This is a genomic window from Aliidiomarina sp. (genome assembly GCF_047920995.1).
Lineage (GTDB): Bacteria > Pseudomonadota > Gammaproteobacteria > Enterobacterales > Alteromonadaceae > Aliidiomarina.
This window is the reverse complement of sequence record NZ_JBLRWZ010000006.1, coordinates 1-57,671: the sequence shown is the minus strand read 5'-3', so window position 1 is coordinate 57,671 and position 57,671 is coordinate 1. Positions and strand designations below refer to the sequence as shown.

The window sequence follows — 57,671 nt, the reverse complement described above, 5'->3', positions numbered from 1 at the left end:
CAGCCGTGCAGATTTTCTTGCAGCACTGCCGTAAGTGCTTGAATGTGCTGCGCATCTGAGTTTAAGCATGGAATATACTCAAAACGTTCGCCACCCGCTTCCATGAAATATTCACAGTTTTCTTCGCCAATTTCTTCAATGGTTTCTAAACAATCGGCTGAAAAACCTGGGCACACCACTTGTAGTGATTTCACGCCTTGGCCTGGCAGTGCTTTCATGGTTACATCAGTATATGGCTGTAACCACTCTTCGCGCCCAAAACGCGATTGAAAAGTGGTTTGATATTCATCTTTACCTAGCCCCAAGTTTTCGGCTACCAAACGGGTAGTTTTATAACATTCGCAGTGGTACGGGTCGCCTTTATCAAGATATTTTTTCGGCACCCCATGGTATGAAAACACCAATTTGTCGGCGCGGCCATGCTGTTCCCAGTGCGCGCGGATTTTATCTGCCACGGCCTGAATGTACCCAGCGTTATCATGATAATGGCTAATAAAACGGAAATCTGGCAACCAACGGCGTTGGGTAAAATCTTTGCTGATGGCATCGAATGTAGAGCCGCTGGTAGACGCTGAATATTGCGGATAGAGCGGCAACACCACGAGCTTGCGCACGCCTTGGCTAAATAATTTCTCTAACGCGCTACTAATGGAAGGATTACCGTAACGCATACCAAACTCAACGATTACATCATCGCCATACAGTTTTTGCATTTCCGCCCGCACCCCATCGGTTTGTGCCTGGGTGTGAAACAGTAACGGCGAACCTTGCTCGGTCCATACTGTGCTGTAGGCCGCAGCGGAACGACGCGGCCGAATACGCAAAATCACACCGTGTAAAATAACCTTCCAAAGTAAGCGTGGCACTTCAACAACCCGCGGATCAGAAAGAAATTCTGCCAAGTATTTACGCAGAGCTTTTGGCGTTGCCGCATCTGGTGTGCCAAGATTAGTAAGCAGCACACCAATTTTTCCAACTTGGCCATGGCTAAAGTTGCTAGGGCTTTGAAATTTCATTAAAAAATATTCCTTTTAAAATGCTTGCTTAGAAACTGAATATCAGCGATAAATCGCGCTACAAATATTCGCGATTGCGAATCAACAACCAAGGTAAATTATGCACAACGCACCACTCATTATTATTGATGATTTAACCGATTGGCAGCCATATCACCCTAGCCAATCTATCATTAGTGCCAGTGATTATATCCAGCAAGCGGGCAAACACCGGGCGCCAATTATCAACTTATGTGGTGATTTAAGCTACTTGAGCACCGGTTACTATGTGAGCCTGCTTGCGGAAGCTCGTGGCCAACGCGCTTTACCTTCGGTTTCTGCCATCAATGATTTAGCGAATCTATCACATTATCAGCTGTTCCTGAGTGATAGTAGCAAGCTATTGAATCGATTTGTTGCGCAACATCAACCAAACGAACCCAAACGAGTGCGCTTATTGCTTTGCTTTGGCCGCACACCGTATCCCGAGCTTGAAGATTTAGCTCGGCATATTTTTGAAACCTACCCGTGCCCAGTACTGGAGGTTGAATTTGCGTTTGAAGGTCGCTGGCACCTTAATGCAATACGTAATCGCGCACTTTCAGATCTAAATGATCAGGAACAAACTTTATTTGGTGAATCACTCGAGTATTTTTCCAAGCGCGTGTGGCGCAAAGCGCGTAGCCGTAAGGAGTATCGCTATGATTTGGCGATTTTGCATGATCCTAACGAACGCATTCCCACCAGTGATAAAAAAGCGCTGCAAAAATTTATTCGCGCCGCAAAAGAGTACGATATTGAAGCCGAGCTAATTACCGCAGCTGACTTCGGCCGCCTGTTGGAGTTTGATGCCCTGTTTATTCGCGAAACTACGCGCATTAATCACTACACCTATCACTTTGCGAAGAAAGCCGAAGCGAATGGTTTAGTGGTAATAGACCACCCCGATTCTATTTTGCGCTGCGCCAATAAAGTGTTTTTGAACGAAATGCTGCAAAAGAACAAGATTCCACAACCAGAAACCGAACTATTGGTAATGGGCAACGATATCGATTACGCGGCAATTGGCGAGCGGTTCGGCTACCCCGTAGTACTGAAAATACCCGATGGCTCGTTTTCCATTGGCGTAGAAAAAGCACGGAATGCCGATGAGTTTCGTAAGGTAGCGGAAGATTTGTTCAAAACCTCAACCATTTTGTTGGTGCAAGAGTTCTTGCCCACAGATTTTGATTGGCGCATCGGCGTACTCAATAACCGTGTTATTTATGCCTGCAAATACTTTATGGCTCGCAATCATTGGCAAATCTACAACCATGCCAGCGAATCGAGCAAAGGCAAAACTGGTTCTTTTGCATGTTTAGGTGTGCATCAAGTACCTAAAGATGTAATTCGAGTTGCCCTACAAGCCACGCGGTTAGTAGGCGATGGTTTGTACGGCGTAGATATCAAAGAATCGAGTAAGGGCCCGGTGATTATCGAAATTAATGATAATCCATCGATTGATAGCGGTGTTGAGGACGAATATCTTGGTGATGAGCTGTATCGTATCATCATGTCTGATTTCTTACGCAGAATCGAAGATTAACCGATGTGTTCTCAGCATACGATTACCGTTCGCAAAGCGCAGCCCGATGATTTAGATAAGTTGGTGGCGCTAGAAAACAGCGCCTTTAGCTATGATCAAATTGGTAGGCGCTCGTTCCGCTACTTACTGCAGAGCCCGAGCGTGCAGATTTGGTGCGCTGAGCTTACCAATAGCACCGCACTAGGTGCGGATGATTTAGTAAACATTTTTGCGGGCTACACCATTATATTAACTCGGAAAAATAGCCGCAAATGGCGAGTTTACTCACTTGCTACAGCACCCGAGGTTCGCGGCAAGGGTGCGGCAAAAGCACTAATGAACGTTGTGCAAAGTGCTGCAGAAAACAACCCTAACGTAAGCACTGTATCCTTAGAAGTAAAGTGTGATAATGCCGGTGCCATTGCGCTGTATCGTAATCTTGGTTTTGAAGTTGTTGATGTAATGCCGAATTATTATTCTGATGGTAGCGATGGTTACCGATTACAAATTAGTTTGTAAGTACTTGCTACCCCATCGGTGATCATTTGCACTTCTTAGGGCGTATCCGTTACCCTAACTATACTAATCACCTAAGTATTACCATTCACCTCACTAGCGTGCATGCAGTAACGGAGTGTTCATGAACAACTTTAGTTTTTATAACCCCACCAAAATACTATTTGGGGAAGGGCAGATCACCAAAATTAGTGCCGAAATTCCAGCCAACGCGCGGGTAATGCTCGCTTATGGCGGCGGCAGTATTAAGAAAAATGGCGTGTATCAGCAAATTCACGATGCCATTGGCGAGCAAATTGTTTGTGAGTTCGAGGGTATTGAAGCGAATCCTGAATATGAAACGCTGTGTCGTGCAGCCGATGCAGTAACCGCTAACGATGTTGATTTTATTCTTGCCGCTGGTGGTGGCTCGGTAATTGATGGCGTTAAATTTATTGCAGCCGCAGCACATTATGAAGGCGACCGTTGGGATATTCTTACCAAAGGCGGCAAGGTTGTAAAATCTGCAGTAGCCTTTGGCAGCGTGCTTACACTTCCTGCTACCGGATCGGAAATGAATAGCGGCTCAGTTGTAACCCGTTCCGAATACAAAGCCAAGCTTCCTTTCGGCAGCCCGTTGGTGTATCCGCAGTTTTCCGTGCTAGATCCTACCACCACTTATACCTTACCGATGCGGCAAGTAATTAACGGTGTTATCGATCCCTTTACCCACGTAATGGAACAATACCTTACCTATCCAGCAGGTGGCGCGTTACAAGATCGCTTGGCCGAGGGTATTCTACAAACCCTTATCGATATCGGCCCAGAAGCAATTGCCCAGCCGGAGAATTACGAAGTGCGCGCGAATGTAATGTGGTGTGCCACCATGGCATTGAATGGATTAATTGGCGTGGGAGTGCCACAAGATTGGTCTACGCATATGATTGGCCATGAACTCACGGCATTATATGGTTTAGATCATGCGCAAACTTTAGCGGTAGTGCTGCCAGCAAACCTACGTGTACGCAAAGCCGATAAAATGGCGAAGTTGGTGCAATTTGCCGAGCGGGTTTGGCATATTCAGGAAGGTACCGATGCCGAAAAAGCAGAAGCAGGCATTGCCAAAACCGAAGAGTTTTTCCGCAGCCTTGGCGCTGGCACCCGTATTGAAGATTACGATTTAGATGCCAGCATCATTGATGTAGTGATTAAGCAGCTAGAAGCTCACGGCATGGTAAAACTGGGTGAGCATCAAGATGTAACTCCAGAAGTGAGCCGCAATATCCTTAACGCGGCGCTTCGTTCTGGTAATCCCGCGTAACACGCAAAATCTTATCGCCCGCTTGCCGATATCGATTGGTTAACTTATCCATCGGTTCGGCAACTGGGCTAATCCCGCGGCTTTGCAAATAATCTGTGTTGTAGAGTTTAGATGCACTACGCTCACCCAAATCACATGCAAAAGTAACAATCGTTTTACCCGGTGCACGATGCAGTGCTGCAAAAAACGCAGCGGCCACGTTCAGCGCCGAGCTACTGCCCAGTACAATGCCATCTTGCTCGCGCACAAAATTGGCAATACTCAGCAGATCTTGATCAGGTAAATTGAGTGCGTAATCAATTTTTGCCTGCCGGAAGTTCTCTACTAAGCGCATGATACCAATTCCCTCGGTAAGCGAGCCGCCTTCCGCTTTATATTCGCCACTGCGAAGAAACTCATAAGTGCCTGAACCATCTGGATCTGCGCACCACACTTCAATATTCGGGTTTTGCTCTTTCAAGTACAATGAATTACCGGCGATTGTGCCGCCCGTACCCGATACCGAAACAAGCATATCGATCTTGCCTGCAGTTTGCTGCCAGATTTCTGGGCCTGTGCGCAAATAATGGGCGCGCATATTGCTCGTGTTTTCGAACTGGTTCGCCCACCAGAAATTATCATTCTCCGCACCAAGCCGCCGCGCCGTATGATAGAAGTGCGCCTCATTCTTAAATGGCACGGGTGGCACTGCATGCAAACGCGCTCCATGCAGTTCGATCATTTTCGTTTTTTCCGCAGTTTGATCATTGGGCATTACCACCAACAAATCATAACCTAGTGCCTTTGCTACCACCGCCAAACCAATGCCGGTATTACCCGCAGTACCTTCAACAATGGTCATCCCCGGCTGTAGCTTGCCCTGATCGATTGCATCTTTTACTAATTGCAGTGCTGCACGATCTTTGATCGAACCACCAGGATTTTGGTACTCGCATTTTACGTAAATATCGGAACCACATAGTTTCGATAACGAAGCGATTTTTAATAAATCAGTATTGCCAATTTGCTCTACCTGGTTCATTACAACTCTCGCTAACGCCATGCACTTGCATCCTTTTCTCAATAAATTGATACACCAGTGTAACCGTATTCAACCGTTACTGTGTAAAACAAAATAGAATATAAAATAAACACTAAAATTATTGGCCAGAATAATTCTTCCCATATATACTGAAAAAGCTTAAATAACAGCAGTTATTTACTCAGTTTGAACGAAACCCTTCTCGGAAGTGCTCGTCCCCTGCTCTAAATACCTTGCTGCTCTAAGCACTAGTACCGCTGGTTGCGGCCAGCTGTTTTAATATACACGCAAGTTAGGAAAGATTATGTCTGATATCGTTACTGGTACCGTTAAGTGGTTCAACGAATCTAAAGGTTTTGGTTTTCTTGAGCGCGAAGGCGGGCCTGATGTATTCGTTCACTTCTCAGCAATTACTGGCGATGGCTTCCGTACGTTAGCCGAAGGCCAAAAAGTTCAGTTCACTATCACGCAAGGCCAAAAAGGCCCTCAAGCTGAAAACGTAACTGCTGCTGATTAGGGCTTACGTACCGTAAACCTTTGCTCACGCAAAACGAATTTATAAATGGTTGGCACTTAAATGCCGACCATTTTTTATGCCATCTTTATTTGTTCTGCCCAACTAACCACTCTTGCGCCCGCTCTGCGGCCCCATTCACAATCACATATAGTGCCGGAACAACAAAAAGCGTAAGCACCATGGCACTCAACAAACCACCCACTACGGTTAATGCCAACGGATTCATAATCTCCGCACCCTCACCAATTCCTAATGCTAATGGTAACATCCCCAGCACGGTTGTTAGTGTGGTCATTAATATCGGCCGTAAACGAACTTTCGCCGCGGCTAACACCGCTTCTTGAATGTTCAGCTTACTCTCGCGGCGCGCGATTTCAATATACTCCACCAACAAAATGGCATTATTTACTACAATTCCAATCAGTAGCACCACGCCAATTAAAACCGGTGCAGAAAGCGATGTATTAGTAAGGGTAAGCGCGCTCACTACACCAAATAGCGCTAGGGGCGCAGCCGTAAGAATAACCAGCGGGTTGGTAAAGCGCTCGTATTGTACCGCCATCACTACAAATACTAAAAACATGGCCAATATAACCACTGTGCGTAGTTCTTTATTTGTGGCTTGTATCGTTTCCCATTGCCCTGAATAAATTAAACTATACTGATCGGGTAGCTCAAAGTTACTCATACGCGCTTCTACTTCCCGCATGATTTGCCCTACATCGGCAACCGTTGTATTAATATCGCCATTCACTCTTACCACGCGATTTTGATTCTCCCGCTCAATATGAGCTGGCCCTTCGCCAAGCTGAAATGAAGCCACATCACCCAGCAGAACCGGCACGCCATCAATGCGATCGAGAATCAAATTACTGAGTACTTGTTCATCAGAAACTTGATCTTTGGGTAGCCGCACACGCACCGGATACTCGTATTGGCCATCCCGAAAATATGAAGGTACTTCGCCATCTACCGCTTGCCGCACAGCTCTGCCAATTTCGGATACCCGCAAACCCAAATCAGCTGCGCGCTCGCGATCCACAACAATACGCATCAGCGGGCTTTGATCTTCCCTACCTACTTCAACGCCCTCTAATCCGGGTATGCCTTGCAGTAAAGCACTAATATCACGAGCATACTCACGCAGCTCGGTAAGCTCATCACCTACAATACTAATCGAGAAATCTGCACCTGCGGGAGAGAACTGCAACCCCTGAATACTTGGCGGCTGCACACTAATTCGTGCGCCCGGCAAATCAAGTGCATCAAGCCGTTGTTGGGCTTCGGCAACCCATTCGCCTGCGCTCATTTCGGGGCGTTGGCGAGCCGGTGTAAGCTGTACGCGAATATTACTGGTGCCAGGGCGTTCGTTAATGATACCGCCGCTCAAATGGCCACCTACTAGCGCAAACATGGTTTCTACATGGGGCATATCTAAAATAATGCTTTCAATTTCGCGCGCCGCAGCATCGGTTTCAAAAGGTGGCGTGCCGCTTGGCAACACCATTCGTACACTTACGCCACCATCATCTACCTGTGGTAAAAATTCATTACCAAGTTGATCGCCCATACGCAGCATCACAACAAATAATAATGCGGCTCCTGCGATCACCCCCCAGCGCCAGCGCAGTGCAGGCTCAAGGGCACGCACATAGGCGCTTTGTAACAGCATAATAAATCGATTAAACCCGCGTATTAATCTGCTTTGTTCTAAGCCACTCTGAAAACGAATTCGTGCCAATAATGCCGCTAACATGGGTACCAAGGTGAGGGCAGCAACTAGCGTGGCCAGTATCGCAAAGGAAATCGTGAGAATAAGCTCGCGGAAAATCATGGCCGCATAACCGGTAATCAATAAGAACGGCAACACCGCGGCAAGGTTGGTAAGGGTACCCGCAGTAATCGCTGAGCTTACTTCACGAGCGCCATCATATGCTGCTTCAGTAACACTTTTCTGCAATTGCCGATGATGGCGGAAAATATTCTCTAACATCACAATCGCATTATCGAGCAGTAACCCTACGCCTAATGCCAAACCACCCAAGCTAATCACATTCAGCGTAAGGCCACTGGCGCCCATTAACGCAAAAGTAGCCATAATGGCTACCGGAATAGAAATCCCTACCACTAAGCTTTTGCGCAACGAACCAAGAAATAGGAACACCATTACCATGGCTAAAAAGCCACCCAGTAGCGCAGCGGTTCCTACACTACGCAACGCACCTTGAATAAAGTAAACCGGATCATTGATGGGTTGATATTGAATATCCTCGGGCAAGAAACCACTGCGCGTGAGATCTCGCATCAGCTCTTGTACACCCGAAACCACCTCAACCGTATTCGCTTCTGGCAATTTAGTAATGGATACCTGCACTGCTGGCGTGCCATTTAAGCGGGAAAATAACCGTTGCTCGCGAAAGCCATCTTGCACATCGGCTACTTCCTCTAGGCGAATGCGTTGATCACTGCCGGGAACTTGCAGCAACAGATTGGCAACCTCATTTGCCGAGGTAAGCATGCCATCGGTTTTCGCCATTACATCAAAGGTATCGGAGGTCATCCACCCGGCGGCAACATCAATGTTCTCGGCTTCCAACAGCGCTACTATATCCTGCATACGCAAACCAAAGGTGCGTAGCCGCTGTTGATCCACCACTACTTCCATTTCGCGCTGCAAACCACCCGCCACTTCCACACCAGCCACACCGAATACAGACACTAATTGAGGGGTGAGTTGATTTACCACCCAATCACGCACTGCTACTTCAGAACGCACTGAAGAACTAAAGCCGGCTTGCCAGATAGGGTCTTGCGAAGGATCACGCTTATACAAACGGGGTGGCTGCGCATCACTCGGCAGTTGCGTGCGCGCTAACTCCAGCAGCCGCCCCGCATCTTGCAATGCTAAATCGAGATTGGTGCCCAGTTCAAAATGTAAATTTACATTAGTACGGCCTTCGGAAGCGCGGCTATCTATCAGTACCAAATTTTCTACCGCCGCCAGGTTACGCTCTAATACGCGGGTTACTTGCTCCTCCATAATTTCTGGAGCAACACCAGGATAATTCACGGTTACCGTAATTTGCGGATATTCAATATGAGGTAAGAGATCAACCGGTAGGCGCTGCACGAAAAACAGCCCGAGCACCAAGATTACACTGGCAATGGAAATGGTGCCGATAGGTCGCCGAATTGCCAGCGCACTAATTCCGCTAGGCATCACACTAGCCCCGCCAATTTACGATGCGCACACGGGTACCATCGCGCATATCAATTGGGTTCGTTGCCAATACCACATCACCGATGTTCACACCCTCACGCACTTCGGTCCATTGGCCGCGAGTAATACTTACTTCAATAAAGGTTTTCTCTAAACGATCATCAACTACTCGGTAAACATAACGTTGATCGCCATCTTCGCCTACCGCAGCAGCTGGCACCGCGATAGCTTCCGGGCGGGGATCTACTTGCAGCGGTATACGAGCAAGGAAGCCGGGGCGAACACCTTGAGCAAAACTTTCCGCAGGCAACAGCACCTCAATGTTGATGAGCCTGCTGGCACTATCCGCAGCAGGAAAAATTCGGCGAATTTCACCCGTTATCTTCTGCCCCGGTAGGCCATCGAGCCGCACCGGCACCTGTTGGCCCTGCGTTAAATAACGCACATCGCGCTCAGAAACACCCGGCCGAACTACTAATTCATCCATTTTCGCTAAGGTGAATAAGTGCTGCTGCGCTTCCACCGGTTCGCCAATCTCAATATAACGTGCGGTTACTACTGCATCTGTAGGTGCATAAATAGCACCAAAATCTAACCGTGTTTGCCACAGTTCTTGCTCGGCACTTGCCGCAGCATAAGCGGCCTTGGCGCGCTGTAAATCAGCTTCCGGCATCGTTTGGCTAGCTCTCAGTTGGCGCACCCACTGCAGCTCTAGCTCTGCTTCTAACGCCTGCGCTTTCGCTCTATTGAGCTCAGCCTGATGCTCAACTACATCGAACCGGGCAAGTAATTGCCCCGCAGTTACGTGATCACCCTCTTCCACGAACACTTCAGCCACTAAGCCTTGCGTTCTGCTAGTGAGGTTCACTTGTACACGCGCAGTTACCGTAGCTGAGAGGGCAAGCTGGCGAGATAAATCGCGGCCCACCACCTCATAGGCGGCTATTGGTGTTTGCCGCTCAGCACCGTTACTACCGGTTGCTTGTTCACTGCGCTCGCAGCCCACTAACAAGATTCCCAGCAATGTTACTATTACACCCGTAAAGCGAATTTTATTCATTCGTTTATTGGCCCTTGTAAAATAATAAGCTGCGTTCCCTCATTTACTTGCACCTGCGCATTCAGATTTGGATTCAGCACCGTTTCGCCTCCTTCTTGCTGGTAACCGAGTAACACTGCTTGCTCACTCAGCGCTAGTTCACGCAGTTCGCCAATCGTAAATACCCGATGTGAATTCGCGGGTAAAAAACGCAATGCTAATCGTGCACCATCGGCACTTAATAATTGCTCATACACTGCCCGCAACTGCGGATACACCGCAACTTGTGCCAATACATGGCTAACAATTACCGAGCTCACTAATACTTCGTTATGGCTATGGTTTACGTATGCTGCGTTGCTCGGATCATGCAGTTCAACCATGATATGAGGACGTAAACTCGGGTTGCCTTTGGCCAGCAAATAATCTAAAACCATAAACGCAACAATGCTGCGTGCGTCTGCTTCCTCCCCAGACGCTAAGCGATCACTACTAAATAAAATCACGGAATCAAAATGATGCGCTTGCAACTTCTGCATGGCTGATTCTGTTGTGTAATCCGCTCGCAACCACTCTACCTGCAGTTGCCCCGAGCCTTCAAGTTGACGTTCAGCAAACAGCAACTCTCGCTCGTTTAATGGGGTAGTAGATACATTACATACCGAAAACTGAGTACGATCATCATTCGCCATTTCTGCAAGTAACGTGAGTACTCGATTACTCCAGCCCAATATCAACACTTTGCGTTGCAATGGCCGAATGGGAGCAATTAGTTTTTCATTCATTTTCTGAACTCGATATCCAACCGCTCGCTGATGAGTATGGATGTCACTGTAGTTCAGCGCCAAATAGAGTATTTCATCGCCCTCTTTAATTTTCAAATCTCCAGCCGGCGCTAATAAGGTTTCGCACTCATCTCGTTTTTGTGCATTTCTGGTTGGCCGCAGCACACCACATGGAGTGGCAGTATTTGAACTGGCAAATACTTGCTGCCAATTTTTCCCCACCAACCGCGCCGCACTCTCAGGCATAAATTGGGCCTGATTCGGATCAATTAACAAGGCGTTTACCACCCCTGATAATCCGGGATACAAAATGCTTCGCAATAAGATGCGCGAAATAATCAGATCACTAGCAATTAATTGTAAGTAGCCCTTGTAGGTGTGTAATGCCACGGGTACCTTGCGAGCATCTTGCAGTTCAGCAATTACTCGTGGCCCTTGGCGACCTTTAAACTGCGTATGTAACGAGAGCAAAACCTTAATAATGTCGGCATCTGCGCTCAGTGTTTGCTCCGCAAAATTACTCCGCGATGGAATAATAATGGTGCGCGCATTTTCAATAGCTACACGGGTAAGATGCTCTGGGTTTAATAGTGAACCAGAGCGCAATACAATGCGCCGCCGATCCTTACCAGAAATATGCTCACCGCGTACTTCAGCAGTTGGCCCGGCGGTAATATCATCCGCCAGAACCGCGATTTTATTCACCGTAGCGCGCGGAATTACTGGGCTCAACAGTTCCCGTACGATCGGCAGTGTTCGCGATGTCCAACCCAGTAATACCGTGTGATTACGGAAGCTTACCGGTGTTTGCCCTAGCTCAAAATTACGCATTTGCCGGAACAACCATTGGGTCATAATAGCAACTAGCGTACCCATAAACAGAACATAGCCAGCTACAGTGAGGATGGTAGATATAATTCTCCGCCCAAGGCCTTCGTCGTCGCCAAGATAACCCGGATCAGTAAGACGAAGGAAAGACCACCAAAACTCCTCTGTTAAAGCAAACTCGCCTCGAGCTAGGAAATACGCTAGAAATCCCCCAGTAACCGCTACTAGTAAAACGATTGCCCAGGCCAAAAGCAACTGCAGGAAGGCGCCGCCACCCAGCATGCGCTCTAATGAAAATTTTATTTGTGCAGAAATGCGTGAACCAAATGCCATGTGAAGGTTTCCTAAACTGCGTTGATATTCTCTTACTATCGCGTAAATCAATAAGATATGCGAACCGCAGATCAGCGCCAACTTGTAATTTACTCTCTGAATGCTAGCCTAAATACGTAATTAGCCATGTAAAGGCGTTAAATAGAAGGAGTTTTACATGAGTGCAACCAATGGTTCACGTTGGCGTTCTGCGCTATTAATGCCCGTATTTCTTCCAGCCATAGCGGTTATCTTTCTGCTCGTTGTTGGAACTCTCGCAAACCCTGAACTCGCCGGAGAACTGTTCTCCACCGCATTAGCACGTATTACCGAAGATTTCGGTTGGTTTTACATGTTAGCTGTGGCGCTTTTCTTGATGTTTATTGTGGTAATTGCGCTTTCCAAATGGGGCCGCATCAAGCTTGGTCCTGATCATGCAGATCCTGAATATAGCTTTCTGTCGTGGTTCGCGATGCTGTTTTCAGCGGGTTATGGTATTGCCTTACTGTTCTTCGGTGTATCTGAACCGGTGCTGCACTACGCCAGCCCACCACAAGGCGCTGCTCTTACAGTAGATGCAGCGAAGCAAGCCATGCAAATCTCCTATTTTCACTGGGGTTTTCATATTTGGGCAATCTATGGCTTAGTAGGTTTAGTGCTGGCCTATTTCTCGTTTCGCCACGGTTTACCGCTATCGATGCGCTCAACATTGTATCCACTCATTGGCGATAAAATTTATGGCCCAGCAGGGCATGCTGTAGATACTTTTGCCATCCTCGGCACCATGTTTGGTATTGCTACAACGCTTGGTTTATCAGTAATTCAAATAAATACTGGCCTAAATTATTTGTGGGAAGACATCCCGGTTACCAATTTAGTACAAATTGGTATTATTTTTGTGATTACTTTGATGGCCATTGCCTCGGTTGTTGCTGGCCTTGATAAGGGCATTAAGCGCTTATCGATTGTAAATATGAGCTTGGTAATGTTCTTGCTCTTGTTCGTGTTTTTTGCCGGCCCAACGGTACATATTCTCGAAACATTCTTACAAAATACCGGTAGTTACTTAAATTACATTGTAGAGCGCACCTTCAATTTGCAGGCCTACAGCCGTAGTGATTGGATTGGTAACTGGACCTTATTTATTTTCGGTTGGACCATTGCCTGGGCGCCATTTGTGGGGCTATTTATCGCTAAAATTAGCCGTGGCCGCACCATTCGCCAATTTGTTGTGGGCGTAATGTTAGTGCCTACAATCTTCACCTTTTTCTGGTTCTCTGTATTTGGCGATACCGCGCTGTATATGATTATGATGCAAGGTTACGACACCTTAGTGCGTGATGTGCAGGCCGACCAAGCTATCGCCCTGTTCAAGCTCTACGAGAACTTGCCAATGACCAGCTTATTGTCATTCGCAACCGTGATCTTGATTATGACCTTCTTTGTTACCTCATCAGATTCCGGCTCACTGGTAATTGATTCGCTTGCTTCGGGCGGCGCTGCAAATACCCCCGTTTGGCAGCGGGTATTCTGGGCAAGCTCGGAAGGTGTGGTAGCCGCAGTTCTGTTATTAGCAGGTGGCTTAGGCGCGTTACAAACCGCGGCGATTGCGAGCGCCCTCCCGTTTGCCATTATTATGCTGATTTCAGCCGTGGGATTATGGCGGGCGCTAGTAATAGAAGGGCATCAGTACAGTAGTTTACGCAGCCACACGCAAATGCACCGCCGTGGGGTGCATGCTGGCTCTAACTACTGGAAAACGCGCTTAGCTGGTTTAGTGGATTTTCCACCGCAGGATAAAGTGGAAACTTTCATTAAAGAAATGGGTAAAGAGTGCCTTGATGAAGTGTGCAAAGAGCTTACCAGCCAGAAATGGAAAACGGAGGTTACCATTGCAGAAGACCCTGTGCGCGTATTGCTCGTTGTAGACAAAGATTCCATCGATTTCACCTACGAAATCCGTGCCCGGGCCTACGCCCGCCCAGATTTTGCTATGGGTAAGAAAGGTGAGAAGAAAGGTGAGAAGAAAGAATACTATCGTGCTGAAGTATTCTTACGCCAAGGTGGCCAATCTTATGATGTGTATGGCTTTGAAAAAGCCGACATCATTAATGATGTACTCAATCAGTTTGAGAACTACCTGCACTTTATTCATCACTCGCCGGGCAGCTTACCGTGGGATTTAGCTGAGCACGATGATGATTTGAACGGTGAGGATGATAACGCAACACCAGTGCGGAGTAATGATCTATAACGCAAAGAAAAAGCCCATGCGCAGCGAAGTAATGTTTAACTTGCGCATCGCATGGGCTTTATAGTGATTTTCACTAATTGTTAGCGGATTATCTTATAAGCCTAAAACCGATTTTCCTTGTTCAAATACAATATCTACCGGAATGTTTGCTGCATCAATACGGTGCAAATCTTCTTGCAACATCGGTTCAATACCACCCATCTCTGCAAACAGTTGTGCTACGCCAGCATAATCACCGTCACCTTGTAACCGCAAAATCAATCCGGATAACGAATTCATTGCTGCCCGCATATTATCCATATGAACGGCGTACATCCCCTGCTCATCGCGAACAAATGCCCCATGCTTAGCGAAGTAATTAAACCGAATCATGTTCGCTTGACCGTGCGCACTTGAGGCACCAAAGCGAACCGAGCGGAAAATTCCTGCTAAGAAAGTAACATAGTAATCCTCTAACTCACCTTCCGTGAGAATGCCTTCTTCAAGCAATTGGGTAACCATGTACAAACCAAGAATATCGGCTTTTCCTTCTTCAAGAGGAGATGCATATTCGCGCAGCGCTTGGCGCACCGTTCCCTCGCCGTGCACCAGATTTTTCACTCCAAGGCCGTGCGCTACTTCGTGGAACATCGTGTTAGCAAAAAACGCATCGAAAGTAATATGTTGGCGCTGCTCGGGAACAATCAATAAATCAGCGATAGGCACAAGGATCTTATCGAACTTAGCCTGCATAGCATTCTTCAACTGCGAACGGCGCGTACCTTTCGCTAATTGCACTTCTTCATCATTTGGCAGGTTTACCGCAATCGTTTTACTACCCGCATTCGAGTGCCCTGCATAATAAACGATATCGTACGCATTCAACTGTGCATCCGAACCAGGCTGCTCAGCTTTATATTCATCAGCTACCGGCAGGCCTTGTTGCAGCGCAGGCAACGTATCGGCATATACTGCTAAACGTTCACTCCACTCTAGATCTTTCACTAATATGTAGGCTTCAAACCCTGCCTTATAACCAAACAAGCGGTCTTCATAAGTTTCAATTGGGCCAATGATCACATCAATTACACTATCGATAACATCCATCCATTGATAATCTGACGCTTGGTAATCTCCGCTAATAAATGCATCGGCGCGCATGCGTAAATACTCTGCCATCATTTCATCATCAGCAACGGTAGCCGCGGCACGCAGAATTGCAGCAGCTTGCTGCAATTGGCTAGCATAGGCCTCATGATATGGAATAGTAATTAACTCTCCGGCTGCGTTGCGCCGCACCAAGGTATAAAGGTCGTTTTTACCCGGCAAATCAGCCGCATCAAATTCTTCTCGGCTCATATCTGCTGGGTAATAATTGGCCCCTAGAGGCTTCTCACCATAGCCTTGCAGAATCGGTTGCATATTATTAAGCCGATCCCATGGCCCGTAATTGATTTTCACAAACTCGCGCACATTCGCATCGGCTATATTAGCCAATAGCGTTTGCTTATCTCCAGGATATGCCTGCTGCCAGAATAAATCGTCCATAATTTCTGCAGCGTCGATCAATAACGAAATAAGCTCTCGTTGCGCCTCGGTTAAATTAGCTACATCGTAATCAAGGCGCACGGGTACATAAATATTTAATCGATCTGCCGATTCGGGGGCCAATTCATAAGCTTCGTTGGCAGTAATGGTTTCCGGCTCAGGGGAGCAGGCGCTCAATAAAAAGCTGCTGGCTACAGCTAGTACAGTAAGTTTTAATGTAGTTGTTAAGGCCATCTGTTGCTCGCTTCTATTTGAAATCAGGTTGTGAGCATGATACACAAAAATAACAATATTTACTGCTAAGGGTGATATGTGCGCTGGCTAGTTATTAGTGTTTGTTTATTACTGATCATCGGCTTTTGGTGGATCTGGTTAAACCCCTATAGTTTCAAGTTCTCCGATACCACGCTAGAGATTGATCAAGAAGCAGAGCACCGCGTTTTCGCTTTTGGAACGCTAACAAATCCGTTCGTGCGTTCGTTGGTGATTTTTGGCTATGTGCCTACTGAACCTGGAACGCTTGAAGGTTACCGGCGCTATGGCTTGGATCTTCTCCCCGATGAAGATGCCACAACCGAGGGCCGCGTATTTTATGTAACCGCAACGCAATTACGTAGGCTCGATCGCTATGAGCGCGTGGGTGTGAAATATGAACGATACCTTTATACTCTGAGTGACGGCGAGCCCGCTTGGGTATATCGGCTGATCAGTAACATCAATCCAGTACCAGCGGAGTAAATGAAGGCCAGCGGAGTAAATGAAGGAGTACCCCATGAGCTCAAATAAATTACTGCAGCCATCTCAGCAACAAAATAACGATGGCGACGAGCGTAAAGTAGGTATTGAGATCGAGTTCGGTAATCTACAGCTGCAGCAGGCTACAGATGTATTGATAAACTTTCTCAAGCAGCGTTGTGAAGAATGCGAACAAAGTGCCAAAGGCAGGTACGAACATGTAATTAGCGGTGATAGTGCTGGTGATTGGATTATTGAATTTGATTACGATTACTTGAAAAAAATCGGCCGAGAAGAGCTACAAGATAATTGGCGTGATTCTGCAGAGAAAAGTTTAGCATGGGTAGCTGAGGCTGTGGTGCCAGTAGAAATTGTAAGCCCGCCATTACCATTAAGCCGCATCAGTGAGGTGGAAGAACTGCTGGCAGATCTGCGCAAGGCCGGTGCCAAAGGTTCATCTGATAGCCTTGCCTATGCATTTGGGCTGCAGCTAAATCCAGAATTACCAAAACTGGATGCCGATACTATTACCGCCCATTTAAAAAGCTTTTTATGCCTTTATGATTGGCTCCTTAAGGAAATAGATCCTGATATTTCTCGGCGTGTGAGCAACTATATCGATCCATTTCCAAAAGAATACCTCGAACTTATTCTTGATAGCGGTTATTGGCCTTCTTTGGAAACGCTTATCGATGATTATTTACGTTACAACCCTACACGCAATCGAGCGCTCGATATGCTGCCATTATTTCGTCACCTCGATGAGCAGCGAGTACTAGCAAAAGTAAATGATAATTTAATTAAAGCACGGCCAACGTTTCACTACCGCCTGCCCGGTTGTGAAGTGCATCGCGATGATTGGGGTTTGTTTTCAGTTTGGAATAACTGGGTACGAGTTGAGCAATTAGCCGAAAATCGCGAACTACTAAATGAAGTAAGTGAAAAATATCGCATTGAGATCAAAAAACTGTTCAGTGGCTTCAGCGATAATTGGCAAACATATCTAATCAACCAAGTATTACCGGAGTTAGCCCGTGGCAGTGCAGCCCACCTTTAAATTATTTGCGATTGCTCGAGTGAATTTTTTAACCCTTACCGTTGCCTGTTTGCTACTGGCACTGGCTCTCAGCTATTCCTTACTCGGTGGAGTAAAGGGCGAGATTGTTGGTTGGGTAGTTACAGCTGGCTTGCTGGCCCATGTAAGCGTGAATGCCTTTAATGAATACTTCGATTTTCGCTCGGGCCTTGATTTCAAAACTCGTAAAACCCCCTTCAGCGGCGGCAGTGGCACCTTAGTGCAGCATCCACACATCGCCAACGCTGCGCTGGTATTGGCTTGCGTGAGTTTATTAGCGGTAATCGCGAGCGGCTTATGGATTGTGCAGCAAACAACACCGGCGTTGCTGTGGCTCGGTATTCCTGGGGTATTGCTCATTTATAGCTACACCCAATACATTAATCGCTACCCGTTACTCTGCTTAATTGCTCCCGGCTTAGGCTTTGGGTTATTCCTCACGTTTGGCGCCAGCTGGGCCCTTGCCAACGAGTATCCGGCGCTGCCTGCGAACGGCGCGTGGTACGGTATCGTAAGTGCTGCAGCCATTGTGATGTTGCTAGTAAATAACCTTCTACTATTGAACCAATTTCCTGATGTAGAGGCCGATCTATCAGTTGGCCGCAAGCACTTCCCCATCGCCATTGGCCGCACTAGCAGCGCATCAATTTTTGCTGTGCAGCTGCTGCTCAGCTACTTGGTATTAGTGATTGCGGTTGTTGCAAACTGGCTTCCCTTTAGTGCGCTATTGGCACTGCTATCATTTGTACTGGTACCAAGGTTACTGCAAGGTGTGCGCCAACACGCCAATAACATTCCCCAACTCATTCCGCTACTTGGCCTCAATGTTGCGGTAATTCATCTGTTTATTCTGCTACTTGCGCTCGGTATTTGGTTTAACTGGTAGGAAATTTGTGAGCTTTAGCGCAAGATTAGTACACCAATAAAAAAGCCTCCCAAATAACTACGAGAGGCTTTGATAATGTTAACGAAGTGAGAGATCGCTATCGTTTGCTAGCTACTAACGCAAATCAAATGTGCCCGCCGCGCCAGGAAATACAACCGGGCTTTCAAAGCCATCTTTGCTTATCGCAGCTACACCAAAGAAGTAATTATCAATCACTACATTTTCTAGTGTGAACTCAGTAACATTGCCCACATCACGGCTAAACTGCCAATTCGGCGCATCTGTATAACGCCAATAAATTCGATATCCGGCAATCATATCTTGTTCTTGCTTAGCCGCAGCTGCCCAACTTAAGGTAGTGCTAGGTTGCACCGCACCAGCAATTTCAACCTCACTAGGTGGCGCTGGCGCCCACGCCATGCTTGCGAGTGTTACCGCGTTAAGTGCTGTTAATTTTGCTGCATAATCAAAATCTACAAATTCAATGGTATCGCCGAAATGACGACCATCTTCATTGCGCAGATCTTGATGCTGACGATCATAATGCTCATTGGTTTCCATAATACGCACGCCCGGAAACCCTACATCATTAAAAGGCCGATGATGACCACCGCGACCAAAGCGATCTAGCCGATATACCAACATTACATCTAAGTTGGGGATATAACGATCCGACATCCAAGAAATGTAGCGCCCTAAATTGCGGCTTGGCGAATCCACTTCACCACCGGTAAAACGACGCCGGCGCGCATCTTCGAGGGTTTCATTTTGCCGTGTACCTTCGGCAAAAACACGGGCTGTTGTATTATCAATCACACCATTAATACCCGCGATATTACCTATCATATCGTTGTTCAATACCGCGTGTAGGCGCCAGCCCTCTTCAACGGCTTGGCGCGCGAGTATCTCACCGCCAAATAGCCCTTGCTCCTCACCACTTAGCGCAGCGTAAACAATAGAACCATGGAATTCATGTTGGCTAAGTATCCGTGCCGCTTCCAACGTGCCCGCCAAACCAGTGGCATTATCATTGGCACCCGGTGATTCTGAAGTAGCATCCATAATGTCGGTAACACGCGAATCAATATCGCCGGCCATCAGCACATACCGGCTTGGATCGGTTTTACCACGTTGAATGGCAACAACACTTACCACCTCTGTGGGATCGGGAATACGTGGAGTGTTCGCAATCACATCACTGCTGTAGTAAACCTCTAAGCAACCACCACAGGCTGCGGATATACGTTGAAATTCTGCATAAATCCAGCGGCGCGCAGCACCAATGCCAACCGTATCTGATTCAGTTTCAGATAATGTATGGCGAGTACCAAAATCAACTAACTGCTGCACATCACGGCGCAAATTTTCGGCACTCGGAGCAGCGGCAATTTCATGTAATTTAGGTTGGTCTTTATAACTAATGGCCTGTCCGTGTGCCGCAAATGAGCTTAACATTAGAGCCGTTGTTGCACTGAGTGCAAGAGCGCCAGTTGCTCGCGAAATATTTGATTTTTGCATTCTGAATTCCTTCAGGTAACTCGGCTAGTTTATGTGCATAGGTTATGTGCATTAGCTACGAAAACTTGCGGCAGCTAAGCTATGTATCCGCGTTTACCATACCTTAGGTGAACTGCTTATTTAAGTAGCAAGTTAAACAAGCGGGATAAGTTGTATGATTTAACGGGTAAATGTTGCTTCCATTGGCGATGCAAATGCGTAATTCTTAAGGCAGCACTGCTTACAATAACAAAAACCGAGGAATTTGCCGTGAATACTGGATTCAACTCCATCCGAAAAACTATCATTCTAGCTTCCGCTGCATTGGCATTGAGTGCCTGCAGCCCAGTGCCAGAAACCATAACGCCAGCCGATCCTACTTTTACCAACGCGGCTGCTGTGCAACAACAGTTTGCGGATGGCAGCCTCACCAGTGTTGCTTTAGTGGAACATTATTTAGCCGCGATTGCAGAGCACAATCATCAAGGCCATAACATTCGCGCGATTATTGAAGTAAACCCGGAAGCACTAGCCATTGCCGCTGAGCTTGATCGTGAGCGCGAACAAGGCATAACCCGCGGCCCATTGCATGGTATGCCAGTAGTAATCAAAGCAAATATCGCTACGGCCGATACTATGGCCACCACGGCGGGCGCAAAAGTTATGGCAGGTTTCATTACCGCCAGCGATGCCGAGCACATACAGCAGCTACGTGAAGCTGGCGCCATTATTATGGGTAAAGCCAATTTATCGGAGTGGGCCAACTTCCGTGGTAGCAACTCTATTAGTGGTTGGTCTGGTATTGGCGGACAAACTCGCAACCCGCATGTACTCACGCACAATCCGTGTGGTTCAAGTGCAGGCTCCGGCGCCGCGGTTGCTGCAGATTTCAGCTTACTCGCCATCGGCACTGAAACCGACGGTTCCATTATGTGCCCTACCTCAGTTAATGGTGTTGTGGGCATTAAATCTACCCGCGGTTCTGTAGCTGGCCATGGCATTATTCCGATAGCCGCAGCGCAAGATATTGCTGGGCCTATGGCACGCTATGTGTATGATGCCGCGCTGTTATTGGATGGCATGGCCACCGCCGCAGCACGTGCACGTTTTGGTATGCCTCTTAGTGAAGCGGCACAACAGCCCTTTAGTGGCGAATCAGTAGTACTGGTGCGCGCTTATGATCAGCGTTTTACCAGCGTGCAAGCACTTACTAACCAAGTGGCGGAGGCGTTGCGAAGCAATGGCGTAGAAGTGATTGAAGTAACTGAGTGGAATTTACCTAACCACCTTGGCCAAGCTGAGTTAGAAGTTCTGGTGTATGAGTTTAAGCGGGATCTGGAGCAATGGTTCGTAGATTTCGATGCCCCTGTGCAAACCATGCAAGAAGTAATTGATTACAACCTTGCCAATGCAGATACCGAGCTCGCATTGTTCGGCCAAGAGTACTTCGATATTGCCGCTGCTGTTGATTTGGAGGCCCACAAACCTAGTTATGAAGCCGCACTGGCGCTAAGCCGAGAGCTTGCAGAAGGGCACCTAAACCGTTACTTACAAGATCTAGGTGCTGCCGCAATTATCATTCCGGCCTATGGACCAAGCTGGCCAATTCCACCAGTAGAAGGCCCCGGCTATAGTTTTGGCACCTCTACAGCCGCGGCAGTGTCTGGTTACCCTGCCATTACTATTCCGGGAGGCAAAGAAGGCCCATTACCTGTAGGCCTAAGCATGATTGGCTTACCCTGGAGTGAAGCACAATTGGTTAGCCTAGCGAGTATGCTTGAAAGTGAACTGGGTGGCTTTCAGCAGCCGCTATTTTTGCCAGAGCTACCGGCCACCAACGCCGAAGATTAAGGGCATTAAAAGGGGCTGTTATTCTTCAACCTCTTTTTGTTGCGCGCTTGATGTTACGTATGTATAGCGCAGAAATCCCTGCTCTTGGCGCTATTTGGAAACATTTGGTTGCAATTTTGTTAATCTGATCGCGTTGACTTCACACTACGTAAAAGAAACACTGTACGCGTTTTCATTCAGCTAGAGGCATATATGCAATTTGCAGTTTTAAAAGGTACGTTGCTCGCAAGCAGCATTTCGCTTGCACTATTCGGTATCAGCGCAAATGCGCAAGCCGCATCCACCACTGTGCTTATTACCGCAGCTGCGCAAACCAGCGAACGCGTATGTGATAGTGCCGAATGTAGCGGTGAATTGCGCCGTTTAATGCGCTTGGCACGCAATGGCAGCGGCGATGCTGCGGCTATTGTTGCTATGGCGTTCGCCAGTGGCGATGGCCTCGAGCAAAGCGATAAAGAAGCCGAGCGCTTCGTGCGCATTGGTGTGCGCTACAATAGCCCTATTGCCACCTTTTTAATGTCGGATTGGCACCGCAATGGTTTTGTTCTTGAACAAAACGAACAAGAAGCCGACCGTTTACTTGATGTAGCTGTGAATCTTGGCCATCCACCCGCGCAATACCAAAAAGCACTTATGTTGTTTAGTACCGATAGCGCTGAAGATTTCAACGAAGCACTTACCTTGTTAGAAGCGGCCAGCGAGCAAAACTTAGTTACAGCAATGATGTTACTAGGGCGCATGAAACAAATTGGCGCTGGCGTAGATGAAGATTTAGTGGGTGCTGGAGAACTCTATCGGAAATTAATTATTGCCGGCGTAGATGATGCTCGTGGTTACTTACGTGAAGTAACGCGTGAATTAGAAGCCCGCGATGATAGTAGTGACGAAGTAATCAATCGCTTTGCCAACACAACAGATATGGAAGTAATCACGGTGAGGGGTTCTGCGTTTCGCGTAAACACCCAACTTACCGGTATTGTGCGCCGCCTTACAGCATCTGGTAACTACGATAGCCGCTCAATTGGCAGCCGTATTCGTGGCGTTACCTGCGAACAATCGGGTAGCAATTGCACAGTAAATCGCCCAGATCCTACTGCGGCTTCACTTGATGATGTGATCGGCAACAATTAATTCCTTCTTCATCTGCACATTGGCGATCGTTTCACTATCATTGTCAATGTGCGCTTTTCTCTGATCTTTTCTGGCCTGGTTTCAGTAACAGTAATTCAATACTTTTATCACGAACACCACTACCAAGGCTGGTTCTGCATGCGCACTTCGCAAGTTCGCTTTATAACGCTCCTATTCGCCCTTTTTATTTGCAGTATGCCAACGCTCGCCACCGCCCAACAATTTGGGGGCAATCAACCCGCTCAAGTAATCGTAGCGCCTATCGCATTTGATACTCGAACCCAGCGTGTAGAAGCAGTTGGTAATGCCGAAGCAGTGAAATCGGTGACCATTTATCCAGCCGTAGGCGATGTTGTAACTGCCATTCACTTTAGTGCTGGCGAATTTGTTGAAGAAGGCGCTGTACTCATTGAGCTCGATAGCAGGCGCCAGCGCAATGCGGTAGAGCGTGCCAGCATCGAGCTTACCGGTGCAGAACGCACGGTTGCAAGGTTACAAGCGAGCCGCGAGCGTGAAGCAATTCCGCAAAGTGATTTAGATGATGTAATCACGATTAGAGATTTAGCTGCCGTACAACTTCGAGAAGCCGAAGTAAATTTAGCGGATCGTTTTGTTCGGGCACCATTTGCTGGCGTTGTAGGGATAACCGACATCAACATCGGTGACCGCATTTCCGAGAACACCATCGTTACCACCATCGATGCTCGTGAGCAGTTATATATCAACTTTCAAGCACCGGAAACCGCACTAGGCCTGCTGCAAGATAACGACACGGTTGCAGCCTTTCCATGGCAGAGCAGCGGTGAAACTCTCACTTTACAAATTGCCGATATCGATTCTCGCGTTGATCCGCGCACACGCACGTTGCGAGTGCGTGCTCTATTAAATAACAAAAGCGATCAATTTCGCCCCGGCATGAGCTTTCGAATAAACCTGCAAATCCAAGGTGAGCGCTATGCCGTAATTCCCGAAGCTGCATTAATGTGGGGCGCTGAAGGTGCTTTTGTTTGGCGGGTAAACGATAACAAGGCTGAGCGGATTGATGTGGAAATTCAACAACGTCTGCGCGGTCAGTTGCTCGTATCTGCTGCACTTACCACTGATGATTTTATTGTGGTTGAAGGGGTGCAATCATTGCGGCCAGGACAAGCATTAAGCATTCAAAATGCTGGAGGCGATAATGGCCAAGGAAACTAAATCAACCAATGATTTACCCTCTCTGGCCATTCGTAGGCCAGTGCTCATTATTGTTCTCAATTTACTTATTATCATCGCAGGTATCGCCGCACTAAACGGCCTAGAAGTGCGCGAATTGCCCGATGTTGATCGGCCGATTGTTACGGTAACGGCTAGCTTTCCCGGTGCATCTCCAGAAACTGTGGATTCTGAAGTAACCAGCCGTTTAGAGGCCGCAGCCGCTCGCGTGAGTGGAGTGAAATCTATTCGTTCTTCTAGCGAAGAAGGAAGCACACGTATTGTTATTGAGTTTCGCCCTGGAGTGAATCTTGATACCGCCGCCAATGAAACTCGCGAATCAGTGAGCCGGGTGCAACGGCGCCTTCCACCCGAAGTAGAGCAAGTGGCGGTGATTAAAGCCGATAACGATGCACAAGCAGTGGTAAGCGTTGCCGTATCAAGCGAAAGCTTACAACTTGAAGAGCTCACCGAGCGCGTTGAAACTGATTTAGCGCCGTTATTTTTGAATATCCCCGGTGTGGCGGATGTTCAGCTGCGCGGAGCACGGCAGCGAGTAATGCGGGTAAATATCGATCCGTTGCGCCTTTCTAGCTTTAACCTAACCGTTGCCGATGTTGCTAATGCACTACGGCAAGCTCCGTTTGATGTTCCCGCCGGCTCCCTTCGCTCCACAGATCAGCAATTAATTGTACGAGCCGATGCAACTTCGGTAACCGCCGAGCAAGTAGAAGATATTATTGTTGCCGGTGATACACGGGTAAGTGATATCGCCAATGTGTTCTTTAGCCCCGCCGATGCGGCCAACATGGTGCGCCTCGATGGCCGCCCGGTAATTGGTTTAGAGATATTGCGGCAGGCCGGTTCCAACACAATTCAAATCTCAAACGAAGTGTTGCGGCAAGTAGAGCAACTTGAACAACGCTTTCCTAACCTTACTTTTCAAGTAACATCCGATGACGCTGAGTTCATTCGCGGTTCTGTACGTGAAGTGGTTATTTCACTCTCGCTTACCATTCTCTTAGTAATTATTACTCTGCGTGTATTTATTGGTTCGTGGCGCGCAACCATTATTCCTGCAGCGAGTATTCCGGTGGCACTAGTGGGTGCCCTAGCGGCTTTATGGGCTTTGGGGTTCTCGATAAATATACTTACGCTGCTGGCGCTTGTACTCGCTACTGGCCTTATCGTTGATGATGCCATCGTAGTAACGGAAAATATTCAGCGTCGCCGTAGCACCGGCATGGGCGCCCGTGCGGCGGCGGTAATCGGTACACGCGAAGTGTTTTTTGCCGTGGTAGCCACCACCGCAGTGCTTGCGGCTGTATTTATCCCGATCGCATTTTTGCCTTCAACCGCTGGATTATTATTCCGCGAGTTTGGCGGCACCTTAGCAGCCGCAGTAATCATATCCTCGTTCGTGGCGTTATCGTTGGTTCCTGCTTTAACCGCCAAGCTGCCGCTAAAACGAAATAGCAGCAGCTGGCTTGCGCGCTTTGGTAATAAGTTAGTTACAGCTTACGCAACTAGTTTACGGTTTTGCCTTAATCATGCATGGTGGGTATTGGTAATCAGTATTGTTGCCGCCGGCAGCGCATTTAGCGTTTATCAGTACTTACAAAATGAACTCTTACCGCCGGAAGATCGCGGCACCATCCGCATTTTCGCGCGTGGGCCCGATGGAGTTGGCCTTGATTTTATGGATCGGCAAGCTTATCAGCTAGAAGAGATTTTACTGCCTTATGTTGAGAACGGCGAAATTGATTCCATTTTTACCGTGGTTGGTCAGTGGGATCCGAATCTAACGTTCATTACAGCACGGCTGAAACATTGGAATGTTCGCGATAAATCGCAACAAGATATCCTTGATGAAATCAACGAGCCGATCAGTGGAGTTCCTGGTGTATCGGGCCGAGCATTTGGCAGCAACAGTTTGAACCTACGCGGCCAAGGCGGTGGCCTCGAGCTTGCGTTAACCGGCCCTACATATGAAGCAATCTATACAGCCGCATTGCAATTCCAAGATAAAATCCAAGAACAGCTACCTGAACTTGGTTTTCCGCGAATATCGTATCAACCTACACAACCGCAATTGCGCGTTAATATTGACCGGCGTAGAGCAGAAGAACTGAATGTGCCTTTGAGCGATATCGCAACTACCCTGCGAGTAGCCATTAATGGTGATGATATTGCCGATTTAAATGTTGGCGACCAATCAATACCTATTATCTTGCGAGCGAACCGTACCTTAGTGCAAGATCCAAGTGATTTAATCAATCTCTATGTTGGAGCACGTGATGGCACCTTAGTACCTCTTTCCAGCCTTGCTAACATAACCGAAGAAGGCATAGCCGCAGACCTTACCCGACAATCCCAACGCCGCGCTATCAATATCGACATGCAACTACCAGAAGATATGTCTATTGAAGCGGCTGTAGTTGCCCTACGTGATATCGGCCAAGAACTGCTGCCGCCGGATATCGGTTTAGTATTCTTAGGGGAAGCACAAACCTTTGAGGAAACTGCGCGTGAGGTAATGCTCACTTATGTGCTGGCCTTTATCATTGTGTTCTTAGTGTTAGCAGCACAATTTGAAAGCGTAAATAGCGCTATCGTGGTTATGATTACAGTTCCTTTTGGTATTGCAGCAGCCTTGTTTGCCCTGTTCCTAACGGGCAACAGTATCAACATCTATTCGCAGATAGGTTTGGTGATGTTAATTGGTTTATTGGCAAAAAACTCGATTTTGCTCGTAGAGTTTGCCGACCAATTGCGCGATCGTGGCAAAACCGTGCGCGAGGCCGTTGAGCAAGCAGCAACCATTCGCTTACGCCCAATCGTGATGACATTAGTATCTACTTTGCTTGGCGCTTTACCGCTCATCCTTTCCAGTGGAGCAGGTGCAGAAGCGCGCAATGCCATTGGCTGGGTAGTGTTCGGGGGGTTGGGTATTGCAGTTGGGTTTACCTTGTACTTAACGCCTGTACTGTATCTCGGTTTAGCCCGTTTCGTGAAACCCCGCGCCGATGAAAGCGCTCGTTTAGATCGGGAAATGGCAGCAGCCCCAGATGAGGCCTGATAGAAATAAGCAGAAAACTTTGTGGCGCTTACCTAGATTTATCTTTGTACATTGCTGCATCAGCTAGGTTTATCATAGTCTCTATTGTGAGCTCAGTATCTGGATCAAAACTAGCGATACCAACACTATATTCTATTATATAAGGTTTTTGATTCGAGTTGTTTTCTTCAGTAACTGCCTGTGCAAACTGGGCAAGCCGTGTTGAAACTTGCTCTTCCCTTGCGTTCGATAGCATTAAAGTAAATTCATCGCCTCCATATCTACCAACAACATCCGATTCACGAAACGTTTCCAGCATTAACCGAGCAAAAGTTTTTAATACGTAATCACCCTCATGATGCCCATACGTATCGTTGATTAGTTTAAATTTGTTCAGATCAAAAAATACGAAGGTAAAAGGAACCTTGAAACGTTTACACATACTTATGGAATAATCAACGAGTATTAGAAAGCCACGTCTGTTAGATATCAACGTCAACTCATCTAACGTTGCTAGTTGAATGGATTTCACTTCCTGCTCAATCATTAACCCAAGGTCAGTGAGGATTTGTTGGTCCTCCTCGCTCATCTCTCGTGGGCTAGAATCGATTAAGCACAGCGTTCCGATTTTTAAGCCCGGCCGCAATTTCAACGGGTAGCCAGCATAAAAACGAATTTTCGGTCCAGAAATCACTAACGGGTTATCGCAAAAACGTTCATCCTCAATAGCATTCGGTATGATGAACAAACCATCCTGATTGATTCCATGAGCACAGAAGGATATATCTCGCGGTGTTTCAGCAACATCTAATCCTTGGTTTGATTTAAACCACTGCCGATTCTCATCGATCAAGCTAACTAGCGCTATATCAACGCCGAACATTCGCTTCGCTATGCGTGTTACGCGATCAAACCGCTCTTCATGTCCCGTATCTAAAATACCCAGTGTTCTTAGTGCGTACAGGCGTTCTGCCTCATTTTCTGGAAGCGCTGGCTTTTGCATAATAATATGAACCCTACATGTATTAGGCCAACTTAAGTATAAGTAATTATAAACTTAGCGCCAAATCTTAATTGTGGAATCGCAAACTAGGCCACAGGATTAATTGACTTACCTAGAAACTAATTAAATACGGGAAGAGTTCTTGAAATGGTGGCCCCTCCCAGATTTGAACTGGGGACCAACCGATTATGAGTCGGGTGCTCTAACCACTGAGCTAAGGGGCCATTTTGCATGATGTACGAATCATGATGTACGAATCATGATGTACGAATGGTGTGCGAGATTCTTTCGCAGCGGCGCAAGTATACCCAAATCCGCGGCAACAAAAAAGCGCCAAGAGGCGCTTTTTCAATCAGTTAGATAACCTTTTCACGATTACTCGTCTAAGAAGCTCTTCAACTGCTCACTGCGGCTTGGATGGCGCAGCTTGCGTAGTGCTTTAGCTTCAATTTGGCGAATCCGTTCACGAGTTACATCAAACTGCTTACCTACTTCTTCCAGAGTATGATCGGTATTCATATCAATACCGAAACGCATCCGTAATACTTTTGCTTCTCGGGCCGTAAGGCCACCTAGAACATCGCGTACTGCGTTCTGTAGGCTTTCTGATGTTGCCGCATCAACTGGCAAATCAAGCGTAGTATCTTCAATGAAATCGCCTAAGTGCGAATCTTCATCATCACCAATCGGCGTTTCCATAGAAATCGGCTCTTTGGCGATCTTCAATACCTTACGAATCTTATCTTCTGGCATTACCATGCGCTCTGCCAATTCTTCTGGCTGCGGCTCACGGCCCATCTCTTGCAGCATTTGCCGTGAAATACGGTTCAGCTTGTTGATGGTTTCGATCATGTGTACCGGAATCCGAATAGTACGCGCCTGATCGGCAATAGAACGAGTAATTGCTTGGCGAATCCACCAGGTTGCATAGGTCGAGAATTTGTAACCACGGCGATATTCGAACTTATCTACCGCTTTCATCAAGCCAATGTTACCTTCCTGAATTAAATCCAAGAATTGCAAACCACGGTTGGTGTATTTTTTCGCAATTGAAATTACCAAACGTAAGTTGGCTTCCACCATCTCTTTCTTCGCCCGGCGAGCTTTCGCTTCACCAATCGACATCCGGCGGTTGATATCTTTTACTTTCGCGATCGACAAACCAGTTTCTTCGGCAATTGCTCGTAACTTACCAGTACAACGCTCTACTTCATCGCGAGTTTCTTCTAGCGCTGCTGAGTATTTCGTCTCTTTGGCAACAATCGCATCAAACCAGCTCATCGAAGTTTCATTGCCGGCAAACGCTTGTACAAAAGTGCGCTTCGGCAGTTTCGCCTGCTCTAAGCACAGCTTCATAATTAAGCGTTCTTGTACGCGCACACGATCCATCATTTCGCGCATATCTTTTACTAAGCGATCAAACTGCTTCGGAACCAAGCGGAAGTGCTTGAACAATTCGCTTAGCTTTTCAATTTCTTCGTTGGTTTTCGCATCAGCCCGGCCATGAGTTTTAATGGCATCACGAGTAGCTTCATATTGCGCACGCAGCTCATTAAATTTGCTGCGCGCTTCTTCAGGATCTACGCCAGTATCGGTAGAGTCATCATCGGAATCGTCGTCATCGGCATCATCGTCTTCATCTTCCAGTTGGTTTTCGCTCAACTCAGAACCAATGTGGGTAGCACTAACTGGCGCTTCTTCCACTTCGTTCGGATCGATGAATCCGGAAATGATTTCGGTAAGGCGAATTTGCTCAGCTTCGTAGGCATCCCACTGTTCAAGCAAGAAGTTAATCGCTTCTGGGTATTCAGCTACCGAACACTGAACTTGGTTAATGCCTTCTTCAATGCGCTTGGCGATAACAATCTCACCTTCACGGGTAAGAAGCTCTACGGTACCCATTTCACGCATGTACATGCGCACAGGATCTGTAGTACGGCCAATTTCGCTCTCAACGGTAGCAAGTGCCGCCGCCGCCTCTTCTGCAGCATCTTCATCCGCAGAATCTTCGCTCATCATCAGATCATCGGCATCAGGGGCGGTTTCGAAAACCTTGATGCCCATATCATTGATCATCCGAATAATATCTTCGATCTGATCAGAATCAACGATGTCTTGCGGTAAGTGGTCGTTAACCTCAGCAAAGGTTAAGTATCCTTGCTCCTTACCTTTCGCAATAAGCAATTTAAGTTGCGACTGACGAGTCTGCATACGGGCGATTACCTCAGTAAAGATATTTTGAATTTATGCGGAATAGCCGTTAATTATAACAAAAAGCGCGCGATTCAACCAGTTTAGTTTTAACTACGTTTCATCATGCGTACAAGTTCATTTAGTTCCTGTAAGCGCTCGCGTGTCATGTCTTTTGCGGGCAGTGCTTTTAATGTTTCATAGCGCTGCTCTAAATAACGGTCGATCAAAAACACATAGGTTTCCGAGAATTCCTGCTCTAGGTTGTCTTCTAGTACTTGATGGTTCCAACTAGCGAGTTGGCGCAAACGTTCTTCTAGGCGCGAACCACGCCAGGATTCAAGTAATTGTGCAGAGCTTAGTTGCTGTTCATGGGTTTGTCGATGAATCGCCATAAACACTTTCACACCCTGCATATCGAGATGGTCTAGTTCATTGTGCACGGGAATTAAACGGCCAAGTTCTGGATATTGCAGCAGTAAGCCAATAGCGCGCGCAACAGGGGTTAATTGTTGGCCTTTGGGTTTTTCTGCTCGCTGCTTACCTTGATTCAGGTTCGGCAACAGTTTTTCAAGCTCTTGCACGGTTCTACTTAATTTATTCGCTAACGCTTCCATTAAGGTTTGCCGATAGAAATCACTGGCCACCTTGCCAATCAATTCTTTGGCTTGGGCAATTAGCTCTGATTTACCCGCATCGCTGCGCAAATCAATTTTCGCGGTAAGGTGCTCAAAGAAATAATCGCGGAACGACATTGCTTCGTTAGCCCGCTTATTAAAGCCTTCAGCACCTTCAGCGCGCACAATGGTATCTGGATCTTCACCATCGGGTAAAAAGAGGAACCGTAAATCGATACCATCTCGTAATAATGCCAATGAATTTTCTAACGCGCGCCAGGCCGCATCTCTGCCGGCCCGATCGCCATCAAAACAGCAAATTACTTGCTTAGTTTGCCGGAACAACAATTGCAAATGATCAGTAGTTGCGGCAGTGCCTAGCGCGGCAACAGCATTGGTAACACCATGTTGCGCCAGCGCCACCACATCCATATAGCCTTCAACGATAATTACCCGCTCAAGATCTTTATGCTGTTGGCGCATTTCGTAAAAGCCATACAGCTCACGCCCTTTATGAAATAGGCGCGTTTCTGGCGAGTTCAAATATTTCGGTTCGCTTTTCTCTAATACGCGGCCGCCAAAACCTACTACTCGGCCGCGGCGATCCCGAATGGGGAACATAATGCGATCACGGAAGAAATCGAAGCGCTTGCCGCGATCGTTTTCGGTGATCATTTTTAATGCTAATAGCTGTTCTTGTTGCTTGCGGCTACCACCAAACTTGCGCAGCACCGAATCCCACTCTTTTGGCGCATAGCCAATACAAAAATCACGTACCACTTCGCCGCTTAAGCCGCGGCCTTTCAAGTAGCTAATTACGCGCTCTTTTTCAGGGTTTTCTTTGAGTTGGCGAGCAAAAAACTGGGCACAAGCTTCCATTACCGCAAAATCATCTTCCACTTCCGCTTTATCACGGGCCGGTTTGCTACCTGGCCGAGTTTCTCGCGGCACTTCGAGCCCCAACATCGCCGCGAGCTCTTCTACCGCATCGGGAAACTCCAAGCCATCGTATTCCATAATAAAATCAAGGGCGTTACCATGCGCACCACAACCGAAGCAGTGATAGAACTGCTTATCGGGTGCCACCGAAAAGGAAGGGCTTTTTTCATTGTGGAATGGGCAGCAAGCTTGATAATTCCGGCCTGCTTTTTTCAAACGCACACGGCTTTCCACCACGCCAACAATATCAGCGCGGGCAACAAGATCTTGAATGAAATCCTTCGGAATTAATCCAGCCATGCGTACTAATGTACCTTGCTCATCACGTGCTTAAAACAAAAAGCGCGGTTTAACCCATAAAATAAAAAAACCGTGCTGAGCACGGTTTCTTTAGTTAGTGCAGCAAATGCTTTACCAACAATCGATTTACACGCCCGCTTACGCTTGCGCTGAATCGCTATTTCTTAATACAGGCGAGTGCGACGAGCGTTTTCACGAGCCAATTTCTTGGCGTGACGCTTCACAGCTGCAGCTTTCTTGCGCTTACGCTCTGCAGTTGGCTTCTCGTAAAATTCGCGGCTACGAACTTCAGATAGTACACCTGCTTTTTCGCAAGAACGCTTGAAACGGCGCAGTGCGACGTCAAATGGCTCGTTTTCTTTAAGTTTAACTACTGGCATCTGCCTCTCACCTCAAAAATTTTCGTAGTACGCAGGCCACTCATTGGCCATGCAGGATAAAATTGGTGCTGAATTTTAAACAACCTAAGGGCTGCTGTAAAGCCTAAGATCGATTTATTCACGCACTTTCTGGAACATTTTCGCCGCGCTTGCGATAAAACTCGCTAACGAATTGATCAAATTGATCCTTTTCGATCGCATCACGCATGCCTTTCATGAGCGCTTGGTAGTAATGTAGGTTGTGAATCGTGTTCAAACGCGCTCCAAGGATCTCATTACAACGATCGAGGTGGTGTAAATACGCCCGCGAATAGTTCTTACAGGTGTAACAATCACATTCACTATCGAGCGGTGCAGTATCGGTACGATGGCGAGCATTGCGGATTTTCACCACCCCAGCTGAGGTAAACAAATGGCCATTACGAGCATTTCGTGTGGGCATTACGCAATCAAACATATCAATGCCGCGGCGCACTGCTTCCACTAAATCTTCTGGTTTACCCACGCCCATTAAGTAACGTGGTTTGTCGGTTGGCATCTTCGGCGCGGTATAATCAAGAATGCGCATCATATCGTCTTTTGGTTCACCTACTGATAAACCGCCAATGGCATAGCCATCAAAACCGATATCGGTTAGCCCGGTAAGCGACACATCACGCAGATCTTCGTACATACCACCCTGAATAATGCCAAATAGCGCTGATTTACTATCACCATGCTCGTCTTTCGAGCGTTGTGCCCAACGCAATGATAATTGCATTGAATCTTCAGCTTGTTTCACTGTAGCTGGATATGGCGTGCACTCATCGAAAATCATCACAATATCAGAGCCCAGTTCGCGCTGAACCTGCATTGATTTTTCTGGCGTAAGTAAGATTTTTTCGCCGTTAATTGGCGACCGGAAGGTTACCCCTTCCTCGGAAATTTTGCGTAAATCGCCAAGGCTAAATACTTGGAAGCCACCAGAATCGGTGAGAATTGGCTTATGCCAGTTCATAAAATCATGCAAATCACCGTGCTGTTGAATAATCGATGTGCCCGGGCGCAGCATTAAATGAAAGGTATTGCCCAAACAAATTTCAGCACCGGTTGCAGCCAATTCTTCAGGGCTCATGCCTTTTACTGTACCCAATGTACCTACCGGCATAAACGCAGGAGTTTCTATCGTGCCGCGATCAAATGTCATGCGGCCACGGCGTACTTTGCCAATACTTTTAATTAGTTCAAACTTCATCTTTTACCTGTTTAACGGTGTTTTCGGGTGATAAACATTGCATCACCGTAACTAAAGAAACGATATTTTTGCTGTATTGCGGCCTGATAAGCCGACATTACTTCCGCTTGCCCTGCGAACGCTGAAATCAACATAATTAAGGTTGATTCAGGCAAGTGAAAGTTCGTAACCATGGCATCAACTACATTAAATTGATAACCCGGGTAAATAAAGATATCCGTATCGGCGCTATACGCAGCGAGTTCGCCAGCATTTGCTTTCGCTGCCGATTCAAGCGAACGCACGGAAGTGGTACCTACCGCAATTACTCGCCCGCCACGCGCACGTGTAGCAGCCACAGCATCAACCACCTCTTGTGGTACCTCGGCCCATTCGCTGTGCATCTTGTGCTCACGAATATCATCAGCCCTTACTGGCTGAAACGTGCCGGCGCCAACGTGTAGAGTAACATATGCGGTTTCAATTCCTCGATCGGTTAGCGCTTGCATGGTTTCCGCATCAAAGTGTAAACCTGCAGTAGGCGCAGCAACCGCGCCTGGTTTTACCCCATAAACGGTTTGATAACGTTCCCGATCACTGGCTTCATCAGGGCGGTCAATATAAGGTGGAAGTGGCATATGGCCAAACTCTTCCAACCAACTTAACACCGTTCTGCCGCTATCAAAGGTTACCTCAAACAGCGCATCATCACGGCCAGTGATAGTTGCAGGCACCGCATTTTCTAACAACAACTCGGTGCCAGCTTTCGGTGCGCGGTTAGCGCGCACGTGCGCCAAAACGCGGTGCTCATCAAGCATGCGCTCTACTAGAACTTCAATTTTGCCACCGGATACTTTTTGCCCCAATAGCCGCGCTGGTATCACGCGAGTATTATTAAATACCAGTAAATCACCGGGGTTTAACAGGCTAGGTAAATCACGGAAATTCTTATGCGCGATCTCACCGCTTTCGCCAATTAAGGTAAGTAACCTACTGCCACTACGATCCGCTTGTGGGTAACGCGCAATTAGGTGATCTGGCAACTGAAAAGAAAAGTCTGAACGCTTCATTGAGCTCCAACCGGAAAAAACAAACAGTAAATACAAAAGTGCCGGCACAACAAGGTACCGGCGCTTTAATTTGTTAAATCAACACATTACAACATGTGCTGCAGTAATCTAATTAGAAGGTATATACCAAAGTAACCGCTGTTTCTGTATCTAGTTTCTCTGGGGTACGACCATCCGCTTGCTCAAAAACAGTACTGTTATGAGTGATGGTTAAGGTTAACCGCATCGCCAACCGTGAGTTCAGGTTGGCAGTTAATGCCCCTACTGCTCGCGAACGGGTATTATCATCACCCATTTCAGTAGAAACCAATTGTGTGAAACGGGCAGTTTCACTAATTTGCCATTCAAAGTTAGCGGCCGCACGAACAATTAAATCACCATCCGTTTCGCCTGTATCACGACGTTTATCGTATGCATAACCCGGACCAATTTCGAAATCGGTGAACATATTCTCGTTATGCAAAAAACGTGCACCATAACCGGCCGCAATCGTTGATTGATATTCAAAACTGTTGAGCGCGTCATCTTCATAAGAGCCATAGATAAAGATCGAAGAATGGCTGCCTACATTAAATTTACGGTTACCTTGCCCAGATACGAAAAAGCGATCAGCATCGGTTACCCGATCCCCTTCAAACGTTTTCCGCTCTTGTAGGTAATAATCTAAAACTGCACGTTTACGCCAGTTTTCAGTATCACGCTGTAAATCGAGCTTGCCTTTCCAAGAGCGTGAATCGGTGTTCCCAGAGCGCAACAATACACCAAGTTCAGCAGTAGCACGCCACTTACCATCTTTCGCTGCTGGATCAACATCCTGAATATCGTCAAACATAAAAGTTGATGATGATGCGGCACCAGAAAAACCTAACAAGGCTAAGGCAATTAATTTTAGACGCACAAGGCCCCCTTCAAATCATCCACTGATTGGTTTGTTATTTTTTGGCCAATCTGCACGGTTTTTATCACTATTTCTTGTATTCTAACGGAATTCAGCTACTTTTCGAACCCATAAAACGAAAAAACCACCGCATTTTACGCTGCGGTGGTGGATTTCTTCGTAAAGGTTCGTTATTTCACTGTTGCGGTTAACTCACCGCGCTCATACATCATAAACATGGTTTCTAGTGAAATTGGCTTAATTTTGCTTGCATTTCCAGCGGTACCGAATGCTTCATAACGCGCCTTACAGATATCGTACATAGCTTGCGTAGAAGCCTGTAAAAATTTACGCGGATCAAACTCGGCCTTGTTTTCAGCCATGAATTTACGCACTGCACCGGTAGATGCTAAACGCAAATCCGTATCAATATTTACTTTCCGCACACCGTGGCGAATACCTTCTTGAATTTGCTCAACCGGAACCCCGTAGGTTTCTGGAATCTCACCGCCAAACTCATTAATAATCGCTAACCACTCTTGTGGAACTGAAGAGCTGCCGTGCATTACTAAGTGCGTATTAGGAATACGCTTGTGGATATCTTTAATACGACCAATATCAAGAATATCACCAGTTGGTGGCCGCGAGAACTTATAGGCGCCATGCGAAGTACCACAAGCAATTGCCAAGGCATCTACTTGTGTAGCTTTCACAAAATCTGCAGCTTCTTCTGGATCGGTTAGTAACTGATCATGGCTCAATGTACCTTCAGCACCCACGCCATCTTCTTCGCCTGCTTGCCCTGTTTCTAGCGAGCCTAAGCAACCGAGCTCACCTTCAACAGATACGCCACAGGCATGCGCCATTTCCACAACTCGGCGCGTTACATCAACGTTGTAATCGTAATCTGCTGGGGTTTTGCCGTCTTCACGCAGTGAGCCATCCATCATTACTGAACTAAAACCCAACTGAATCGAACGTTGGCAAATTGCTGGAGACGTTCCGTGGTCTTGGTGCATTACCACTGGAATATGCGGGAACTCTTCAACAGCTGCTAAAATTAGGTGACGCAAAAATGGTGCGCCAGCATATTTGCGGGCACCTGCAGAAGCTTGCACGATCACCGGGCTGTCAGTTTCATCGGCTGCCATCATAATGGCGCGCATTTGCTCAAGGTTATTCACGTTAAACGCTGGAATTCCGTATTCAAACTCCGCCGCGTGGTCGAGCATTTGGCGCATCGAAATCAATGCCATTTGCAACTCTCCTTAATTTTCTTTTAATAAAATCGGTACTTACTCGCTACCGCGAGCTTCTAAAATTGCTACTGCTGGTAATTTCTTACCTTCTAAAAATTCTAAAAATGCGCCACCACCGGTAGAAATATAGGAAATTTTATCGGCAATGCCATATTTATCGATGGCTGCAAGCGTATCACCACCGCCGGCAATTGAAAATGCATCGCTATCGGCAATTGCATTTGCTAGTACTCGGGTACCTTCACCGAACTGATCAAACTCAAATACTCCTACTGGACCGTTCCATACAATGGTGCCAGCATTTTTCAGCATCGCCGCTAAATGTGCTGCGGTTTCTGGGCCAATATCAAAAATTTGATCATCGCCGCTTACTTCATGCACTGCTTTTGTTACTGCTGTTGCATCAGGGCCAAAGTGATCGCCTACTACCACATCTGTGGGCACAGGAATTACCGCTCCACGTGTTTTACCAGATTCGGCTAAACGAGATGCCTCATTTACCAAATCTTGTTCATACAATGATTTGGCAACATCATGGCCCTCAGCAGCAATAAAGGTATTCGCAATACCGCCGCCCACAATTAACTGATCAACCTTGCGTACTAAAGAATTCAGTAGCATCAGTTTAGTAGAAACTTTCGAGCCGCCTACGATTGCCACTAGCGGGCGCTTCGGGTTTTCTAACGCTTTGCCAAGTGCATCTAGCTCAGCGGCTAGTAATGGGCCAGCACAAGCGATTGGAGCATATTGAGCAACGCCATAAGTTGAGGCTTGCGCGCGATGAGCGGTGCCGAATGCATCCATTACAAATACATCACAGAGTGCCGCCATCTTCTTCGCTAGAGTTGGGTCATTTTTCTTTTCACCCACATTGAAGCGCACGTTTTCAAATACTACGAGCTCGCCGCCCGCCACATCTACGCCATCTAAATAATTTGTTTCAAGGCGCACAGGGAACGACAACGCATTGGCTAAATACTTAACCACCGGTGCCAGTGAATATTCAGCCGTAAACTCGCCTTCTTCTGGACGGCCTAAATGCGACATCACCATTACTTTTGCGCCTTGCTCTAGGGCGCGTTGCAAGGTTGGTAATGCAGCGCGTAAGCGCGCATCAGAGGCTACTTTGCCATCTTTTATCGGCACGTTTAAATCTTCGCGAATCAATACACGCTTGCCACGTAAATCAATATCGTTCATGTATTTCACAGTCATCGAAGTATCCTTAATTCAATTTAGCTAAATCTATTGCCGATTCTAACATTCGGTTCGCAAAGCCCCATTCGTTATCGCACCATGCCAACACTTTTACCAGTTGTTTGTGGCTCACGCGGGTTTGCGTACCGTCCACAATACTGGAGCGTGGATCGTGGTTAAAATCCGCGGAAACAAGAGGAATTTCCGTGTAACCCAAAATTTCCGGCAATTGTTCGGCAGCAGCAGTTGCCAATGCTTGGTTTACCGATGCGATATCTACTTTGCTTTGTAAGGTTACGCTTAAATCCATCGCTGTAACGTTAGTAGTAGGTACGCGCACAGCAATGGCTTCAAAACGGCCGGCAAATTTCGGCAAAATACGTTCAATACCACGCGCTAACCGCGTATCTACGGGAATAATGGATTGCGAACTAGCACGCGCTAGGCGTAAATCATCATGGTACGCATCAATTACTTGCTGATCATTCATTGCCGAGTGAATAGTAGTGATAGTACCGCTATCTACACCAAACGCATCATCAAGTACCTTAATTACCGGCACAATACAATTCGTAGTACAAGAACCGTTAGAAACAATGCGATGCTCTGGTAGCAGCTCGTGCTGGTTGATGCCCTGAATAATGGTGAAATCCACATCAGGTGATGCTGGATGGGAAAATAATACGCGCTTGGCACCCGTTAATAAATGCGCGTGCCCATCGGCACGGCTACCAAACACGCCAGTACATTCCAACACCACATCGATATCAAGTTCACGCCATGGTAAATCGGCAATTTGCGCACGATGGAACAACTGAATTTCCGCCACTACATTGCCCGGTTGCCTACCATTTTGCGTGGCAATAATCAGTACATCTTGCTCCGCCCCCACCTGCGCAGCAAAACGGCCATGGGTAGAATCGTATTGCAGCAGGTGAGCCATACCATCGCTACTCGCCAGCTCATTAATGGCTACCAACTCGATCTGTTCATGCCAACCCGATTCCAACCATGCGCGCACCACACTGCGGCCAATGCGGCCAAAACCATTAATGGCTACGCGCGTTTTCCGCGCTGGCCGTGCACCACTTACTGCTTCGTTCAATGTTTATGCCTCTAAATGCCTTTCGCTACCTTCACCACATTTTCTACAGTGAAGCCGAAATGCTTGAACAACTGATCGGCAGGTGCCGATTCACCGAAACTACGCATACCCACAATAGCGCCATCAAAACCGGTATATTTTTGCCAGAAATCAGCAATACCAGCTTCCACTGCCACCCGGCGGCGCACTGCTGGTGGCAATACGCTATCGCGGTAGGCTTTATCTTGCTTATCAAACACACAGGTTGAAGGCATTGAAACTACCCGCACTTTCTCACCGTTAACGCTCAACTGCTCAGCGGCTTGCATCGCTAATTCCACTTCCGAGCCGGTGGCAATTAAAATCAATTCAGGGTTTGCAGAAAAATCTTTCAGTACATAGCCGCCTTTGCGAACTGCCGCGAGCTGCTCTGCATTACGATCCATTTGCGCCACACCTTGGCGGGTAAACACCAAGCAAGTGGGGCCATCGCTGCGTTCAATTGCGGCTTGCCACGCTACCGCTGATTCCACTTGATCGCATGGGCGCCATGTTTCGCAATTTGGCGTTAACCGTAAGTTCGCCATTTGCTCTACCGGCTGATGCGTTGGGCCATCTTCACCCAGGCCAATGGAATCATGAGTGTAAACGTGAATTACCGGCTGCTTCATAAGTGCTGCCATACGAATTGCATTGCGCGCATACTCCATAAACATCAAGAAAGTAGCGCCATATGGGCGGAAGCCACCGTGCAATTGCAGGCCATTCATAATCGCCGACATACCAAACTCACGCACACCGTAATAGATGTAGTTACCACTAGCATCAGTTTGCGTAAGCGGCTTGGAATCATTCCAAATCGTAAGGTTCGAGCCGGCCAAATCAGCCGATCCACCGAGTAACTCTGGCAAAGCTGGGCCAAATGCATTCAAGGCGTTCTGTGAAGCTTTGCGGGTAGCTACTTTTTCCGGGTTAGCTTGTAGTTTCTCTACGTATTCTTGCGCAACTTCAGCCCAATTCGCTGGTAATTCGCCGTTCATGCGGCGGCTAAATTCACGCGCAAGCGCCGGGTGCTGTTCAGCATAGGCTGCAAATAATTCATTCCAGCATTTCTCTGCGTGGGCACCTTTTTCACGGGCAGACCAAGCAGCATACACATTTTCCGGCACTTCAAACTTGCCGTGTTCCCAACCGAGTGCCGCACGGGTAGCCGCAATCTCTTCTTCGCCAAGTGGCGCACCATGGCAACTTTCAGTACCTTGCTTATTTGGAGCGCCAAAACCGATTACCGTTTTGCAGCAGATAAGTGTAGGCCGTTGCGTATCGCCACGCGCTTCGGTAATGGCTTGCTGCACCGCTGCACTATCGTGGCCATCAACATCAGCAATTACTTGCCAACCATAACTTTCGAAGCGCTTCACCGTATCATCGGTAAACCAGCCTGCAACTTCGCCATCAATAGAAATACCGTTATCGTCATAAAACGCAATAAGTTTCCCTAAACCAAGCGTACCTGCCAGTGAACACGCCTCATGGGAAATACCCTCCATTAAACAGCCATCGCCCAAGAAGGTATAGGTGTAATGATCAACGATATCAAAATCTGCACGGTTGAACTGGGCAGCCAGTACCTTCTCGGCAATGGCCATGCCTACTGCATTGGTAACACCTTGGCCAAGTGGCCCAGTAGTGGTTTCTACCCCTGGGGTATAACCATACTCAGGATGCCCCGGAGTTTTTGAGTGCAATTGGCGGAAATTTTTCAGATCATCAATGCTTAAATCGTAACCTGTTAAATGCAACAGCGAATAAATTAACATTGAGCCATGGCCATTCGAAAGCACGAAGCGATCGCGGTTTGGCCAGTTAGGGTTTACTGGGTTGTGGGAAAGAAAATCACGCCACAACACTTCGGCGATATCCGCCATTCCCATAGGCGCACCTGGGTGGCCTGATTTGGCTTGCTGCACTGCGTCCATACTAAGGGCGCGAATCGCATTGGCGAGGTAACGACGATCTGACATCAGAAACTCCTGGCATTTTGTGATCATTTGAAAGGCGAAAGCCGTAAGTTGGCTAGCGCATATTGTCTATCATTCCGCCGATGCACGCAAATTGAAAGCATCACCTATCTGTGCATCGCTGCGAATAGATAGGTACAGAGAATTTAACGTTTTATTCACGTTTAGACAGATAGACGTCTAAAAGTAGATTTATGCAAGATATTACGCTACCATTGCCGCAAATTATTGGAGCTCGGAAAAACTATGGCACGTCATTTATTTACTTCAGAATCAGTTTCTGAGGGACACCCAGATAAAATTGCTGATCAGATCTCGGATGCAGTGCTCGATGCGATTCTTGCACAAGATCCACGCGCTCGCGTTGCGTGTGAAACTTACGTAAAAACCGGTATGGTTTTAGTAGGCGGCGAAATAAATACCAATGCATGGGTAGATATCGAAGAGCTTACCCGCTCTACCGTGCGCAAAATTGGTTATACCCATTCCGATATGGGCTTTGATGCCGATAGCTGTGCAGTATTAAATGCCATTGGTAAGCAATCGCCAGATATTAATCAAGGCGTAGATCGCGCTCGCCCAGAAGATCAAGGCGCCGGCGACCAAGGTTTGATGTTTGGTTATGCCAGCAATGAAACCGCTGAATTCATGCCAGCACCGGTAATGTATGCGCACAAACTTGTGCAGCAGCAAGCTAAGGTGCGCCGCACCGAACTAAAATGGTTACGCCCAGATGCAAAAAGCCAGCTTACCTTCATATATGAAGATGGAAAGCCAGTGGGTATTGATGCCATTGTACTTTCAACACAGCATGCGCCGGAAATTGATTTACCAGAGTTACGTGAGGCGGTGCTGGAAACCATTATTAAGCCTGTATTACCAGCTGAATGGTTATCCAACAAAACGCAAATTCATATCAACCCAACTGGCCGTTTTGTAATTGGTGGGCCTATGGGTGATTGTGGCTTAACTGGCCGCAAAATTATTGTAGATACCTACGGCGGTATGGCGCGCCATGGTGGTGGCGCATTCTCGGGCAAAGATCCTTCTAAAGTAGATCGTAGCGCCGCATATGCCGCCCGTTATGTAGCGAAAAACTTAGTAGCCGCCGGCGTTGCCGATCGCCTTGAACTGCAAGTTTCATACGCCATTGGTGTTGCTGAGCCAACCTCGATTAGTATCGAAACTTTCGGCACCAGCCAATACGATGAAGAAACCTTGATTGGTATCGTGCGCCAGCATTTTGATTTACGCCCTTATGGCATTTTAAAAATGCTTGATTTAGAGCGCCCAATCTATTTGCCAACCGCAGCATACGGCCACTTTGGCCGCGATGAGTTCCCTTGGGAACGGGTTGACAAAGTAGAGGTTATTCGCGCTTCGCTATAACTTACAGCGCTAATAAGAAACCCGAGTTACTGCAGTAACTCGGGTTTTTTAGTTTCCTACTATCGCAATGCGCTTAGCGGCCATCCCCTATCCAGCGGAATAAACGCGCGCCTAGCAGCAAGAATGCTAGGGTCATCGCCAGTAGAATCATAATTTGCGGTAGAATTTCCACCAACCCGGCGCCATCGAACATTACTGCGCGGGCAGCAGCGAGCAAATGCGTAAGCGGAAATATTTGCGCAAATTGTTGTACCCACACTGGCGAGCTATCCAGAGAAAACCATACCCCCGAAAGCAATAGCATGGGCCAGGCAACAAAATCGAGTAGCCCGCGGGAGAGTTCCTCACTGCGCGTGCGGGCCGCAATCAATAGCCCCAATGCGGAGATACAAAGAGAGCCCAGAAAAGCTAATAGAATCAGCAATAAGTAGCTGCCTTCCATCACAAAACTGAAAATTGCATTGCAGATTAAATACACCACAATCAGCGTTACGATTACCAGCCATACCCGCGAGGCTACCTGTGCGAGCAAAAACTCGAATGCAGAAAGAGGTGTTGCTTGTAAGCGTTTGAGTACCGAATTTTTCCGATACCGCACAATTACATACCCCACGCCATACAAGCAGCTGAACATTAAATTCATGGCTAATATGCCCGGTAGTACCCAATCTACATACCGCAATGCTTGGCCCGTTAATATTTCTTGCGTATAAGCATCGCTACGAGCGGTTAGCAATTCGGCGGCTAGTGCGCTTCCCGGCGAGCTTTCATTCAACCAATAGCGCTGCTCAGCGGGCGCAATTACTAAATCTAGTTGATGTTGCTGCAGGCGCCGCAATGCCTGTTCGCGATTGGTATAAGGCACTTGCTCCACGAAGCTTAAGCTCGCGAACTCTGGCACTCGAATTGTATGATCATTATCTACTTGCTCCTGCGCTACTTCCTGCGCTAATTCGTGCACTACGCCCACGCTCACAATGGTACGATCATCACTATCAAACAAAAAAGCGAAAGCAGCCACTAATACGAGCGGGAAAACCAAGTTCCAACTCAGCGATTCTTTATCGCGTAAAAACTCAAGGTTGCGAGCGGTAAATACACCAATAAAACGTTTCCAAAACATCATTCACCCCGCAACTCATGGCCAGTTAACTTTAAAAACAAATCATCAAGGGTTGCCGATTCAACCTGCAAACCATGCAACGAAACACCACTTGCGATTAACGCAGCCAAAGTAGTATCTACCGCCTCGGCTTGCAGTTGATAAAACTCACCTTGTGCCTCAGCTTCGGCAAACACGGGTGGCAAACTACCTGCTGTAAAGTTCGCCCGCGGTAAACGAATGAGGGCGCCACGAAAGTGTTGGTGCAATAATGCACGAGGAGCGCCTTGGGCAATAATCTTGCCTTGATCGAGCACGGCAATTTCATCACACAACTGCTCCGCTTCATCCATGTAATGGGTGGTAAGCAGCACTGTTTTGCCACGATCGCGGATAGAGCGCACTAGTTGCCAAAAATTGCGCCGAGCTTGCGGATCTAGCCCCGTGGTGGGTTCATCGAGAAACAACAAATCTGGATCATTCATTAACGCCAGCGCCAATAGCAAACGCTGCTTTTGGCCTCCCGAAAGTTTGCGGTGATCCCGATCCAAAATATCTTCCAAATTACACCAACGAATAAGCTCGTTTCTATCCATGGGCTCAGCGTAGAAACGGCTAAACAGATTCAGTACATCAGTAACTTTGAGAAAATCTGGTAGTGCCGTATGTTGAAATTGAATGCCTACTTTTTGAAAGAAGCTGCTATCTACAGGTTTACCTCGATAAAGTATTACTCCTGCATTGGCCTGCAAAATGCCTTCAAGCATTTCTATCGTGGTGGTTTTGCCAGCCCCGTTCGGCCCCAGCAAACCGAAACAGATACCCTCGCGAATATCTAGATCAAGCTGATTCACCACGGTAACGTCACCATAGCGCTTTGTAAGCCCACGTGTACTTAAAATGATATGTTCGTTCGCTGCCGGAATTGAATCTGCCAAAATAAACTCTCACTTTTGCTAGGGTTATGTTCGCTGCATTCAGCAGGAATACTCTTGCTATTTATCGCGCCAATCGCCAACGCTTACTCGCGGCCAAACAGTTGCCGCGGCCGCCTGCCGCGGGTAACATGGCAGTTATGATTACAGGTATCGCAGCGAGCAGTTTAGTAACACGCGATGCTGTTTTTACTTATCCGCTTAACCATTAAGGCTTACTATGCGCATTCCCCGCATTTATCACCCCATACCAGCAGAACATGCACTACAGGTACAACAACCGGCTGAGCTTAGCGCTGAGGCCAGTAACCATGTTGGCCGCGTATTGCGTTTACAGCCGAGTGCATTAGTAGAGCTCTTTACCGGTGATAATCACCGCTACCCCGCCGAAATAGTTGCGGTTACCAAGAAGGTAGTAACGGTAAAGGTGTTAGAACAGATTAGCGCAAATGTAGAATCGCCTCTAGCAATTCATTTAGCCCAAGGCATCTCCAAAGGCGATCGTATGGATTTTGTGCTGCAAAAATCGGTGGAGCTTGGAGTGCATAGCATTACTCCGCTATTTACCGAACGCTGTAACGTGAAGCTAAATGCCGAACGCTTAGCGAAAAAGCAGGAACAGTGGCAAAAAATCGTGATCAGCGCCTGTGAGCAGTGCGGCCGCAATACGGTGCCGCAAGTAATGCCCGCTCTCACTCTTAACGAGTGGCTTAATACTCAACGGCAAGGCCTAACCCTTACTCTTGAGCCTACGGCGCAAGATAGTTTTAAACAATTACCGGCCCACAATACGTATCAATTACTGATTGGCCCCGAAGGTGGTTTTAGTGAGCATGAGGTGCAACTCACTCAGCAGCACCATTGCCACCCTGTGCAATTGGGCCCACGCGTGTTACGTACAGAAACTGCAGCACTTGCAGCCATTACTGCGTTACAATCTAATTTTGGCGATCTCGCCTAAACCTGTTCTGGGAGTTTTTTTATGCTTCGTGTTGCTATCGTGATGGACCCGATCCAAACCGTAAAAACCTATAAAGACACCAGCTTCCGCATTGCCCTAGAAGCGCAAGCGCGTGGTTATGAGCTGTTGTATTTAGAGCTAGCCGATATGTTTATCGAACAAGGTACGGCAATGGCGCGAGTGCAGCCGCTAAAGGTAACCGATCGTGAGCAAGATTTTTATCAACTAGGCACGGCCGAAATTGTAGCAATGGGCGAGCTTGATGTGATCTTCATGCGTAAAGATCCGCCTTTTGATATTGAATTTGTGTACGCCACCCATATGTTAGATTTAGCAGCGCGAGATGGTGCGTTAGTGGTAAACCGCCCACAAAGCCTGCGTGATTGTAGCGAAAAGTTGTTTACCGCTTGGTTCCCAGATTTAATTCCCGCAACATTGGTTAGCCGCAGCGCCGAGCAGATTCGAGCCTTCCACAGCAAGCACAAAGACATTATTTTAAAGCCATTAGATGGCATGGGCGGTGCGTCAATTTTCCGGGTTGATGAAAGCGGCAGTAATCTTGGCGTAATTATTGAAACCCTTACCGCACTTGGTAATCGCTTTGCCATGGCGCAGGAATATTTACCCGCGATCAAAGATGGTGATAAGCGTATTTTAATCATTAACGGCGAGCCGGTACCTTACTCATTAGCGCGCGTTCCCTCGGCAGGCGAAACACGAGGTAATTTAGCGGCCGGTGGTACTGGTAGGCCACAGCCCTTGAGCGATAGTGATTTCGCCTTGGCCAATGCGGTAGGCCCGGTATTGAAAGAAAAAGGTTTGTACTTAGTAGGGCTTGATGTAATTGGAGATCGCATTACCGAAATTAATGTAACCAGCCCTACCTGTATGCGTGAAATTGAAAATGCCTATGGCCTGAATATTGCCGGGCAGCTATTCGATGCTGTTGTGGCAGATCTTGAGGCAACGCGGCGCTAACACATGCCGCGCGGTTGCTAGTAGATACGAAGCCAATAACGAATGCCCAAGGGCAACATGAGGAGTAAACATGGCTGATGAAAAGCATAATTCAGAATTAAGCGAAGAGTTAAGCGAAGAGTTAAGCGAGGAAACAGGCGAGTTTCAAAGCTTTGCCAACCACTTTTTGATTGCGATGCCAGGCTTAGACGACCCGTTTTTTCATCACACCGTTACCTATGTGTGCGAGCACAATGAAGACGGAGCGATGGGCTTAATTATTAATCAGCCAATTGGCATGACCGTTGCCAGTCTGCTAGAGCAGATTGATGTAGAAATAACGCATAATCGTAATTTCGACGACCTGCAGGTACTTACCGGCGGCCCAGTAGCAACCGACCGTGGCTTCGTTCTACACCCACCGCAAGAAGGATGGCGGAGTAGCTTGCAATTAAGTAGCGAAATCATGATCACTACATCACGCGATATTCTGGAAGCGCTGGGTTCCGATCGAGCACCACAGAAATTCTTACTCACCCTTGGGTATGCGGGTTGGGAAGCTGGCCAGTTGGAAGAAGAACTTGCCGACAATAGCTGGCTCACTATACCGGCCGATGCCAATTTAATGTTTACTACGCCTACCGCTGAGCGATGGGGTAAGGCTGCCGAAAGCTTAGGCTTTGAAATTGGCCAATTATCAAGCCAAGCTGGCCACGCGTAACAAGGAAGAGCATGAGCATTCTCGCTTTCGATTTTGGCACTAAAAGTATTGGTGTTGCCGTAGGTTCGGCCTTTACTGGCACCGCCTCGCCTTTGCCCGCTATCGCTGCTAAAGAAGGGATTCCCAATTGGCAAACGCTCGAAAAGCTAATTAAAGAATGGCAGCCCGAATATTGTGTGGTGGGCTTGCCCTTGAATATGGATGGCAGCGAACAACCGCTTACAGATCTCGCCCGCAAGTTTGCCAACCGTTTGCATGGCCGCTTTGGCGTGCAAATTAAGCTACAAGACGAGCGCCTTACTACGGCCAGTGTGCGCGAAGAGCTGTTCGCCCGTGGCGGCTTTCGCGAGCTAACAAAAGGCCGCGTTGATAGCGCCGCGGCCTGTACTATTTTAGAAGACCATTTCAGTGCGCAAGCCTAGTGCTCAATAGATAGTGCTACAAGTTTTCCTCTGCATATTGCGCCAGCCCCGAACGCACCACGCCATTTAAGTTCATCGTAGAACCGCCATAGTAATTTTTAAAGCGCTCCACAATAAAGGTAAGGCCTGAAGTAACCGCCGTTAAATAATAGCTGTCGATTTGTGCCAAATTACCTGAACAAATAATTTTTGTGCCTGCGCCACAGCGCGTAATTATAGTTTTTAGTTGTCCGGCAGTTAGGTTTTGCGCCTCATCGAGAATCACGATGGCATTTTGAATGCTGCGCCCACGCATAAAGTTCAGTGATTTAAATTGAATGTTGGCTTTCTTGATAATGAAATCAAGGCTTGATTCCATGTTCTCATCATTCTTATGCAGCACTTCCAATGAATCGGTAATGGCGGCTAACCAAGGCGCCATTTTTTCTTCTTCCGTGCCCGGTAAAAAGCCGATCGATTCGGCAATTTCAGGGGTGTTGCGCGTAACGATGATTTTTTCATACATGCCTTTTTCCACGATTTGCTCAAGTGCCGTAGCCAGCGCTAATAAGGTTTTACCACAGCCTGCGGGGCCTGTAAGTATCACTAAATCTTGGCTGGCATCTAGCAATGCATGCATACCCATGGCTTGGTAAATATTCTTTGGGCTAATACCCCATGCGCGTTGGCTCATTAGCCGTTCACGGCCAAGATCCAGAATTTTCACATGGCTATCAGTAAAGCTTTCTACCCGCGCGGCAAACTTTTCTGTTTCATCGAGTAAATATTCATTTGGATACACGGTAGGAAACACATCTCGAGCAATAAAGTGATAAGTATCGCGGCCATCTTGCTCGGATTTTACTTCGCCTACGGTGTCCCAAAAATCCCCCTCAAATTGATAAAAGCCTTTCGCGAGTAGGCGAATATCATCAATGAGCTGATCGGTGCGGTAATCTTCTACCAACTTCACCCCAGCGCCTTTCGCTTTCAAGCGCATATTGATGTCTTTGGTAACCAACACCACTTTTTGTGGCGCCTTACTCGCCTGCAGCTGCAATGCGGTTTGAATAATGCGGTGATCATTCTCATTCAACGATAGCGCCGATTCAGTTTGCTGCAGTTGGAAATCAGGAAAAATAGATAAATGCCCTTCGGCTTGATGCTCACCACTAATACGCGTGAGTGGCACGCCCGCGGAAATTTGCTCCGGTGTGGCTTCGTGTAATGCTTCCTCTAATGAACGAATGGCTACCCGTGCATCACGGCTAACATCTTTTTGGCGATCTTTAATATGATCGAGCTCTTCGAGCACCACCATCGGTATAACAACGTTATGTTCTTGAAAATTAAGAAAGGCGAGCGGTTCATGCAGTAAAATATTGGTATCAAGTACGTAGTATTTAATATCGGTTTGCGCAGGAGCTGATGCTGTATCCGGCTTATTTTTCGCCATATTAAGCGCCTCATTTGTTGTTGTTGTCACCTTAAGCTTAGCCTATGAACATGAACCTGCTATTACCAAATGAAGTTTTTTTGCTAATTTTTTCTAGCGCGCATTTCTGCTATGCTTGCCGCCGTTTTCACTAATTTGAACCTACTCATGTTGATCTATAATCCACCGCAACAGCCCTATCTCGAATTTATCTATCGCGATGATAATTTGCTCGTACTGCACAAGCATGCAGGGCTACTTACGGTTCCCGGCAAAGCTTTAGAGCACAAAGATAGCCTGGAACTGCGAGTACGCAGAGTGCTGCCGGAAGCGCGCATTGTGCATCGGTTGGATATGGCCACATCTGGGTTGCTGTTAATGGCGTTAAACAAGCCAACTCAGGGTGAGCTGGGGAAACAGTTTGAACAGCGGTTGGTGAAAAAACAATATCGCGCACGAGTAGCCGGTAGTGTTAACAATGCTTCTGGAAGTATTGATTTACCACTGCGCTGTGATTGGCCAAACCGACCAAAACAAATGGTATGCCATGAACAAGGAAAGCCATCGCTTACTCATTATGAGCGGGTGTCTATAAGTACCGATTCTGCAACACAATCCATTAACGAATCGATACAGTGGAGTGAGGTATTGCTTACCCCTATAACCGGGCGTTCGCACCAATTACGCGTGCACATGCAACAACTTGGCCATCCTATTTTGGGTGATCGCCTATATGGAACGCCGGCAATCACTGCCGCAACCCCGCGCTTAATGCTGCATGCCGAATACCTTGCGTTTACGCATCCAAGTACCGGCGAGCCTATGGAGTTCTTCCTACCCGCGCAATTTTAATACACGGCCCACCTAGGCAGCCGCAAAGCAGTAGTAAGCAGGTTAATCTGCCGAGCTTAGCTGCGCATTAAGTTCGCTGAGCCGCTCAGGGGTGCCAATATCTGCCCAGCTTCCTTGGTGGTGTTCGCCTGTTACCGCATGGCGCTGCATAGCCGCACTTAGAAATGGCCGTAATTTTAAGAAACCACCTTCTGAGCCATAAAATAATTGTGGATGCAGCACACTCATGCCACTAAACGTGAGCCCGGGGGCATCTACTACCCCCGTATCCCTTAGCGTGAAATCGCCCTGAGGATGGTGAATCGGGTTATTTACCAACACCAAGTGCGCCAATATGTGCGGCATGGCTGCCATTTCGGTAACCTTGGTAAGCAATCTGGAATAGGCGAAATCACTCCAAATATCACCATTTACTACAATGAACGGCTGATCTTGAAAGTAAGGTAATGCGTGCATAATACCCCCGGCCGTTTCTAAGCCACCTGCCGGTTCCGGCGACCACTGAATGCGCACGCCCCACTTCTCGCCATTGCCCAACTGCTGCTGTAATTGCTCACCTAGCCAAGCTGTATTCACCACAATATCGGTAACACCTGCCGCTGCGAGCTTTTCGATATGCCAAACGATCAGCGGCTTACCTGCCAAGGTTAATAACGGTTTTGGGGTATGATCGGTAAGTGGCCGCATACGCTCACCACGGCCCGCAGCAAGAATCATGGCTTGTTTGCGGATGCCTGTATCCACTGGCCTTGTATCCACTGGCATGGCTGAATTCATCGCTTAGCTCTCCACGTTCTGCGCGGCAATTGCAGGCAATATTTTATCTGTAAGTAACTGCTGATACTCGGCAAACTCTGCGTATTGGCTAGCAACGTTCTGCAAATATGCCACTGTGGTAGGAATATCAGCTAAATATCCGGCTTTATCATCTCGATGATACAAGCGCGCAAAAATCCCTGCTGCTTTGGTATGCCGCTGAAGGCCCATCAAATCAAACCAACGTTGCCATTGCTCGGCACTCGTACTGACTGGTAACAACTGCTCATGCAAACACAGTTCGTAAGCGGTATTGCACAATGTGTGCAACTGTTCAGCCGGCAACACTCGATAGCAATCACGTAGCAGCGACACCACATCGTAGGTAATTGGGCCTACTACTGCATCTTGGAAATCAATCACGCCAAGTGCTTCGGCGCTATCGCCCAACATCATCAGATTTCTAGAATGGTAATCACGATGCACCCCCACTTGCGGTTGCAGTAATGCATTCTGAATCAACACCTCACTAAATTTTTGCCACATATGTTCTTCTGTTGGCGTTAGCTTTAACTGCAAATGGGTGCTTAACAACCAATCACGGAACAAGCTATTTTCACGCTCTAGCAATGCTCGATCATAGGGTGGTAACGTACCTTGGCGATGCGCTTTCACCCGCATAATCGCTGGCAAGCTCTGAATCGCCGCATTGTATAGTTCAACGGCGTTAGCACTTTGCTCGGCAGCAGAAAAAAACAACTGATCGCCAAAATCCTCTTGCAGCATGGCGCCCAATTTAGGGTTACTCGCCAACACTTTCGGTACTCGCACACCTGCTTTTGCATAGGCAAGCGCAATCGATACAAAAGGTTCGAGTGATTCTGGCGGTGGTGCATCTACCAACACATAAGTTACACACCGCAACTTCGTTGTGAGCGTTACGCGAAAGTAACGACGAAAGCTGGCATCGCCTGCAAGCGTTGCAATCTTCAGGTTACGAGTGTGAATAGTGGTGCCGTGAATGGTACTTAATGCCTTGGCAACCCAAGTTGCCAGTTGCACGATTCGTTCATTTACCACAGGAGATTTCCTTTGCAGTTCAATTTTTCATAATGAATTCGGTAATTGTGCATCTTAGCAAATAGCCCGCAGAAGGAAATTGCTTTATTATGTTGCTCTTGCACGAACAACCAAGATAGAAATAACGGGATTCATGATTTCAACGGCGCACTCAACAACATTAAAATCGCTTCGCCTTAGCATTGTTGCTGCTGCTTGCTCAGTAGCCATGAGCACGCCAGCTGTTGGCCAAAATAATGATTCTGTGCCAGCGCCTCAACCGGCTTTACCGGAAATAAACGCTTGCCACGTTGTGCCTACCTGGGTAACCAATATGCCGCTGCGCGAACAAAGCATACGCGGTAGCGAGCTTGCCGTAGATGATATTTTAGTGCGCGCCGACGAAACCCATATTGAAGCCAACCGCTTTGCTGAGTTTCGGGGCAACGTATTCTTTTTACAAGGTGATCAGCGGCTAACCACGCAAAGTGCAAGTTTTGATCAACTTACCAACCAGTTTACTGCCAGCGGCGGGCTTACCTATTCCGATGGCTATATTGCCGTGCGCGCTGCCGATATTGCCGCCGATAGCCTATCGCAAAGTGCAAGCATCTTGGATAGCGAATATTACTTAATTCCCAACGCGGCCTTTGGCACCGCCGGCCGCATTAATATCAATGCTAGCGAAGGCGAGCGCGTTGTTTCCTTGCATGATGGCACCTTTACCACTTGCCCTGGAGATCGCCCAGCATGGTTGATTAAAGCAGCGCAAATTGATGTAGGTGAGGAAGATAATTGGGGTGTTGCACACCACGCTCAATTCCGTATTTTTAATGTGCCCGTGCTTTATGTACCGCGCTTTTCATTTCCTCTAAACGACGAGCGCAAATCAGGCTTTTTATATCCTACCGTGCGTAGCTCGGCCCGCAACGGCGCAGAACTGGAAGTGCCCTACTATATTAATCTTGCCGAGAACTATGATTTAACCTTTACCCCGCGCTTTATGAGCCGCCGCGGTATCATGGCGAACACTGAGATACGCTACCTGAGTGAGCAGCACGAAGTAGACGTAACCTTCGAACTACTGGCGAATGATAACGAAAGTAATAACAATAACAGCCGTTCGTTTTGGCGGGTTGAAAATGTAAGTAGTTTTAATGAGCGCTGGAGTGGTTACATTGATATAGCCCAAGTAAGTGATAGTGCTTATATCAATGATTTTGGTAGTGATTTCTTTAATCGTGCAGATCCGCACTTATATCGCCGTGGGCAAGTTGATTACAATAATGGTGCTACACGCGCGCAAATTCAGTTTGAAGATTTTCAAATGCTTGGCCCCTACCGTGCGCCTTATCGCACTTTGCCGCGGGCAAGCGTATGGCACGATCAAGCTCTGGCAAGTAATTTGCGCCTGAAAATGTTTTCCGAATTCAGCCATTTCCGCAATCCTAACGATGCCGATGATAGCGCCACTCGATGGCATGCGGAACCTACACTAAGTTATGAAGTGGTGCGCCCTGCTTGGGATTGGCAGGCTGATTTAAGTTATATGCTTACGCACTTTGAACAAACTGAAGATGCTACTCGAGCAGCTTCGGTAACACGCTACCTGCCCCAGTTCCGCTGGCATGGTAGAATTCACCTAGAGCGCGCATTTAATAGTGGCCGCGGGTTACAAACTTTAACGCCACAAGTGCAATATTTGTATGTGCCGCAGCAAGACCAAACGCAAATCGGTATTTACGATACCATTCTTATGCAAGATGATTATCACAGCTTGTTTAGACCCCGCCGTTTCTCTGGGTTAGATCGCATTGCTGATGCCCACCAAGTTACCTTGGGTGCAACTACTAGTTTTTTTGATAATAACGCTGAGGAACTTCTGCGCTTTAGCTTAGGTCAGATAATCTACCTTGATGAGAGCCAAACCCAATTGTTCGATGAAACGAGCAGAGTAACTGCGAGTAATTCTGAGATTGCGGCAGAGCTCGATTTTCAACTTAGCACGCGCTGGTATGTAAGTTCAGCCATGCAATACGATACCGATATTAGTTCGGTACGCAAAAGTAGAGTTGCGGTTGAGTATCGTAAAGATGAGGGGAACTTGATACAGTTAAACCATCGTAGAGTGCGCAGTTTAGTAGGTACCGATGAAGAAGTTGAACAAGTAGGTTTAATCGCCGCTTGGAAACTCTCTGACAATTGGTCGGTAGCGAGCCATTGGTACTCAGATTTGCGCACCAACCGAACGATGGATGCGTTGGTTGGATTGCAATATGATAATTGTTGTTGGTCGATGCAAGTAAGTGCGTATCGACGGGTAAATAGAAATTATGATTTAACCTTTGCTGATGGCCCGTTACCAGCAGCAGATTTTGATAATGGCATTAGCGTTCAATTCATACTCACAGGATTGAGCAATAGTGCTAGCGGCATGATGAATATGCTGCAACAGGGGATCTTCGGGTACCGTAGACCGTTTTATTTAAGTAATTAATTGGAAGCTTTATGAGAAAAATTACAGCCTTGGCTTTTGGTGTTGTTGCCATGCTGGCCAGCACTATGGCGTACGCAGAAACTCTTCTTGACCGCGTTGCTATCGTGGTAAATGAACAAGTTATTCTCGAAAGCGAGCTCAACGAGCTAATCGAGAACGTGCGCACAGAAGTGCGTAACAGTAGCGGCACTATGCCTTCCGATACCGCGTTAAAAACCCAAGCAGCAGAACGCTTAATTCTGCAGAAGCTGCAAATGCAAATGGCGGAGCGAATGGGTATTCGTATTGATGATGCTTACTTGGATCAAGCCATTGCCAGTATCGCCAATGAAAACAACATGCCAGTAGATGCGCTACGCCAAGAAGTAACTCGCGAAGGCGCAAGTTGGGCAGAATATCGCGAAGAAATTCGTAAACAAATCGTGATGTCGGAAGTGCAGCGTGCAAGCATTCAGCGCCGTATTTATATGAGCCCTCAAGAAATTAATTTATTAGCTGACATTATTTCTCAACAAGGCGATCAAAATACTGAATATCGCGTTGCTCATATCTTGGTAAGTTTACAAGATGAAGAGGGCAATACCGATGAGCCTGCAGCGCGCCAACGTGCCGAGCGTGTGCTCGAGTTAGCTCGTGCTGGTGACGATTTCGGCCAATTAGCCATTACCGCTTCCAGTGCGCAAAACGCGCTTGAAGGTGGTGATATGGGGTGGATGACCATCAACTCAATGCCAACTTTGTTTGCTAGTGCATTGGAAAACCAAGAAAAAGGCCATGTTGCGGGTTTATTGCGCAGCGGCTTGGGCTACCACATTTTGAAAATTCAAGATGTACGTGGTGCACAACAAGCTACCAATGAGGAAGTGTTAGCACGCCATATTCTTATTCGCCCTTCGGTGATTTTATCGGAAAATCGTGCCCAACAAATGCTGCAAGAATTTCGTGAGCAAGTAATTGCGGGCGAGAAATCTTTTGGCGAATTAGCCCGTGAGCACTCAGCAGATCCTGGCTCCGCAACAGAAAACGGCGTTCTGCAATGGGCAGTACCAGATATTTACGTTCCCGAGTTCCGTGATCGCGTTCGCCAACTCGATTTGAATGTAATTTCCGAACCTTTCCGTACTACCCATGGTTGGCATATTGTTGAAGTGCTTGAGCGCAGACAGCAAGATGTTACTGAGCAACGTTTACTGGAACAAGCGCAACAAATATTGTACAGCCGTAAGTTCCAAGAAGAACTCGATGTTTGGTTACAGGAATTGCGTGATAATGCCTTCGTGGATATTCGCACCTAAATGACCTTGCGCATCGCAGTAACCCCTGGGGAACCAGCGGGCATTGGCCCAGATTTAATCATTACACTTGCTCAGCAGCCTTGGCCTGCTGAGCTTGTTGTTTGTGCCGATGGAGAATTATTAGCGGAGCGCGCCAAGCAACTCGGCTTACCACTGCAACTCCTGCCGTATCGCCCCGATCAAGCACCACAATCTCAGCAAGCGGGTACGCTTACGCTATGCAATATTCCATTACGAGAGCCTGCAGTAGCGGGAACCCTTAATGAAGCGAATGGAGCGTATGTAATTGATACTCTGCAACGTGCCAGCCAAGGCAATATTAATGGCGAGTTTGCCGCAGTGGTTACCGGCCCGGTACACAAAGGGATAATTAACCAAGCTGGTATTGCGTTTAGTGGCCACACTGAATATTTTGCTCAGCAAGCAAACTGCAAAGATGTAGTAATGCTGCTAGCAACAGAGGGGTTGCGTGTGGCGCTAGTAACCACCCACATTCCACTTGCGTACGTATCACGAGCAATTACTCCCGATCGCTTGAGCCAAGTAATTCATATTTTGCATCATGATTTGGTGCACAAGTTCGGCCTCGATAATCCGCGCATTTTAGTATGTGGCTTAAATCCACATGCGGGCGAAGGTGGCCATTTGGGCTATGAAGAGATTGATGTTATTACTCCTACGCTTAATCTCTTGCGTGATCAAAATGGTTACAATCTCTCGGAACCATTGCCGGCAGATACCATTTTTCAACCGAAGTACCTAGAGAATGCCGACGTGGTATTAGCCATGTACCACGACCAAGGCCTACCCGTGCTAAAATATAAGGGTTTTGGTGCAGCTGTGAACATTACCCTTGGCTTGCCCTTCGTAAGAACCTCGGTAGATCATGGTACCGCGCTTGATTTAGCCGGATTAGGTAATGCCGATAGCGGCAGTTTCAAGATTGCGCTTGAGCAAGCAATTCATATGGCCAGCCAGCAACTCGAACATGCCTAAACCAAACACTAGTACAAATACGTTAAGCGCTGCTAGCATCGTTATTAATTCGCACATATCAGTTAGGAATACCAACACCGCATGAGTAAAGCTCTCGATGGGCACCGCGCCCGTAAACGATTTGGCCAGAACTTCTTACAAGATGAGATGATTATTGATGCAATTGTTACCGCAATTGCACCACAACCGGGTGACCCTATCGTGGAAATTGGCCCCGGATTAGCTGCGCTAACTCGGCCGGTAGCAGACCGCGCTGGCCATCTACATGTAGTAGAGTTAGATCGTGATTTGGCTGCTCGTTTAGAAAATGCTCCGGAATTTGCTGGCAAGCTTACCGTGCACCGTGCCGATGCATTGAAATATGATTTCGCGGCCTTATCGGCAGAGCTAGGGAAGCCACTCCGTGTATTTGGTAACTTGCCGTATAACATTTCTACACCGCTAATTTTCCATTTGCTGAGCCACTTGAATTGCATTAGCGATATGCATTTCATGCTGCAAAAAGAAGTGGTTGAGCGTATGGCGGCCGAGCCAGGTAGCAAAGCTTTTGGCCGCTTAACCGTAATGATTCAGCAAGCCTGTAAAGTTATTCCGGTGATTGAAGTACCACCTGAAGCCTTTAACCCTGCACCCAAAGTAGACTCTGCAGTTGTGCGCCTGGAGCCCTACAGCGAATCACCATGGCCGGTAATCGATCGCGCCATGCTTAACCATGTTTGCCATACTGCGTTTCACCAACGCCGTAAAACCATGCGCAATAACATGAAAGAGCTCATGTCTGCTGAGGAGCTTGAGGAATTAGGTATTAACCCAACCGTACGCCCAGAAACACTGCACGTAGCCGATATCGTAAAAATGGC

General features: G+C 47.4%; 45 protein-coding genes and 1 tRNA gene (1 of these 46 running past the window's edge). 22 read left to right on the top strand and 24 right to left on the bottom strand.

Features of this window, described 5'->3' with window-relative positions; translation table 11 throughout:
• Positions 1-1,016, bottom strand: partial view of a ferrochelatase gene (gene hemH, locus ACNA7P_RS02890; RefSeq protein ID WP_416257106.1) — the 5' portion only. Its footprint begins 70 nt before the window's first position; the window shows 1,016 of its 1,086 coding nt (coding positions 1-1,016); the start codon lies at positions 1,014-1,016; its stop codon lies off the left edge, out of view.
• A gap of 100 nt (positions 1,017-1,116) precedes the next feature.
• Between hemH and ACNA7P_RS02885 the strand changes: the two genes are divergently transcribed.
• The 3 genes from ACNA7P_RS02885 to ACNA7P_RS02875 all read left to right on the top strand — a co-directional run bounded on the left by ACNA7P_RS02885 (position 1,117) and on the right by ACNA7P_RS02875 (position 4,375).
• Positions 1,117-2,580, top strand: a complete 1,464-nt coding sequence (locus tag ACNA7P_RS02885) for a RimK family protein (RefSeq protein ID WP_416257105.1) — start codon at positions 1,117-1,119, stop codon at positions 2,578-2,580.
• Positions 2,581-2,583: 3 nt separating this feature from the next.
• Entirely contained in the window at positions 2,584-3,078 is a 495-nt protein-coding gene (locus ACNA7P_RS02880) for a GNAT family N-acetyltransferase (RefSeq protein WP_416257104.1), read from the top strand.
• Positions 3,079-3,199: 121 nt separating this feature from the next.
• Positions 3,200-4,375, top strand: coding sequence for an iron-containing alcohol dehydrogenase (locus ACNA7P_RS02875; protein WP_416257103.1), 1,176 nt, complete (start codon positions 3,200-3,202; stop codon positions 4,373-4,375).
• Here ACNA7P_RS02875 and ACNA7P_RS02870 read toward each other — a convergent pair.
• Positions 4,341-5,417 carry a cysteine synthase A gene (locus ACNA7P_RS02870; RefSeq protein ID WP_416257102.1) on the bottom strand — a complete coding sequence of 359 codons (1,077 nt, stop codon included), beginning with the start codon at positions 5,415-5,417 and terminating at the stop codon, positions 4,341-4,343. The genes ACNA7P_RS02875 and ACNA7P_RS02870 overlap by 35 nt on opposite strands.
• A gap of 283 nt (positions 5,418-5,700) precedes the next feature.
• Here ACNA7P_RS02870 and ACNA7P_RS02865 point away from each other — a divergent pair, with 283 nt between their 5' ends.
• Positions 5,701-5,913, top strand: a complete 213-nt coding sequence (locus ACNA7P_RS02865) for a cold-shock protein (RefSeq protein WP_416257101.1) — start codon at positions 5,701-5,703, stop codon at positions 5,911-5,913.
• Positions 5,914-5,998: 85 nt separating this feature from the next.
• On the opposite strand, the gene ACNA7P_RS02860 is transcribed toward ACNA7P_RS02865, so the two are convergent.
• Genes ACNA7P_RS02860 through ACNA7P_RS02850 form a run of 3 tightly spaced genes read right to left on the bottom strand, consistent with a single transcriptional unit; the run spans position 5,999 to position 12,118 of the window.
• Positions 5,999-9,133, bottom strand: coding sequence for an efflux RND transporter permease subunit (locus tag ACNA7P_RS02860; RefSeq protein WP_416257100.1), 3,135 nt, complete (start codon positions 9,131-9,133; stop codon positions 5,999-6,001).
• Positions 9,134-9,137: 4 nt separating this feature from the next.
• Positions 9,138-10,193 carry an efflux RND transporter periplasmic adaptor subunit gene (locus ACNA7P_RS02855; protein WP_416257099.1) on the bottom strand — a complete coding sequence of 352 codons (1,056 nt, stop codon included), beginning with the start codon at positions 10,191-10,193 and terminating at the stop codon, positions 9,138-9,140.
• A complete protein-coding gene (locus ACNA7P_RS02850) occupies positions 10,190-12,118 on the bottom strand; it encodes a hypothetical protein (protein WP_416257098.1) in 1,929 nt (642 codons plus the stop codon). Before ACNA7P_RS02850 ends, ACNA7P_RS02855 begins: the two co-directional genes overlap by 4 nt.
• Before the next feature lie 157 nt (positions 12,119-12,275).
• Here ACNA7P_RS02850 and ACNA7P_RS02845 point away from each other — a divergent pair, with 157 nt between their 5' ends.
• Complete coding sequence (locus tag ACNA7P_RS02845) at positions 12,276-14,351, top strand: BCCT family transporter (protein ID WP_416257097.1); 2,076 nt, start codon at positions 12,276-12,278, stop codon at positions 14,349-14,351.
• 93 nt (positions 14,352-14,444) lie between these two features.
• Here the strand turns inward: ACNA7P_RS02845 and ACNA7P_RS02840 are convergent, their stop codons facing one another.
• Positions 14,445-16,112: a dipeptidyl-peptidase 3 family protein gene (locus ACNA7P_RS02840; RefSeq protein WP_416257096.1), complete on the bottom strand. Its 1,668-nt coding sequence runs from the start codon at positions 16,110-16,112 to the stop codon at positions 14,445-14,447.
• A gap of 78 nt (positions 16,113-16,190) precedes the next feature.
• On the opposite strand from ACNA7P_RS02840, the gene ACNA7P_RS02835 reads away from it, so the two are divergent.
• From ACNA7P_RS02835 to ACNA7P_RS02825, 3 genes are read left to right on the top strand one after another with little or no spacing between them, the layout of a single operon-like run.
• Positions 16,191-16,616 (top strand): gamma-glutamylcyclotransferase family protein, encoded by a 426-nt coding sequence (locus tag ACNA7P_RS02835; RefSeq protein ID WP_416257095.1) that lies wholly within the window; start codon positions 16,191-16,193, stop codon positions 16,614-16,616.
• A 34-nt stretch (positions 16,617-16,650) separates the two neighbouring features.
• Positions 16,651-17,670 carry an amidoligase family protein gene (locus ACNA7P_RS02830; RefSeq protein WP_416257094.1) on the top strand — a complete coding sequence of 340 codons (1,020 nt, stop codon included), beginning with the start codon at positions 16,651-16,653 and terminating at the stop codon, positions 17,668-17,670.
• Positions 17,648-18,574 (top strand): prenyltransferase, encoded by a 927-nt coding sequence (locus ACNA7P_RS02825; RefSeq protein WP_416257093.1) that lies wholly within the window; start codon positions 17,648-17,650, stop codon positions 18,572-18,574. The genes ACNA7P_RS02830 and ACNA7P_RS02825 overlap by 23 nt, the downstream gene beginning before the upstream one ends.
• A 114-nt stretch (positions 18,575-18,688) precedes the next feature.
• Here the strand turns inward: ACNA7P_RS02825 and ACNA7P_RS02820 are convergent, their stop codons facing one another.
• Positions 18,689-20,092 carry a M28 family metallopeptidase gene (locus ACNA7P_RS02820; RefSeq protein ID WP_416257092.1) on the bottom strand — a complete coding sequence of 468 codons (1,404 nt, stop codon included), beginning with the start codon at positions 20,090-20,092 and terminating at the stop codon, positions 18,689-18,691.
• A 249-nt stretch (positions 20,093-20,341) separates the two neighbouring features.
• On the opposite strand from ACNA7P_RS02820, the gene ACNA7P_RS02815 reads away from it, so the two are divergent.
• The 4 genes from ACNA7P_RS02815 to ACNA7P_RS02800 all read left to right on the top strand — a co-directional run bounded on the left by ACNA7P_RS02815 (position 20,342) and on the right by ACNA7P_RS02800 (position 27,326).
• A complete protein-coding gene (locus ACNA7P_RS02815; protein ID WP_416257091.1) occupies positions 20,342-21,922 on the top strand; it encodes an amidase family protein in 1,581 nt (526 codons plus the stop codon).
• Between the two features lie 192 nt (positions 21,923-22,114).
• Positions 22,115-23,053: a tetratricopeptide repeat protein gene (locus ACNA7P_RS02810; protein WP_416257090.1), complete on the top strand. Its 939-nt coding sequence runs from the start codon at positions 22,115-22,117 to the stop codon at positions 23,051-23,053.
• Between the two features lie 138 nt (positions 23,054-23,191).
• Entirely contained in the window at positions 23,192-24,250 is a 1,059-nt protein-coding gene (locus ACNA7P_RS02805) for an efflux RND transporter periplasmic adaptor subunit (protein ID WP_416257089.1), read from the top strand.
• On the top strand, positions 24,234-27,326 hold the full coding sequence (locus ACNA7P_RS02800; RefSeq protein WP_416257088.1) for an efflux RND transporter permease subunit: 3,093 nt from the start codon (positions 24,234-24,236) through the stop codon (positions 27,324-27,326). The genes ACNA7P_RS02805 and ACNA7P_RS02800 overlap by 17 nt, the downstream gene beginning before the upstream one ends.
• A gap of 28 nt (positions 27,327-27,354) precedes the next feature.
• Here ACNA7P_RS02800 and ACNA7P_RS02795 read toward each other — a convergent pair whose 3' ends face one another.
• The 12 genes from ACNA7P_RS02795 to tkt all read right to left on the bottom strand — a co-directional run bounded on the left by ACNA7P_RS02795 (position 27,355) and on the right by tkt (position 41,458).
• Positions 27,355-28,308, bottom strand: coding sequence for a sensor domain-containing diguanylate cyclase (locus tag ACNA7P_RS02795; RefSeq protein WP_416257087.1), 954 nt, complete (start codon positions 28,306-28,308; stop codon positions 27,355-27,357).
• Positions 28,309-28,456: 148 nt separating this feature from the next.
• Positions 28,457-28,532 (bottom strand) — tRNA-Ile (locus tag ACNA7P_RS02790).
• Positions 28,533-28,683: 151 nt separating this feature from the next.
• Positions 28,684-30,519, bottom strand: a complete 1,836-nt coding sequence (gene rpoD / locus ACNA7P_RS02785) for an RNA polymerase sigma factor RpoD (protein WP_416257086.1) — start codon at positions 30,517-30,519, stop codon at positions 28,684-28,686.
• An 89-nt stretch (positions 30,520-30,608) separates the two neighbouring features.
• The gene (dnaG, locus tag ACNA7P_RS02780) at positions 30,609-32,354 is read right to left on the bottom strand and encodes a DNA primase (protein WP_416257085.1); all 1,746 of its coding nucleotides are present in this window, start codon (positions 32,352-32,354) and stop codon (positions 30,609-30,611) included.
• Positions 32,355-32,518: 164 nt separating this feature from the next.
• On the bottom strand, positions 32,519-32,734 hold the full coding sequence (gene rpsU, locus ACNA7P_RS02775) for a 30S ribosomal protein S21 (RefSeq protein ID WP_416257084.1): 216 nt from the start codon (positions 32,732-32,734) through the stop codon (positions 32,519-32,521).
• Positions 32,735-32,852: 118 nt separating this feature from the next.
• Complete coding sequence (tgt, locus tag ACNA7P_RS02770; protein ID WP_416257083.1) at positions 32,853-33,968, bottom strand: tRNA guanosine(34) transglycosylase Tgt; 1,116 nt, start codon at positions 33,966-33,968, stop codon at positions 32,853-32,855.
• A gap of 11 nt (positions 33,969-33,979) precedes the next feature.
• Positions 33,980-35,017 (bottom strand): tRNA preQ1(34) S-adenosylmethionine ribosyltransferase-isomerase QueA, encoded by a 1,038-nt coding sequence (gene queA, locus ACNA7P_RS02765; RefSeq protein ID WP_416257082.1) that lies wholly within the window; start codon positions 35,015-35,017, stop codon positions 33,980-33,982.
• Positions 35,018-35,129: 112 nt separating this feature from the next.
• Positions 35,130-35,915: a DUF481 domain-containing protein gene (locus ACNA7P_RS02760; RefSeq protein WP_416257081.1), complete on the bottom strand. Its 786-nt coding sequence runs from the start codon at positions 35,913-35,915 to the stop codon at positions 35,130-35,132.
• Between the two features lie 170 nt (positions 35,916-36,085).
• Positions 36,086-37,150, bottom strand: a complete 1,065-nt coding sequence (fba, locus tag ACNA7P_RS02755; RefSeq protein WP_416257080.1) for a class II fructose-bisphosphate aldolase — start codon at positions 37,148-37,150, stop codon at positions 36,086-36,088.
• 39 nt (positions 37,151-37,189) lie between these two features.
• Positions 37,190-38,368, bottom strand: a complete 1,179-nt coding sequence (locus ACNA7P_RS02750; protein WP_416257079.1) for a phosphoglycerate kinase — start codon at positions 38,366-38,368, stop codon at positions 37,190-37,192.
• 10 nt (positions 38,369-38,378) lie between these two features.
• Positions 38,379-39,455, bottom strand: a complete 1,077-nt coding sequence (gene epd / locus ACNA7P_RS02745) for an erythrose-4-phosphate dehydrogenase (RefSeq protein WP_416257078.1) — start codon at positions 39,453-39,455, stop codon at positions 38,379-38,381.
• Positions 39,456-39,466: 11 nt separating this feature from the next.
• On the bottom strand, positions 39,467-41,458 hold the full coding sequence (tkt, locus tag ACNA7P_RS02740; RefSeq protein ID WP_416257077.1) for a transketolase: 1,992 nt from the start codon (positions 41,456-41,458) through the stop codon (positions 39,467-39,469).
• Between the two features lie 243 nt (positions 41,459-41,701).
• Between tkt and metK the strand changes: the two genes are divergently transcribed.
• Positions 41,702-42,844 (top strand): methionine adenosyltransferase, encoded by a 1,143-nt coding sequence (gene metK / locus ACNA7P_RS02735; protein WP_416257076.1) that lies wholly within the window; start codon positions 41,702-41,704, stop codon positions 42,842-42,844.
• Positions 42,845-42,917: 73 nt separating this feature from the next.
• Here metK and ACNA7P_RS02730 read toward each other — a convergent pair whose 3' ends face one another.
• Together ACNA7P_RS02730 and ACNA7P_RS02725 are read right to left on the bottom strand one after the other, a co-directional pair.
• Positions 42,918-43,970: an ABC transporter permease gene (locus ACNA7P_RS02730; protein ID WP_416257075.1), complete on the bottom strand. Its 1,053-nt coding sequence runs from the start codon at positions 43,968-43,970 to the stop codon at positions 42,918-42,920.
• On the bottom strand, positions 43,967-44,884 hold the full coding sequence (locus ACNA7P_RS02725) for an ABC transporter ATP-binding protein (protein WP_416257074.1): 918 nt from the start codon (positions 44,882-44,884) through the stop codon (positions 43,967-43,969). Before ACNA7P_RS02725 ends, ACNA7P_RS02730 begins: the two co-directional genes overlap by 4 nt.
• Before the next feature lie 217 nt (positions 44,885-45,101).
• Between ACNA7P_RS02725 and ACNA7P_RS02720 the strand changes: the two genes are divergently transcribed.
• From ACNA7P_RS02720 to ruvX, 4 genes are all read left to right on the top strand, one after another.
• Positions 45,102-45,842, top strand: coding sequence for a 16S rRNA (uracil(1498)-N(3))-methyltransferase (locus tag ACNA7P_RS02720; protein WP_416257073.1), 741 nt, complete (start codon positions 45,102-45,104; stop codon positions 45,840-45,842).
• A gap of 21 nt (positions 45,843-45,863) precedes the next feature.
• Positions 45,864-46,820: a glutathione synthase gene (gene gshB, locus ACNA7P_RS02715; RefSeq protein WP_416257072.1), complete on the top strand. Its 957-nt coding sequence runs from the start codon at positions 45,864-45,866 to the stop codon at positions 46,818-46,820.
• Positions 46,821-46,890: 70 nt separating this feature from the next.
• Entirely contained in the window at positions 46,891-47,520 is a 630-nt protein-coding gene (locus ACNA7P_RS02710) for a YqgE/AlgH family protein (RefSeq protein WP_416257071.1), read from the top strand.
• 11 nt (positions 47,521-47,531) lie between these two features.
• A complete protein-coding gene (gene ruvX, locus ACNA7P_RS02705) occupies positions 47,532-47,942 on the top strand; it encodes a Holliday junction resolvase RuvX (protein ID WP_416257070.1) in 411 nt (136 codons plus the stop codon).
• 16 nt (positions 47,943-47,958) lie between these two features.
• On the opposite strand, the gene ACNA7P_RS02700 is transcribed toward ruvX, so the two are convergent.
• Positions 47,959-49,377, bottom strand: a complete 1,419-nt coding sequence (locus ACNA7P_RS02700; protein WP_416257069.1) for a PhoH family protein — start codon at positions 49,375-49,377, stop codon at positions 47,959-47,961.
• Between the two features lie 147 nt (positions 49,378-49,524).
• On the opposite strand from ACNA7P_RS02700, the gene ACNA7P_RS02695 reads away from it, so the two are divergent.
• Entirely contained in the window at positions 49,525-50,208 is a 684-nt protein-coding gene (locus ACNA7P_RS02695) for a pseudouridine synthase (protein WP_416257068.1), read from the top strand.
• A 42-nt stretch (positions 50,209-50,250) separates the two neighbouring features.
• Here ACNA7P_RS02695 and murU read toward each other — a convergent pair whose 3' ends face one another.
• Both murU and ACNA7P_RS02685 read right to left on the bottom strand, forming a co-directional pair.
• Complete coding sequence (gene murU / locus ACNA7P_RS02690; protein ID WP_416257067.1) at positions 50,251-50,985, bottom strand: N-acetylmuramate alpha-1-phosphate uridylyltransferase MurU; 735 nt, start codon at positions 50,983-50,985, stop codon at positions 50,251-50,253.
• A gap of 3 nt (positions 50,986-50,988) precedes the next feature.
• A complete protein-coding gene (locus tag ACNA7P_RS02685) occupies positions 50,989-52,044 on the bottom strand; it encodes an aminoglycoside phosphotransferase family protein (protein ID WP_416257066.1) in 1,056 nt (351 codons plus the stop codon).
• A 133-nt stretch (positions 52,045-52,177) separates the two neighbouring features.
• Here ACNA7P_RS02685 and ACNA7P_RS02680 point away from each other — a divergent pair, with 133 nt between their 5' ends.
• The 4 genes from ACNA7P_RS02680 to rsmA form a co-directional block, all read left to right on the top strand.
• Positions 52,178-54,520, top strand: coding sequence for an LPS-assembly protein LptD (locus tag ACNA7P_RS02680; protein ID WP_416257065.1), 2,343 nt, complete (start codon positions 52,178-52,180; stop codon positions 54,518-54,520).
• Between the two features lie 11 nt (positions 54,521-54,531).
• Complete coding sequence (gene surA / locus ACNA7P_RS02675) at positions 54,532-55,815, top strand: peptidylprolyl isomerase SurA (RefSeq protein WP_416257064.1); 1,284 nt, start codon at positions 54,532-54,534, stop codon at positions 55,813-55,815.
• Positions 55,816-56,811, top strand: a complete 996-nt coding sequence (gene pdxA / locus ACNA7P_RS02670) for a 4-hydroxythreonine-4-phosphate dehydrogenase PdxA (protein ID WP_416257063.1) — start codon at positions 55,816-55,818, stop codon at positions 56,809-56,811.
• Between the two features lie 81 nt (positions 56,812-56,892).
• A partial coding sequence (gene rsmA / locus ACNA7P_RS02665) for a 16S rRNA (adenine(1518)-N(6)/adenine(1519)-N(6))-dimethyltransferase RsmA (RefSeq protein WP_416257062.1) occupies positions 56,893-57,671 on the top strand: 779 nt, incomplete at its 3' end.

Excerpts from the sequence above, each read along its gene's own strand:
- ACNA7P_RS02805 (WP_416257089.1), top strand. The coding sequence starts at position 23,192 with ATGCGCACTTCGCAAGTTCGCTTTATAACGCTCCTATTCGCCCTTTTT.
- ACNA7P_RS02840 (WP_416257096.1), bottom strand. The coding sequence starts at position 16,112 with ATGGCCTTAACAACTACATTAAAACTTACTGTACTAGCTGTAGCCAGC.
- metK (WP_416257076.1), top strand. The coding sequence starts at position 41,702 with ATGGCACGTCATTTATTTACTTCAGAATCAGTTTCTGAGGGACACCCA.
- fba (WP_416257080.1), bottom strand. The coding sequence starts at position 37,150 with ATGGCATTGATTTCGATGCGCCAAATGCTCGACCACGCGGCGGAGTTT.
- ACNA7P_RS02885 (WP_416257105.1), top strand. The coding sequence starts at position 1,117 with ATGCACAACGCACCACTCATTATTATTGATGATTTAACCGATTGGCAG.
- surA (WP_416257064.1), top strand. The coding sequence starts at position 54,532 with ATGAGAAAAATTACAGCCTTGGCTTTTGGTGTTGTTGCCATGCTGGCC.
- ACNA7P_RS02795 (WP_416257087.1), bottom strand. The coding sequence starts at position 28,308 with ATGCAAAAGCCAGCGCTTCCAGAAAATGAGGCAGAACGCCTGTACGCA.
- gshB (WP_416257072.1), top strand. The coding sequence starts at position 45,864 with ATGCTTCGTGTTGCTATCGTGATGGACCCGATCCAAACCGTAAAAACC.
- tgt (WP_416257083.1), bottom strand. The coding sequence starts at position 33,968 with ATGAAGTTTGAACTAATTAAAAGTATTGGCAAAGTACGCCGTGGCCGC.
- ACNA7P_RS02855 (WP_416257099.1), bottom strand. The coding sequence starts at position 10,193 with ATGAATAAAATTCGCTTTACGGGTGTAATAGTAACATTGCTGGGAATC.
- ACNA7P_RS02850 (WP_416257098.1), bottom strand. The coding sequence starts at position 12,118 with ATGGCATTTGGTTCACGCATTTCTGCACAAATAAAATTTTCATTAGAG.
- queA (WP_416257082.1), bottom strand. The coding sequence starts at position 35,017 with ATGAAGCGTTCAGACTTTTCTTTTCAGTTGCCAGATCACCTAATTGCG.
- dnaG (WP_416257085.1), bottom strand. The coding sequence starts at position 32,354 with ATGGCTGGATTAATTCCGAAGGATTTCATTCAAGATCTTGTTGCCCGC.
- ACNA7P_RS02720 (WP_416257073.1), top strand. The coding sequence starts at position 45,102 with ATGCGCATTCCCCGCATTTATCACCCCATACCAGCAGAACATGCACTA.
- ACNA7P_RS02680 (WP_416257065.1), top strand. The coding sequence starts at position 52,178 with ATGATTTCAACGGCGCACTCAACAACATTAAAATCGCTTCGCCTTAGC.
- ACNA7P_RS02810 (WP_416257090.1), top strand. The coding sequence starts at position 22,115 with ATGCAATTTGCAGTTTTAAAAGGTACGTTGCTCGCAAGCAGCATTTCG.
- ACNA7P_RS02870 (WP_416257102.1), bottom strand. The coding sequence starts at position 5,417 with ATGGCGTTAGCGAGAGTTGTAATGAACCAGGTAGAGCAAATTGGCAAT.
- ACNA7P_RS02750 (WP_416257079.1), bottom strand. The coding sequence starts at position 38,368 with ATGACTGTGAAATACATGAACGATATTGATTTACGTGGCAAGCGTGTA.
- rpsU (WP_416257084.1), bottom strand. The coding sequence starts at position 32,734 with ATGCCAGTAGTTAAACTTAAAGAAAACGAGCCATTTGACGTCGCACTG.
- ACNA7P_RS02730 (WP_416257075.1), bottom strand. The coding sequence starts at position 43,970 with ATGATGTTTTGGAAACGTTTTATTGGTGTATTTACCGCTCGCAACCTT.
- ACNA7P_RS02820 (WP_416257092.1), bottom strand. The coding sequence starts at position 20,092 with ATGCAAAAATCAAATATTTCGCGAGCAACTGGCGCTCTTGCACTCAGT.
- ACNA7P_RS02830 (WP_416257094.1), top strand. The coding sequence starts at position 16,651 with ATGAGCTCAAATAAATTACTGCAGCCATCTCAGCAACAAAATAACGAT.
- ACNA7P_RS02875 (WP_416257103.1), top strand. The coding sequence starts at position 3,200 with ATGAACAACTTTAGTTTTTATAACCCCACCAAAATACTATTTGGGGAA.
- ACNA7P_RS02710 (WP_416257071.1), top strand. The coding sequence starts at position 46,891 with ATGGCTGATGAAAAGCATAATTCAGAATTAAGCGAAGAGTTAAGCGAA.
- murU (WP_416257067.1), bottom strand. The coding sequence starts at position 50,985 with ATGAATTCAGCCATGCCAGTGGATACAAGGCCAGTGGATACAGGCATC.
- ruvX (WP_416257070.1), top strand. The coding sequence starts at position 47,532 with ATGAGCATTCTCGCTTTCGATTTTGGCACTAAAAGTATTGGTGTTGCC.
- pdxA (WP_416257063.1), top strand. The coding sequence starts at position 55,816 with ATGACCTTGCGCATCGCAGTAACCCCTGGGGAACCAGCGGGCATTGGC.
- ACNA7P_RS02695 (WP_416257068.1), top strand. The coding sequence starts at position 49,525 with ATGTTGATCTATAATCCACCGCAACAGCCCTATCTCGAATTTATCTAT.
- ACNA7P_RS02880 (WP_416257104.1), top strand. The coding sequence starts at position 2,584 with ATGTGTTCTCAGCATACGATTACCGTTCGCAAAGCGCAGCCCGATGAT.
- ACNA7P_RS02860 (WP_416257100.1), bottom strand. The coding sequence starts at position 9,133 with ATGCCTAGCGGAATTAGTGCGCTGGCAATTCGGCGACCTATCGGCACC.
- ACNA7P_RS02845 (WP_416257097.1), top strand. The coding sequence starts at position 12,276 with ATGAGTGCAACCAATGGTTCACGTTGGCGTTCTGCGCTATTAATGCCC.
- tkt (WP_416257077.1), bottom strand. The coding sequence starts at position 41,458 with ATGTCAGATCGTCGTTACCTCGCCAATGCGATTCGCGCCCTTAGTATG.
- rpoD (WP_416257086.1), bottom strand. The coding sequence starts at position 30,519 with ATGCAGACTCGTCAGTCGCAACTTAAATTGCTTATTGCGAAAGGTAAG.
- ACNA7P_RS02865 (WP_416257101.1), top strand. The coding sequence starts at position 5,701 with ATGTCTGATATCGTTACTGGTACCGTTAAGTGGTTCAACGAATCTAAA.
- ACNA7P_RS02800 (WP_416257088.1), top strand. The coding sequence starts at position 24,234 with ATGGCCAAGGAAACTAAATCAACCAATGATTTACCCTCTCTGGCCATT.
- ACNA7P_RS02700 (WP_416257069.1), bottom strand. The coding sequence starts at position 49,377 with ATGGCGAAAAATAAGCCGGATACAGCATCAGCTCCTGCGCAAACCGAT.